Annotated in this window: 55 protein-coding genes, 1 other RNA gene and 2 other annotated features (2 of these 58 cut by a window edge); of the genes, 12 read left to right on the top strand and 44 right to left on the bottom strand. The window is 40.6% G+C overall.

The annotated features are described in order from the left end of the window. The 13 genes from EIH20_RS01575 to EIH20_RS01515 all read right to left on the bottom strand — a co-directional run. Positions 1 to 252, bottom strand: partial view of a DUF4429 domain-containing protein gene (locus EIH20_RS01575; RefSeq protein ID WP_124057609.1) — the 5' portion only. The gene continues 195 nt to the left of window position 1, outside the view; the window shows 252 of its 447 coding nt (coding positions 1-252); the start codon lies at positions 250 to 252; the stop codon falls past the left edge of the window. Between the two features lie 265 nt (positions 253 to 517). After that, positions 518 to 1,099 (bottom strand): uracil-DNA glycosylase family protein, encoded by a 582-nt coding sequence (locus tag EIH20_RS01570; RefSeq protein WP_124057608.1) that lies wholly within the window; start codon positions 1,097 to 1,099, stop codon positions 518 to 520. Positions 1,100 to 1,244: 145 nt separating this feature from the next. Then, the gene (locus tag EIH20_RS01565; protein ID WP_124057607.1) at positions 1,245 to 1,946 is read right to left on the bottom strand and encodes a CPBP family intramembrane glutamic endopeptidase; all 702 of its coding nucleotides are present in this window, start codon (positions 1,944 to 1,946) and stop codon (positions 1,245 to 1,247) included. Positions 1,947 to 1,961: 15 nt separating this feature from the next. Beyond that, positions 1,962 to 3,056 (bottom strand): ABC transporter permease, encoded by a 1,095-nt coding sequence (locus tag EIH20_RS01560; protein WP_124057606.1) that lies wholly within the window; start codon positions 3,054 to 3,056, stop codon positions 1,962 to 1,964. Beyond that, complete coding sequence (locus EIH20_RS01555) at positions 3,057 to 4,208, bottom strand: ABC transporter permease (protein ID WP_124057605.1); 1,152 nt, start codon at positions 4,206 to 4,208, stop codon at positions 3,057 to 3,059. It abuts the gene before it with no gap. Positions 4,209 to 4,219: 11 nt separating this feature from the next. Continuing rightward, positions 4,220 to 5,161 (bottom strand): ABC transporter ATP-binding protein, encoded by a 942-nt coding sequence (locus EIH20_RS01550; RefSeq protein WP_124057604.1) that lies wholly within the window; start codon positions 5,159 to 5,161, stop codon positions 4,220 to 4,222. Between the two features lie 187 nt (positions 5,162 to 5,348). Further along, positions 5,349 to 5,996 (bottom strand): response regulator transcription factor, encoded by a 648-nt coding sequence (locus EIH20_RS01545; RefSeq protein WP_124057603.1) that lies wholly within the window; start codon positions 5,994 to 5,996, stop codon positions 5,349 to 5,351. 3 nt (positions 5,997 to 5,999) lie between these two features. After that, positions 6,000 to 7,145 (bottom strand): sensor histidine kinase, encoded by a 1,146-nt coding sequence (locus EIH20_RS01540; protein ID WP_124057602.1) that lies wholly within the window; start codon positions 7,143 to 7,145, stop codon positions 6,000 to 6,002. 116 nt (positions 7,146 to 7,261) lie between these two features. Further along, positions 7,262 to 8,152 carry a GIY-YIG nuclease family protein gene (locus EIH20_RS01535; protein ID WP_124057601.1) on the bottom strand — a complete coding sequence of 297 codons (891 nt, stop codon included), beginning with the start codon at positions 8,150 to 8,152 and terminating at the stop codon, positions 7,262 to 7,264. A 45-nt stretch (positions 8,153 to 8,197) separates the two neighbouring features. Next, positions 8,198 to 11,359, bottom strand: a complete 3,162-nt coding sequence (locus EIH20_RS01530) for a type I restriction endonuclease subunit R (RefSeq protein WP_124057600.1) — start codon at positions 11,357 to 11,359, stop codon at positions 8,198 to 8,200. An 11-nt stretch (positions 11,360 to 11,370) separates the two neighbouring features. Then, positions 11,371 to 12,612, bottom strand: coding sequence for a restriction endonuclease subunit S (locus EIH20_RS01525; protein WP_124057599.1), 1,242 nt, complete (start codon positions 12,610 to 12,612; stop codon positions 11,371 to 11,373). Then, positions 12,602 to 14,197 carry a type I restriction-modification system subunit M gene (locus EIH20_RS01520; RefSeq protein WP_124057598.1) on the bottom strand — a complete coding sequence of 532 codons (1,596 nt, stop codon included), beginning with the start codon at positions 14,195 to 14,197 and terminating at the stop codon, positions 12,602 to 12,604. Before EIH20_RS01520 ends, EIH20_RS01525 begins: the two co-directional genes overlap by 11 nt. A gap of 9 nt (positions 14,198 to 14,206) precedes the next feature. Next, positions 14,207 to 14,761: a restriction endonuclease subunit S gene (locus EIH20_RS01515; protein WP_124057597.1), complete on the bottom strand. Its 555-nt coding sequence runs from the start codon at positions 14,759 to 14,761 to the stop codon at positions 14,207 to 14,209. A gap of 150 nt (positions 14,762 to 14,911) precedes the next feature. Between EIH20_RS01515 and EIH20_RS01510 the strand changes: the two genes are divergently transcribed. Further along, positions 14,912 to 15,475 carry a restriction endonuclease subunit S gene (locus tag EIH20_RS01510; RefSeq protein WP_164470835.1) on the top strand — a complete coding sequence of 188 codons (564 nt, stop codon included), beginning with the start codon at positions 14,912 to 14,914 and terminating at the stop codon, positions 15,473 to 15,475. 70 nt (positions 15,476 to 15,545) lie between these two features. Beyond that, positions 15,546 to 16,061: a restriction endonuclease subunit S gene (locus tag EIH20_RS01505; protein ID WP_124057595.1), complete on the top strand. Its 516-nt coding sequence runs from the start codon at positions 15,546 to 15,548 to the stop codon at positions 16,059 to 16,061. A 33-nt stretch (positions 16,062 to 16,094) separates the two neighbouring features. Here EIH20_RS01505 and EIH20_RS01500 read toward each other — a convergent pair whose 3' ends face one another. From EIH20_RS01500 to EIH20_RS01480, 5 genes are all read right to left on the bottom strand, one after another. Next, complete coding sequence (locus EIH20_RS01500) at positions 16,095 to 17,018, bottom strand: site-specific integrase (RefSeq protein ID WP_124057594.1); 924 nt, start codon at positions 17,016 to 17,018, stop codon at positions 16,095 to 16,097. Between the two features lie 315 nt (positions 17,019 to 17,333). Continuing rightward, positions 17,334 to 19,874, bottom strand: a complete 2,541-nt coding sequence (gene recD2 / locus EIH20_RS01495) for an SF1B family DNA helicase RecD2 (RefSeq protein WP_124057593.1) — start codon at positions 19,872 to 19,874, stop codon at positions 17,334 to 17,336. A gap of 53 nt (positions 19,875 to 19,927) precedes the next feature. Continuing rightward, positions 19,928 to 21,055 (bottom strand): tRNA 2-thiouridine(34) synthase MnmA, encoded by a 1,128-nt coding sequence (gene mnmA, locus EIH20_RS01490; RefSeq protein WP_124057592.1) that lies wholly within the window; start codon positions 21,053 to 21,055, stop codon positions 19,928 to 19,930. A 106-nt stretch (positions 21,056 to 21,161) separates the two neighbouring features. Beyond that, positions 21,162 to 21,515, bottom strand: coding sequence for a cysteine desulfurase (locus EIH20_RS01485; protein WP_124057591.1), 354 nt, complete (start codon positions 21,513 to 21,515; stop codon positions 21,162 to 21,164). After that, positions 21,488 to 22,666 carry a cysteine desulfurase family protein gene (locus EIH20_RS01480; RefSeq protein WP_124057590.1) on the bottom strand — a complete coding sequence of 393 codons (1,179 nt, stop codon included), beginning with the start codon at positions 22,664 to 22,666 and terminating at the stop codon, positions 21,488 to 21,490. The genes EIH20_RS01485 and EIH20_RS01480 overlap by 28 nt, the downstream gene beginning before the upstream one ends. A gap of 234 nt (positions 22,667 to 22,900) precedes the next feature. Between EIH20_RS01480 and EIH20_RS01475 the strand changes: the two genes are divergently transcribed. The 4 genes from EIH20_RS01475 to EIH20_RS01460 all read left to right on the top strand — a co-directional run bounded on the left by EIH20_RS01475 (position 22,901) and on the right by EIH20_RS01460 (position 26,615). After that, a complete protein-coding gene (locus EIH20_RS01475; protein ID WP_124057589.1) occupies positions 22,901 to 24,172 on the top strand; it encodes a replication-associated recombination protein A in 1,272 nt (423 codons plus the stop codon). A gap of 114 nt (positions 24,173 to 24,286) precedes the next feature. After that, positions 24,287 to 24,476: non-coding RNA, 6S RNA (gene ssrS / locus EIH20_RS01470), on the top strand. 138 nt (positions 24,477 to 24,614) lie between these two features. Then, positions 24,615 to 25,979, top strand: coding sequence for a branched-chain amino acid transport system II carrier protein (gene brnQ, locus EIH20_RS01465; protein ID WP_478212817.1), 1,365 nt, complete (start codon positions 24,615 to 24,617; stop codon positions 25,977 to 25,979). 132 nt (positions 25,980 to 26,111) lie between these two features. Continuing rightward, on the top strand, positions 26,112 to 26,615 hold the full coding sequence (locus tag EIH20_RS01460; RefSeq protein WP_124057587.1) for a hypothetical protein: 504 nt from the start codon (positions 26,112 to 26,114) through the stop codon (positions 26,613 to 26,615). Between the two features lie 444 nt (positions 26,616 to 27,059). Here EIH20_RS01460 and EIH20_RS01455 read toward each other — a convergent pair whose 3' ends face one another. Genes EIH20_RS01455 through EIH20_RS01445 form a run of 3 tightly spaced genes read right to left on the bottom strand, consistent with a single transcriptional unit; the run spans position 27,060 to position 30,217 of the window. Beyond that, on the bottom strand, positions 27,060 to 28,211 hold the full coding sequence (locus tag EIH20_RS01455; RefSeq protein WP_124057586.1) for an ABC transporter permease: 1,152 nt from the start codon (positions 28,209 to 28,211) through the stop codon (positions 27,060 to 27,062). Further along, positions 28,198 to 29,265 carry an ABC transporter permease gene (locus EIH20_RS01450; RefSeq protein WP_124057585.1) on the bottom strand — a complete coding sequence of 356 codons (1,068 nt, stop codon included), beginning with the start codon at positions 29,263 to 29,265 and terminating at the stop codon, positions 28,198 to 28,200. The genes EIH20_RS01455 and EIH20_RS01450 overlap by 14 nt, the downstream gene beginning before the upstream one ends. Before the next feature lies 1 nt (position 29,266). After that, complete coding sequence (locus EIH20_RS01445) at positions 29,267 to 30,217, bottom strand: ABC transporter ATP-binding protein (protein ID WP_124057584.1); 951 nt, start codon at positions 30,215 to 30,217, stop codon at positions 29,267 to 29,269. A 138-nt stretch (positions 30,218 to 30,355) separates the two neighbouring features. Between EIH20_RS01445 and EIH20_RS01440 the strand changes: the two genes are divergently transcribed. Genes EIH20_RS01440 through EIH20_RS01430 form a run of 3 tightly spaced genes read left to right on the top strand, consistent with a single transcriptional unit; the run spans position 30,356 to position 32,353 of the window. Further along, a complete protein-coding gene (locus tag EIH20_RS01440) occupies positions 30,356 to 31,450 on the top strand; it encodes a sensor histidine kinase (RefSeq protein WP_124057583.1) in 1,095 nt (364 codons plus the stop codon). Next, positions 31,447 to 32,085, top strand: a complete 639-nt coding sequence (locus EIH20_RS01435) for a response regulator (protein WP_124057582.1) — start codon at positions 31,447 to 31,449, stop codon at positions 32,083 to 32,085. The genes EIH20_RS01440 and EIH20_RS01435 overlap by 4 nt, the downstream gene beginning before the upstream one ends. 1 nt (position 32,086) lies before the next feature. Further along, complete coding sequence (locus EIH20_RS01430; RefSeq protein ID WP_124057581.1) at positions 32,087 to 32,353, top strand: hypothetical protein; 267 nt, start codon at positions 32,087 to 32,089, stop codon at positions 32,351 to 32,353. Positions 32,354 to 32,475: 122 nt separating this feature from the next. Here EIH20_RS01430 and pyrR read toward each other — a convergent pair whose 3' ends face one another. From pyrR to EIH20_RS01415, 3 genes are all read right to left on the bottom strand, one after another. After that, positions 32,476 to 33,015, bottom strand: a complete 540-nt coding sequence (gene pyrR, locus EIH20_RS01425; protein ID WP_124057580.1) for a bifunctional pyr operon transcriptional regulator/uracil phosphoribosyltransferase PyrR — start codon at positions 33,013 to 33,015, stop codon at positions 32,476 to 32,478. A gap of 80 nt (positions 33,016 to 33,095) precedes the next feature. Further along, the gene (locus EIH20_RS01420; protein ID WP_124057579.1) at positions 33,096 to 34,283 is read right to left on the bottom strand and encodes an acetate/propionate family kinase; all 1,188 of its coding nucleotides are present in this window, start codon (positions 34,281 to 34,283) and stop codon (positions 33,096 to 33,098) included. 127 nt (positions 34,284 to 34,410) lie between these two features. Next, positions 34,411 to 35,763, bottom strand: a complete 1,353-nt coding sequence (locus EIH20_RS01415; protein WP_164470834.1) for an MATE family efflux transporter — start codon at positions 35,761 to 35,763, stop codon at positions 34,411 to 34,413. 198 nt (positions 35,764 to 35,961) lie between these two features. On the opposite strand from EIH20_RS01415, the gene EIH20_RS01410 reads away from it, so the two are divergent. Then, positions 35,962 to 36,786, top strand: coding sequence for a CPBP family intramembrane glutamic endopeptidase (locus EIH20_RS01410; protein WP_124057577.1), 825 nt, complete (start codon positions 35,962 to 35,964; stop codon positions 36,784 to 36,786). A gap of 50 nt (positions 36,787 to 36,836) precedes the next feature. On the opposite strand, the gene EIH20_RS01405 is transcribed toward EIH20_RS01410, so the two are convergent. From EIH20_RS01405 to EIH20_RS01310, 20 genes are all read right to left on the bottom strand, one after another. Next, positions 36,837 to 37,364: a GNAT family N-acetyltransferase gene (locus tag EIH20_RS01405; RefSeq protein WP_124057576.1), complete on the bottom strand. Its 528-nt coding sequence runs from the start codon at positions 37,362 to 37,364 to the stop codon at positions 36,837 to 36,839. 74 nt (positions 37,365 to 37,438) lie between these two features. Beyond that, the gene (gene rpmA, locus EIH20_RS01400) at positions 37,439 to 37,729 is read right to left on the bottom strand and encodes a 50S ribosomal protein L27 (protein ID WP_124057575.1); all 291 of its coding nucleotides are present in this window, start codon (positions 37,727 to 37,729) and stop codon (positions 37,439 to 37,441) included. 14 nt (positions 37,730 to 37,743) lie between these two features. After that, positions 37,744 to 38,091: a ribosomal-processing cysteine protease Prp gene (locus EIH20_RS01395; RefSeq protein ID WP_124057574.1), complete on the bottom strand. Its 348-nt coding sequence runs from the start codon at positions 38,089 to 38,091 to the stop codon at positions 37,744 to 37,746. A gap of 19 nt (positions 38,092 to 38,110) precedes the next feature. Beyond that, positions 38,111 to 38,419 (bottom strand): 50S ribosomal protein L21, encoded by a 309-nt coding sequence (rplU, locus tag EIH20_RS01390; protein WP_124057573.1) that lies wholly within the window; start codon positions 38,417 to 38,419, stop codon positions 38,111 to 38,113. Between the two features lie 37 nt (positions 38,420 to 38,456). Beyond that, positions 38,457 to 38,529 (bottom strand) — a sequence feature (ribosomal protein L21 leader region). A 223-nt stretch (positions 38,530 to 38,752) separates the two neighbouring features. Next, a complete protein-coding gene (gene mreD, locus EIH20_RS01385) occupies positions 38,753 to 39,295 on the bottom strand; it encodes a rod shape-determining protein MreD (RefSeq protein ID WP_124057572.1) in 543 nt (180 codons plus the stop codon). 2 nt (positions 39,296 to 39,297) lie between these two features. After that, a complete protein-coding gene (mreC, locus tag EIH20_RS01380) occupies positions 39,298 to 40,134 on the bottom strand; it encodes a rod shape-determining protein MreC (RefSeq protein WP_124057571.1) in 837 nt (278 codons plus the stop codon). Between the two features lie 13 nt (positions 40,135 to 40,147). Beyond that, positions 40,148 to 41,173 carry a rod shape-determining protein gene (gene mreB / locus EIH20_RS01375; protein ID WP_124057570.1) on the bottom strand — a complete coding sequence of 342 codons (1,026 nt, stop codon included), beginning with the start codon at positions 41,171 to 41,173 and terminating at the stop codon, positions 40,148 to 40,150. Positions 41,174 to 41,370: 197 nt separating this feature from the next. After that, positions 41,371 to 41,571: a cold-shock protein gene (locus tag EIH20_RS01370; RefSeq protein ID WP_124057569.1), complete on the bottom strand. Its 201-nt coding sequence runs from the start codon at positions 41,569 to 41,571 to the stop codon at positions 41,371 to 41,373. A gap of 218 nt (positions 41,572 to 41,789) precedes the next feature. Beyond that, positions 41,790 to 42,485 carry a RadC family protein gene (gene radC, locus EIH20_RS01365; RefSeq protein WP_124057568.1) on the bottom strand — a complete coding sequence of 232 codons (696 nt, stop codon included), beginning with the start codon at positions 42,483 to 42,485 and terminating at the stop codon, positions 41,790 to 41,792. Between the two features lie 49 nt (positions 42,486 to 42,534). After that, positions 42,535 to 43,878, bottom strand: coding sequence for a bifunctional folylpolyglutamate synthase/dihydrofolate synthase (locus EIH20_RS01360; protein ID WP_124057567.1), 1,344 nt, complete (start codon positions 43,876 to 43,878; stop codon positions 42,535 to 42,537). A gap of 10 nt (positions 43,879 to 43,888) precedes the next feature. Beyond that, positions 43,889 to 46,540, bottom strand: a complete 2,652-nt coding sequence (locus tag EIH20_RS01355) for a valine--tRNA ligase (protein ID WP_124057566.1) — start codon at positions 46,538 to 46,540, stop codon at positions 43,889 to 43,891. Positions 46,541 to 46,593: 53 nt separating this feature from the next. After that, positions 46,594 to 46,802 (bottom strand) — a binding site (T-box leader). 62 nt (positions 46,803 to 46,864) lie between these two features. After that, positions 46,865 to 47,614 (bottom strand): NAD-dependent protein deacylase, encoded by a 750-nt coding sequence (locus EIH20_RS01350; protein WP_124057565.1) that lies wholly within the window; start codon positions 47,612 to 47,614, stop codon positions 46,865 to 46,867. Between the two features lie 121 nt (positions 47,615 to 47,735). Beyond that, positions 47,736 to 48,230 carry a thiol peroxidase gene (locus EIH20_RS01345; protein ID WP_124057564.1) on the bottom strand — a complete coding sequence of 165 codons (495 nt, stop codon included), beginning with the start codon at positions 48,228 to 48,230 and terminating at the stop codon, positions 47,736 to 47,738. Between the two features lie 77 nt (positions 48,231 to 48,307). Continuing rightward, on the bottom strand, positions 48,308 to 49,522 hold the full coding sequence (gene thiI / locus EIH20_RS01340) for a tRNA uracil 4-sulfurtransferase ThiI (RefSeq protein ID WP_241152359.1): 1,215 nt from the start codon (positions 49,520 to 49,522) through the stop codon (positions 48,308 to 48,310). Positions 49,523 to 49,541: 19 nt separating this feature from the next. Further along, complete coding sequence (locus EIH20_RS01335) at positions 49,542 to 50,678, bottom strand: cysteine desulfurase family protein (protein ID WP_124057562.1); 1,137 nt, start codon at positions 50,676 to 50,678, stop codon at positions 49,542 to 49,544. 88 nt (positions 50,679 to 50,766) lie between these two features. Next, complete coding sequence (locus EIH20_RS01330) at positions 50,767 to 52,491, bottom strand: septation ring formation regulator EzrA (protein ID WP_124057561.1); 1,725 nt, start codon at positions 52,489 to 52,491, stop codon at positions 50,767 to 50,769. A 265-nt stretch (positions 52,492 to 52,756) separates the two neighbouring features. Then, positions 52,757 to 53,365: a 30S ribosomal protein S4 gene (rpsD, locus tag EIH20_RS01325; protein ID WP_124057560.1), complete on the bottom strand. Its 609-nt coding sequence runs from the start codon at positions 53,363 to 53,365 to the stop codon at positions 52,757 to 52,759. 220 nt (positions 53,366 to 53,585) lie between these two features. Beyond that, complete coding sequence (locus EIH20_RS01320) at positions 53,586 to 54,287, bottom strand: 5'-methylthioadenosine/adenosylhomocysteine nucleosidase (protein WP_124057559.1); 702 nt, start codon at positions 54,285 to 54,287, stop codon at positions 53,586 to 53,588. Positions 54,288 to 54,307: 20 nt separating this feature from the next. After that, on the bottom strand, positions 54,308 to 54,706 hold the full coding sequence (locus EIH20_RS01315) for a hypothetical protein (RefSeq protein WP_124057558.1): 399 nt from the start codon (positions 54,704 to 54,706) through the stop codon (positions 54,308 to 54,310). Next, positions 54,707 to 55,276, bottom strand: coding sequence for an NUDIX hydrolase (locus tag EIH20_RS01310; RefSeq protein ID WP_124057557.1), 570 nt, complete (start codon positions 55,274 to 55,276; stop codon positions 54,707 to 54,709). It abuts the gene before it with no gap. Positions 55,277 to 55,459: 183 nt separating this feature from the next. Here EIH20_RS01310 and EIH20_RS01305 point away from each other — a divergent pair, with 183 nt between their 5' ends. Together EIH20_RS01305 and EIH20_RS01300 are read left to right on the top strand one after the other, a co-directional pair. After that, the gene (locus EIH20_RS01305; protein ID WP_124057556.1) at positions 55,460 to 56,542 is read left to right on the top strand and encodes a 5-bromo-4-chloroindolyl phosphate hydrolysis family protein; all 1,083 of its coding nucleotides are present in this window, start codon (positions 55,460 to 55,462) and stop codon (positions 56,540 to 56,542) included. Positions 56,543 to 56,568: 26 nt separating this feature from the next. Continuing rightward, a protein-coding gene (locus EIH20_RS01300) for a toxic anion resistance protein (protein ID WP_124057555.1) crosses the window boundary here: on the top strand, positions 56,569 to 57,671 show its 5' portion. The gene runs 151 nt beyond the window's last position; only the first 1,103 of its 1,254 coding nucleotides appear in the window; its start codon is at positions 56,569 to 56,571; its stop codon lies off the right edge, out of view.

The raw sequence follows: 57,671 nt of genomic DNA, 5'->3' as shown, positions 1-57,671 counted from the left end.
TTCATCGTAAACCGCCCCAAAAAGACCTTGTTGCTTATTACCGTCTCCAATAACTCCAAACTGAATATATCCCTGTGTAAATCCAGGTTTTTTGATTTGGACCGAGGTAATATTTTTAATTTTAATTGTCTTTGCCCCACTTAACCCTTTATTAATTGTATTTATCAGTCCTTTTGGTTGTATGGTTAATTTATCATTATCAATAACGATTAATGTTTTTCCAGGTGATTTAATATAATACTCTTTCTTCATTCCTTCAAACCTCCATATTTTTATGATTTTTAAATGGATAATAATTTTCTCTATTTTAAAAAATATTTATGAGAATACTAAAAATCCGGTACTGCTTTATTTTAATTCGCAAAAATTGGATTTTCAATAAAAAAATTGCTAAAATCAAATATTTATAAATTTTCTTCAAATAAAAATTAGCTGTTACAAACAAAATAATATTTCCTTCACCCATTTTCGAATAATAAAAACCTCTTAATCAAATCTTTTTTTATCTTTCTATTATTCATCTCAGTATTTGCCCCACTACTTCTTGTAGAACAGGCACCACCTCAGCTAAAAACCAAGGATTCTTCTTTTGCCAACGGATATTGAGTGGTGACGGATGCACCAAAGGAAAGTATCTTGGCAAATAATCACAGTAATGGCGGACGGTTTCCGTAAGATTCACTTGACGGTCTTTGCTGAGATAATACTTCTGGGCATATTGGCCAACTAGAATAGTCATTTGTAACTGAGGCATTAAGGCCAAGGTCGCTGGATGCCATTTAGCCGCAAAGTCTTTGCGAGGTGGTAAATCGCCGGACTTGCCTTTACCAGGATAGTAGTAATCCATAGGCACATGAGCCAGCAAGCCAGAGTCATAGAAAGTCGATTCATCAATGCCCAACCATTGACGTAAGAGATCGCCACTGCGATCATTCCAGGCCTTGTTGGACACTTGGGCAGCGATACCTGGGGCTTGACCTACAATCATGATTCGCGCTTGGGACGGCGCGACAAAGAGTGGTTCATAGCCTTGGCGGGTATAGTCTTGGTTGGCTTCATCAGCCATAATCTGAGCTTTTAAACGTTCAAATTCTGTCATCTCATCCCCTCCTAGCTCGATTTTAACCATAATGAAGTTAAATTGACAAGCAGATGACTCGCCAGCTCATCTCATACAGTCTTTCCCCACCAACAAAAAAATAGCGATCTTATCTAAAGACCGCTATCTTGTATCCCTTCGATTCCTAACTCATCAACATAAAGAGGATGGCTAAGCAAGCACGGATATTGTTGATGAGATGGACAACCATGGAATCTTTAATATTGCCTTGACGGTGATAGGAGGCAAAGAGAATCAGACCCATCGGTAAGTAAAGCAAAAATTCATACAAATTGGTGATGTGAAGCACCGCGAATAAAGCTGAAGTCACGATTCCTGCCCAGATAGTTTGGTTTTTATTAAATAATTGGTGATTGATTAAACCGCGGAAGACTAATTCCTCCACTATAGGAGCCATAACCCCGATGCCTAAGATAAAGGAAGCCACTAAAGGTAGTGGAGCATCTTTTAATTTTAGAGCAATCTGTTGGATAGCTTGGTCATTAGCCGACGACGCTTGCCCGGTTAATTTCTGCAATAGCAAGGTTCCAGCTACCGCTAACACAAAGGCCAGGACCGCCCAGCCGAAATCAATCAAGAAGTCGCGGCCACTTAAGCGAGGACTTTGAACGAAGAATGAGGCATGATAGTGATGCCATAAGAAGGCAATCACCCCGCAAGCCACGAGGAACCAAACCCCGCATCCTAACCAAATATGCATGGTACTTAACTTATCTTGCTGCATAACCATAATCATTGGCGGCGTGTTCACGATCATAACAAAGATAATCAATCCCAATGACTTCAAAATATTTCCTACTTTGTAACCTGATTCTTGTTGTTTCATTATATTTCTTCCTTTCTATTCTTGAACGTATTTTTCTAATTGTAAACTTCCTGCCGTAAAGAGGGCACCTGTCATCAACAGAATAATCAAAACACCAGGAAAATATTGCCCGCGGTCGAGAATCTGAACCATCCACGCAAAAGGTGATAAGAACCCTAACTGATGCCAGATTCCCAAGGCTTCTTTCTGACTGATAAAGGCCAAGCCTAAGATAAGCAACCAAACTAACGTACCCAAACTCATACATAATTGCGGATCTTTGAAAAGTCTAAACAAAACTAAGCCTAAGGAACAAGAAAATAAAATAGCTAAGAGGATTAATGTTAGAGCCTGACCCATATAGGCTAAGGGAAAAGCATAATAGACTGCTAAAACACCCAGAAATAGCGCATTAACCAGCAACATAAAGCTAGCATTGGCTAAGAGAAAAGCTAAGGTTAACTGCCAACCCGGCAAAGCCGAAACTAAGGACCGACGAAGGCTACCATCTTTCTTGAAAGTAACTAAATCCACCCCAACTACAATACCACTTAATAAGATGTAAACGAGTAACAAGACAACTTGACTCAATCCTTGCTTGTCTCCTACTTCCTTACCTTGCTCAATCACCTTCACTTGGGTCTTCAAAGGCTGTTCAATCATATTGGGGTTAAGCTTCTTAGCCTTGAGCTGACCCGTTAAACTTTGCTTAGCCACCCAATCTCTAAGTAATTGTTCGAATAGTTGTGATTGTGTTGCCTTATCACGCCGGAAAACTTGGATAGCTGACGGATGCCCTTCTTGAAGTATTTTGGAATAATGAGCCGGTATGACATAGACTACTCCAGCCATCCCACGCTGAACTTGCTTGATGGCTTTAGCTTGATAAGTCAGTGGTTTAACATTGAATTCTTGCTCATCCAACAACTTGCCAAGGTCTTCATTTCCCTCAGCTAGAAGGATTACAGTCGCCGTCGGCGAATCCTGATTGGCCGAGCTAGCTTGTTGATTCGCATCCAAGAAGATAAAGAGACTGACGATACAGGCCGGCAACAAGACCATGCTGATTAAACTCGAGGGTTCCTTAACCAACCGTCGGATATGAAAATAAAAGAAGCGAAGAGCATTCATCTAGTAGGCCTCCTTTCTTCGAATCACAGCAATCGAGGCTGCAAATATGAAGCCCGATATAACCAATAAGATAGCCAAAATAGGTAGAATGGCTAGTCCAGCTTGACCATTATGAATAGCTAAGAAGGGTTCAATCAAACTTGATTTCAACCAGTTCTCCTCAAGAAAGTTCAAGGACGGTAGATTAGCTAAGCGATTGAGGGGTAACGCTCCTGTGAAGACTAACATAAGGAGTGAATTAAACATATTTAAAGCAGCGGCGGCTTTCTCGACAAAGAAATGACTTAAGAGTTGGGCTAAATTAATGAAAAGAAGGATAAAAGCCATACTAACTAGGAGATAAGCCAACCAAGACCCTTGAAAGACCGTTGGATCCAGCCCTTTCCATATCAACATATAAAGCTGAACAAACAAAGTGTAGGTAAGAAGATCCGAAAGGATCATCATGGCTTGCTTGCTGACTAAGGAACCAGGCAAGAGATTCAAACGCTTATAAAAAGCCGAAAATTCAGGTTTAGTCGCCGAAACAAGCATATTGTTAAAGAACATCACGAAAAGAAAAGCTAGATAAACGATGGCAAAATATTGGTGGCTTGTCGGCGCTTGCCTGCCATCGACTGATCGATGCTGAAAGACTAAGTCTTGGACTGCTTGGCGACTTTTCCGGATCATAGCTTGCGCTTCTTCTTTTGACCCTGTCCCTTCGACCAAAGCTTGCTCTTGCTCTTGAACTTGAAGCAACTGGTTGAGCAAATCTTTAAGCAAAACTCCTTCCCATTGGGAGGCATTCTTTGCCAAAATAAGTTTGATTTGACTGGCCGCTTGCTTATCTTGCAAGGAACGACTGAGTGTTTCAGAAAAAATTAGGGTAAAGTCGGCCGACTCCTGGTCCGTAGTCAAATCAATGACCCCCACTTGATCCAATTGTTTGAAAGTCGAGACTAGACTGGCCCCAACCGGTCCTCGGTCTTGATTGTTAAGCTTAACAGCAATATGAAGTTCCTCTGGTTTAACCGCGTACAAATTTTGAAAGGAACTAGCCATAAAGAAAGAAAGGACCAAAGGCATAAGTAGAAAAGCCAAAGCCAAAACGGGAAATTGCTTCATTGCCAACAACAAATTGGCCTTTAACCCTTGGATAAATACCCGCATCTCTACCCCTCCTATTCATCACGTAGTCGCTTACCGGTCAATTGTAAGAAGGTTTCTTCCAAGGAAATATCTTCTACATAGATTGACTTAATCACACAGTCTTGAGCTTCTAGACACTTAATCAACTTCATCATGGAGAAGATAGTCACATCTACTAAGAGACTGACTTGATTCCATTCACTCTGCACTTCTTTGATACCATTGTCCTGAGCCATTAATACTGCAGTCAAATTGGCAGGAACACGATCAATTTCAAAGCGGATCCGATTGGACTGGCGGACTAAAGCCTTGACCTGATCTTGAGTACCATAAGCTACTTGACGGCCTTGATCTAATAAAAAGATTCGATGACAGAGCGCCTCCACTTCCTCCATATAATGAGAAATATAGAGAATGGTGGTGCCAGATTCATTCAGCTGCTTCAAGAATTCGAAAATGCGTTGGCGCGACTGAGGATCCACGCCCACCGTTGGCTCGTCCAAAATCAAGAACTCAGGATCATGCAAGAGAGCCGCTCCAATATTCAAGCGACGCTTCATCCCACCCGATAATTCCTTGACCTTCTTCTTGGTTGCATCCTCTAAGCCCATAGCCTGGAGAATTTGGTCAATCTTATCTTTGAGGGATTGGCCACTCAAACCATATAAACAAGCAAAATAATATAAATTATCATAAACAGTTAGATTCTCAATTAAGCCAATATCTTGAGGAACCAAGCCAATCTTCCCGCGGATTTGAGCCAGATGGCCTTTAATATTCTGGCCATCAATGACGACTTGCCCTTGGTCGGCTTTAATTAAACCCGTAATAATATCAATCAAGGTCGACTTTCCTGCCCCATTGGGCCCTATCAGACCAAAGCGTTCACCCTTCTGGATCTCAAAGGAGACATCTTGGAGGACTTGTTGTGTCCCATAAGCTTTGCTAATATTGGTTACTTTCAAATAGGTCATCTTCATTCCCCTTTCTTTTACAAGTCTTATTATAGTGGATGAAGGACTTAGACCCTAGTCCCCCAAGTCACGAGTGACCATGACTAAAGTCACGATTGGCAACAAATTAAGTCACCCTTGTCCACCACCATACATGCAAAAAAGCTCCCATCACTCATAGAGTATGGGAGCCATTATTTATTTGTACTTAATTCAAATGATGTTCATGGGCAAAGATGGCCAGTTGAGTGCGATCTCGAACGCCAACTTTCAACAATAATTGACTGATGTTATTCTTAATGGTCCCTTCTGACAGGTATAAGCTTTGCGCAATCTCCTTGTTGTTATAGCCTTTGGCCACTAAGCGAAGCAATTGTCGATCCTTAGCTGACAAATCGAGGTCAGCTGGTAAAGAAGGTTTTGTATCTGCCGCAGGCATGGTCGTTATCAAATTAGCCGTCACTGTCTGATCCATCACAATCTTGCCGCTTAAGGCCAGATGGATACCATGATGTATTTCCTGATAATCGCTATCTTTCAAGAGATAACCGGCGGCTCCTAGTTGCATAGCCTGGGTGATGTAGTCTCGGTCTTGGAAAGTCGTCAAGATTAGCACAGCAATTCCTGGATAGGCTCCTTTAATCAGACGCGTCCCTTCAATCCCATTCAATTGAGGCATACGGATATCCATTAAGACGACATCCGGTTGATGTTGACGGCACAAATCAAAGGCTTCTTGGCCGTTGGCTGCCAAGCCCACTACTTGGATATCTTGCAGACTCTCCAACATAATCTTGAGCCCATCACGAATTAAGGGTTCATCATCGGCAATCACTAATTTTATGAAGTCTGTCATGGTTTAATTCCTTTCCTTAAGACGAGGTAGCACAAGACGGGTGGTAAAACCCTGACCGACTTGTGACGAAAATTGCACTTGCCCGCCCAAGCTTTCTAAGCGTCGACGCAGGCTGGCTAAGCCCATATGGGGTTGAATCGTCTGGCAACCTTGGCCATTATCTTGAATAGTTAAGACCAATTCTTGTTCAGCAAACATCAAAGTTAGATTGACTTGACTAGCCTGCCCGTGCTTCTGGGCATTGGCAATCGATTCTTGGCAAGCCCGATACAAGGCCTGATATTGAATGGGGTCCACATCCCAAGTCGCTTGATTATGGCGAAAATCGACCTTGAGACTCGAATTAGTCGCGACATTATCTAGCAAAGCCTGCAAACCCTCAACCAGAGATTGGTCCGTATGATTCAAAGGCTTGAGATCATGGATTACTTGGCGAACCTCTTGCAGTCCTTGACTAGCAAAGTCCTTAAGTTGTAACGCCATCTGGGTGACCGTCGGATTGGACTGCTCACTCAACTTAGCGATCGCCCCTAATTGAACAATAATAGTCGATAAGCTATGGCCCACCGAATCATGCAAATCACGGGAAATTCGCTGGCGTTCCGCTTGGATATATTCCTGACGGATAGCAAATAAGTCTTCTTCCTGGGCCCGCATCTGATCTTGCAAAGCCAGCGCCATGGCCGCTTGTTGCGCCCCTTGGCTTTCTTGATGGGCGAGACACTGAGTCCGGGCCCACCAAAGCCAGATAGCGACGAGCGCCATGGCCACTAAAGGAGCCACCGACGCCTGAGTCGTCACAAGCTGATACGCTGCTAACCCCAGCATAGCCCCATTAATCAAACCATAGACCAAACCACTGCGACAGACCGTCACCGCCCCTAGCATTGTGAGCACCAACCCCAGCCATGACAGCTGGTGCAAACTAAGCACCAGACCTGCTAAGATTGCCACATCACCACAGAAAGTCAGCACTTGCCAAGTCGGCCGACTGATCAGAAAGAGACGCAATTGAGCCACAATAAGCCACAGCAAACCAAGCGCCAAATTCAACCAGACCGCTTGTCTCCCCTGAGCCAACAACAGCAACTCAACCAGAAGCCCCACCATGGCCCCGGCTTGCATCCCCTTAACCTGCTTATCTACCACAACACCCAACCCCTTCCATACAGGGATATTCTAACATAATAATTCAATAAAAAAATAGGACAACTCACTCTGTTGTCCTATTTAATATTGCCTACTATTAAATAATTAAACCCATCTTATTTTGAATTTTCAGCTTCAATTTCATCCAACATCTTTAACGTTATTCCATTTTTATTTTTCCAATCGATTCGACCATTGGACGCCATTCCTAATACAAAGTTAGAAGCATAGGATGGGCTAGCAAATAATTGATTTTTCTGCAAAATACCATTTGAAATTTCACCAGTTAACATTAACTGTTCTCTTAAAGCTTGGAGAGATTTCGGCAGAGAATCCGAATCGATCATCTCAATCATACTGCCCTTTAATACAACAAAGCCTTCGCTGGTTTGCTTACACATTGCATGAATTTCCTGATTTGATTTTTTGCTTTTTCTTTTCAGATAAAATAACTCGCCATCAATATTATTTTCAACCAAAGGATTAACCAACGGAATAAAGATCTTATACCCCAAGACACCTAAAACAATCTTTGAATATTCAATAAACTCGATTAACTCTGATTCTTTCTCTTCTGTAACATTGCCAATATTGGGTTCATTGGAATTTCTAACAATATAACGATCATTTTCTCGAGCTAAAAGAGTAAATTTATTTTCAAGATAACTAATTTCGGTTGGACCAAAAGAATTGTTTTGTGTAGTCAGCATCACAACTTCACTAAAGTAATTTTGATCTTTTAAATGTTCAGAAACCCGATAAAGGATGCCTTCTCCGTTTTTTCGAATTCCAGCTTGGCCAATATAAACTTCTTCTTCACCACGATCATTTTTGCCAAATAAGAAATAAACACCGCTCTGTTTTAAGTCTCCTCGATCTTTACATCGATCAAGGGCCGGACGGGGTATTTTAAAAGCCAAGCCTGTCCAGTTGGATAAGGTACACTTTATCCTCCCTGTTACTTCCCCATCCATTAAAAACAGATTGAAATTCTTCGAAGTACTCATCTTACACCTACCCATTTTAAGAATTGTATTTTCTATTCAATTAATTTATCTCAACTCATTTTCTAATGGAACTAAGCTATCTTCAAGTAATGTACGCCATGCTTTCTTAGCTTCTTGCTGATATACAAATGGATTCGCTCCTTGTTTCTGTTGCTGGTAAGACTTGAAATCTAAACTATCCAAAATCCGATCTAAATTAGGAAGATCATCCATACCGCTAATATACTGCAAAGCGGACGTATGAAGTTCCTTAACCGAGGCAAACCATTGTTTTGCGAAGTCATTTATAAACTCTTCTTTCTTCACATAGAAAAATCTACGCTTAACACTAAATACACTCTCATCCTCTGAGATTTCACCCTCGTCATAACTATTCAAGATACGGCGGTAAACTGATTTAACAATTTCTACTTTATTCAATTTTTGTAGAGCATCTTCAATTTCTTTGCGTGCACTCGTATTGTTAGCCGAGTAATCTCCTAATAATTGATCGATAAAAGCCGAATCAATATCGTACAGTTTTACAGATGAACCGGAGAAGAATTCAATCTCAGCTAGAAGTTTTACTGGTGGAACGTCTGGCCCAATTTCCACTATTACTGAAGCTTTTATCGTTTCATATTGACCTTGATTCGTTTCAATTAATTTTACCTGGCGTTGGACTTCCTTAGAAAGTTGAATTTCATCATTAAATTCATCATAGGTTATCACTGCTTCATAAGCTTTAACGAATTGTTGATAGTTTTTCATATAGTCAATTCGTTGTTCTAAAGGAGAATGTTCGTCAACATCGATATGTTCTAATAAGAACGAATGGAAATTCTTATAGGTTTGTCTAAATTGTTTCTTCGATGCTTCGTAAGTTGGATAAATTAAACCAGAATCTTCTTTCGTTTCTGAATATAGACGAGTCGCATTAGCAACATTTTGCTCCATTGTAGCTGGTTTGCGGAAAGTAACGATGAGTCCTTTTTTCTTACCCGGATAGGTTCGATTAGTTCGGGAGAAAGCTTGGATTAAACCAGCATATTCTAGATTACGATCGACAAATAAGGTTTGAATTGTTGGCGCATCAAATCCTGTTAATAACCGGTCAACGACAATGACCAAATCAATATGATTACCAAATTTTTGGAACTCTGCTTTCTTTCGAGCCAAGCGGTTATTAATATCGCCATTATATCGATTCATCTCCGCAATCGACCAGGAAGTTTGATAGTACTCGTTATAGTCATCAATAATCTTTTGCATCTCGGCTTGCTGTTCCGCCGCATTATTTGCATTCTCTTCTAAGGAATAAGTAATCGCAATCCGAGGGAAATCAGGATCATTCATGGTGCGCCCCTGTCGAATAGCTTGATCAGGAAATTGCTTAACTAACCAATCTGGATCACTCGTAAATTCTTTGATCGCATGATAATAGCGTTTGGCCATATCAATCGAACTTGTCGTTAAGATGGCTGATTTGGTTGGTTTACCTTCTTTAAAATCAAATTTCATATAGGCATTGTCCGGACGGAGGATTTTTTTGATAACATCATAAATATGCTCATCTTGTTCATATACATAGGATCCAATGCGTTCTTCTTTTTCAATAGGATCCATCTCATCAATCTTTTGATTAATCGCGTCGTCGGTATAGGACGCATATTTCTCATCAATTTTAAATTCACTATAAATACGATTATCTAATGACGTCTTCTCTATCGTGTCTTCGTGTTCAACTTGAAAGCCTAGAACAGCTCCATCTTCCAACGCATTTTTGATTGTGTAGGTGTGAAGAACCGGTCCATATTGATCAAAGGTGGTACGGGCGAGTTGTCCCTTGGCTTGCTTTTTGTTCTCTTCGAAAATTGGCGTGCCCGTAAATCCAAACCATGTTGAATTCGGGAAGAAGGCCTTAATCTCATTCATATTTTCCGCACTTAAAGCCCGGTGGCATTCATCGACAATAAATACGATATGTTGACCCATTAGTTTTTCATAACGGTTTTTGCCACTAGCCTCTTCTTGTTTTCGCGCATATTTCAAAGCAGCATCTAATTTCTGCCGAGTCGTGACAATCACAACATTTGAATTTGCGTCGGCTAATAATGCCTTACTCAATTCTTGTGCGCTACCCGTACCCACTATCAGACTATTTTCTTTGGAATTCCCTGAAGTAAGTCCGGTATTAAATTCAGAGGCAAATTTAGTAAATTCACTGGTCGTTTGGTTATCCAAATCTTTACGGTCCACTAACATGATGGTACGGTCAATGCCCGTTTTTCGAGCTAAAAGTTTTGTGGAGACAAAACTGGTTAATGTTTTACCTGAGCCCGTCGCATGCCAAACATAACCCGACTGATGTTTATTGGCCGCAACATACAAAGCCTCAATCGCATGAATCTGATAGGGATGTAGAACCATCAGAACCTTATTATAATGATCATCACTTACAATAGTATAAAGAGAAATTAACCTATGCGCTTCAGGTATAGTGAGGGCTTGCTTACAAAATTCATAGAGATTATCAATTTTCTTATTATCTTTGGTTCGCCAACTAAATAAGAACTTCTCGTGCATATTTTTAGGCAAGGCATTAGCAAAGTATCGTGTTGTTTGTTCATTCGATACGACAAATAGTTGAAGAGTAGAGAAGATATTATTTCTGAATAGACCTTCTTCAGCATATTTCTTAATCTGATTGAAAGCTTGGAAAACTCCATCTTTAGCCGTAACTTGTTTTAATTCAATTTGAACGATAGGTAGGCCATTGATCAGGAGTGTTACATCAAAACGTCGATCCCTAGCACTTTCACGACTCTTTTTAGTTGCAATCTGATTGACCACTTCATAAGAAGAAATACCTCCGGCAACATCACAATTTGAAAAGAGGATTAAAGACATTGATCCGAGTCTAATATCTTCCCGTTCAATCGAAATTCTAGCTATTCCATTCTCGCCTTTTAACCATTTTGCAGCGTCAAAAGGGGTTTGAGTTCGTGATAAGAGTTCAGCTTTAATTTTTTCAAATTCAACATCCGTTAAAGGATGTTCGCCGATTTCAGAAACATTATTTTGACAAATCTTATTGCGTAAATTTTGCCAAAGATCTGCCTCAGACTTCAAATCATCCCGATAAGTCCATTGATTATGTCCTTCACCTAGAACTCTTATTAATTCACGCTCTACCGCTGCTTCATCTAAGTAGCTAATTTTTTTCATAGCTGTTCTCCTTAAACAAACATTTTTTGTAATAAAGCTTTCTTCATATCCTTCAAAATATCCAACTCACGTTGATGAAGAGTGATTGAATTTTCTATTTTTTCAATTAACTGGCCGATATATGTTTGCTCAGTTTTCTTCGGTACACTAATTGTCCATTCCTTTAATTCCGAAATTGGAACTAAATTTACCATCGCTGAACCTGGATTTCTTGAAGTTAATCGTCTTTGAGTCTCTTCACTTTTTAAAAAATGTAAAAAATACATTGAGTCAGTAATTGAATGATTTATCCTTAATCTTATTAAAGCTTGATTAAAAACCCCTGGTTTAATTCCAGATGGTACCAGCGAAATCCTTCCAATGGTTCCAGCACCACTCATGATAAAGTCACCAGGTTTAATATGGAATTTTTTTAATTCATAGAATTTTTCCTTACTAATATTATAGCGTGTAGTATATCTATCATATATTGCGTTTTGCTGCTCATAGACAACAAATTCTTCATCAGAAACAAAGAATTCTTTTTTTAGCGCACTACCAAATGGCCCTCTCCTTAACCCTTCATCTGAATCTAATAAATAATTCAACTTACGCTGTTCCCAATCGTCAGTAAATCCAGCAAATCTAATACGCGGAACCGTATTTTCTCCATCTGGAAATAATTTTTGAAGCAAACCTTTCTTCATTTCTTTTAAAATCTCAAGCTCTTTCTGATGAAGAGTGATTGAATTATCAATTTTTGTTAATAAAAGTCCTATCTCCTCTTGTTCATATAAATCTGGAATTAATAAATTTTGTTTTTTAATATCTGAAACAATTAATGTTGTCATCATAATTGTCTTAGTAGTTGATTTCACTAAAATATGCTTCATAATTCCCTCATAATTTATATAGTATCTCATAAAATCAATTCCAATTTTTTGTATTGGTTCAAACGTGATAAAAACGTGAGAGACAATTCCTGTTCCAATATTATTAAGTACAAATCTTCCATATGAAAAATCTTTTGATTTGTTTCCTTCAAAAGCAATATCTCCATATTTTAGAATATTATATGTTTTTAAATAATCTTCAGAGGTATTATTCTGTACATTTTTAAATTTCATATTTGCTACAGAAATAATATCATTCTCGTTATAATCTAAATTTTTATTTTTATTAGACGTATTTTTCCAAATGTCACCAAACTTACGCTGTTCCCAATCATCCGTAAATCCCTTAAAACGAATTGCCGGTTTTTTCTTATCGGTCATAACTGAACACCTCTAATGCATTTTTTAGCCACTCTTCGTTTTCTTCATCAGCAACTAAAGAAGTCATCATGTCGTAGATTTCTTTGCGAAGGGCTTCTTTTTCTTGGCGAATTTCTTTCAATTGGGAATTTAGCGCAACCATATCAATAGGCTCTTCCTCTTCAAAAGTATCCACATAGCGCGGAATATTCAAGTTATAATCATTTTCCTTAATTTCTTCAAATGAAGCTAGATAAGCATACTTATCTATGTTTTCACGGTTCTTATAGGTTTCTACAATTTTAAGAATGTTTTCCTCTGTTAACTTATTCTGATTTTTTTCTTTCACAAAATCATTGCTCGCATCAATAAATAAGACATCGCGAGTTGTTCTATTTTTCTTGAGGATAATTACAGTTGTAGGAATAGAAGTGCCGAAGAACAAGTTTGCTGGCATACCAATGACGGTATCAATACTACCATCTTCTAATAATTTCTTGCGGATAATTCCTTCTGCTGCTCCACGGAACAAGACACCATGTGGCAAGACGATTGCCATCGTTCCCGTCTCTTTTAGATGATAAAAACCATGTAGTAGAAAAGCAAAATCAGCTTTCGATTTAGGCGCTAATTTACCATATTTATTAAAACGCGAGTCATCCAAAAAGCTATCATCTGCCGACCAATTAGCTGAATACGGTGGATTCATCACGACTGTATCAAAAGTATAGGGTTCATCACTAGGCCAGTCTTTATTCAAAGTATCATCATTTCTTAATCGCATCCGTTTGCTTGAAACCCCATGAAGAATTAGATTCATTCTAGCCAAGTTGTAGGTTGTGGTATTCAATTCTTGACCATGATAGGTGATATTTTCTGGATAATTGATATGGTTAGACACATTGAGCATTAAGGATCCTGACCCCATCGTCGGGTCAAAAACAGAGAATAATTCTTTGTCTTCTTGCCCTATTGTTACGATGCGTGCCATCATATCCGATACCATGTGTGGCGTATAGAATTCCCCTGCCTTCTTCCCTGCTTGTTCAGCAAATTGGCTGATTAAAAATTCATAGGCATCCCCTATCACATCCCCCTGATGACCAATAACATCAATGTCATCTAACTTTTTTAATACCTCTGTAATCGTAATGTTGCGTTGTTGGTCATCTGATCCAAGTTTATTTGAATTTAGATCGATATCAGAAAATAAGCCATTGAACTGTTCAAATTCTGCAGATAAAGCATTGAAAGCTTTCTTCAAATCATCTAATTGGAAGATTTGCTTTTTGGCTTGATTTGTTAGCACATTAAATAAATAGTCAGGTTCAATATAATACCCCAACTTATCAATCAGCGTTGCACGAACTGCCTCCCTACTGCTTTCATCTGCTAAAATTTGTTTATACAATTCTGTCTGTTTGTCTGGAGTATCATATTCTTCCAAGGATTGATAACTAGTTTCTACTACTTTAATCAGTAATTTATCTGATAAATATTTGTAGAAAATCAATCCTAATAAATAGTTTTTGTATTCTGAAGCATCCATCTTACTTCTTAAGTTATCGGCTGCGCTAAATAATTTTTGATTCAATTCTGCTCCCATATTGGTTCCTCAACTTTCGTATTTTGTTAAAATATTCGTCATTAATTTTTGCTGCAAACTACTTTCTAACTCTGATAGATAGGCTAGTCGATTCATCGAAAAGTAAATATGTCCTAACAGCTTTTGTTTTTCTAGTTCAATAAGTTTTATATCAATCTCACCTAGTATGGAAGGTGTTAATTTAGGCACCGTACTCCCCTGCATTTGTTTATACATTTGCTTTTTAATTAGTTGAGACTCATTAAGAATAAAGCATACATATTTTGAATCAACGTCCCCTGTTTGTGAAACTAACTGAACAAAGTTTTGATTAAATAATTTGCCCTGATTGGCCTCACTGACAACCGAGGCTTTGGAAGTTGCCAGATTGTATAATATATCCCCTTTTCTCACTACAAAACGATTTTCAAACTTAATTTTGCTTACTGAATTATCATTTGATACATGACAAAGGTCATTAATGATATCTTCATTTGAATAGACTTTTTCACCATCATAAGACTCTTTATTTAAGCGAGTAATATTCATTCCCGCATTAATTAAAAATATTTCGTTTAGTTTCATCAAACGCCCCTTCTTTGTAATTTAATAGAATTACATATGTAACTATCATTAGTTTATCACATAAACCATAAAAATCAATATGTAATTCTATAAAATTACAAAACTCAAGAAGCGTTTATAACGCAAAATGAACTTTATTGGGAACAGCGTGTGTTAGAAAAATCAGCAAGATTTAGAAAAGGGATTGGGTATTCAAAGTCTGATTTGATAAAAGAAGGGAGTCCAATAATATTATATGGTCAGCTTTATACAAATTATGAAACAACCATAAAGACAATTAATACTTTTGTAGATGAAAAAGAAAATTCTATAATCAGTCATGGTAGAGAAGTAATTGTTCCTGCTTCGGGTGAAACTTCAGAAGATATTGCGAGAGCTTCAGCTGTTGCAGTTGAAGGAGTTTTAATTGGTGGAGACATAAATATCATTGATCCTGATCCGACTATTAATTCTACATTTTTAGCATTATCACTTTCTAATGGAAGAACGAAAAAAGAATTAGCAAAAAAAGCTCAGGGTAAGTCTGTGGTACATATCAGAAATGAAGAAATAAAAAAATTGAATATTTTATTCCCAATCAAATCTGAACAAGAAAGATTATCAGATTATTTCTCTAATCTTGACACTAATATCACTCTTCATCATAAAAAGTATTTTGACACTATTTTCCCCTTGAAAAATAGATGTATTTCAAAAAAATTAATATTTTTTTGAAGCCTGTCTCGGTTATTTTATTTCAAATATTATTTCTTGGGAACAACGTAAGTTATCTGAGATTGCAACTATGTATGCAAGAATAGGGTGGCAAAATCTTAGAACATCTGAGTTTTTAGACAATGGTGATTATATGCTTATAACGGGCACGGACTTTGTTGATGGACGAATAAATTTTTCAAAATGTCATTATGTTAAAAAAGAAAGATTTGAACAGGACAAACATATTCAAATCACTGATGGGTGTATCTTGATCACAAAAGACGGTACCCTTGGAAAAGTAGCATATGTCCAAGGATTAAAGAAACCTGCCACACTAAATGCTGGAATTTTTAATATAGAAATTAGAGATGAAAATAAGGTGGATAGAAAATATCTTTTTCAATATTTAAAAGCGCCTTATTTGATGTGTTATGTTAAGCAAAGAGCCACAGGAGGAACCATTAAGCATCTTAATCAAAATATACTTATTGACTTCCCAGTTTCTTTATCAAGTAAAACTGAACAAGAAATAATTGGGAAGTACTTTGATGATATAGATAATTCAATCACTCTTCATCCTCAAATTTTTTCAACAAAATTATAAAAGGCACTTAAAAGTGCCTTTAGTGACTACAATTTAATTCAAACTGGATAGATATCGCATGATTTTATCATTATCTTGATTTTCTAGTTCTTGAATAATATGAAGATATACTTGTTGAGTCGTTGTCATATTCGAGTGTCCTAATCTCCTTGCTACACTAGCAATTGAAACACCGGCGAATAATAATAATGACGCATGGGTATGGCGTAAGCCATGAACTGAAATAACTGGTATCCCAGCTCGACCACAATATATTCTTAAACGATTATTGACCGTTGAATTAAATATACGCTTATTGACAAATATTGGAGTTTCTTCGGCAATACCCGAGACCAATTGCGCAAATTGCATATTAGTCTTCCAATCAATTTGTACTTTACGCTGAGATGATTCATTTTTGGTTTCTTGAAAACTTCCGTTCTTTTCTTTATAATTCCAAGTTTTATTAATGGTAACTAACTGATAGTTAAAATCAAAATCTTTAGGTGTAACCGCCAAGGCTTCTGAGAAACGTAGTCCTGTCTTAGCTATTAACAGAATTAACCAATCAATATTTGGATTAGGACCCAACTTTAATTGTTCAATTAATTTCTGCAATTCAAACTGGCTTAAATATTTGATTTTCTTTTCTGCTGGTGTTTTTCCTTTAATCACAATTTTTCTGGTTGGATCACTTTCAATTAAGCGATCATTTACAGCGTCAGCTATGGCTCCCTTTAATTGGTGATGAAAATCTAAAGTTGTTTGTTTTTCATGTGTTTCAGCAAATTTGTTGAGCAGAAATTGATAATTTCGTCTATCCAATTCACAGACAAGCAAATCAGGAATTAATTTTACTAGGTGTTTATAGGTCAATTTATATTTGTCCAAAGTTACTTTTCTTACCGCTCCAACTTTATACAAATCAACCCATTCTTTATAGTATTCATGAAATCGATATTCTGAATAATTAGGCATTTTATATTCCTCCTATCTAATCTGACATTTCATAACTAACCCTAAAATTAATTAATTCATTTTTACTTTTTCGATCTTTTCATTTCTGCATTTATCATCCTCCTTTTAGTAAAAATAGAACAGCTATGAATAACTCCCACAAGTTCAAAGAAAATCCACGTAGCGTGCAAGGCTTTAACAACTTGTTGTTTAGGCCTTGCCTAGTGGATTTAGTCTGGAAATCCGTCAGGATTGAAAGACGATCTCTTGTGAGAGTTCCATTCATGGGCTGTTCTTTTTTACGTTAAATCCTTAAAACACAAAAGCAGCACCCTCTTAAAAGAGCGTGCTACTTTCATTTTTAGGCATAAAATCATAAGGACTGATGCCATCCATGCCAATCATCGGATCCACCGTCCAAACCAATTCCTCGGTTAGGCGATACTCTGAAATCGGCTCTTGGTCCGCATCAACAGAACTTTTATTATTTTCTTTGTCACTTGTTTCAGCTTGCTTAAGCTGGAATGTCTGCGTGGATTCTTGCACTTGATCCTCTTCTGTATGCTCAGCTTCCACCTGATAAGCCACGGCCGGCGCCTTGTCTTTGAGCTTAACCTGTAGAAGGTCGGCTAAGAAAGTTTGACGTGGCACTTGTACTTTGCTGACAGCTTCTTGGAAAGAAGCGGGATTACCAATCAAGACTAGGGATTGTTGGGCCCTTGTAATGGCCGTATATAAGAGATCCTTACGCAACATCCGGTAATAGGAATCCACCATCGGTAGGAGAACGAGCGGGTACTCCGACCCTTGCGACTTGTGGATGGAACAGCAGTAGGCCAAGGTGAGTTGATCTAGGTCACTGCGTTTATAAGTTAATTCCTTATCATCATCGAAGGAGACCACCACTTCATCGGCATTGGAATCCGTCTCCTTGGCTAAGAAGATGGACTCAATCTTACCGATATCACCGTTATAGACGCCCTCTTCCGCATTATTGACCAACTGCAAGACTTTATCCCCCACGCGGAAGACTTTATCAAAGTAGACTAATTCTCGCTTCTTGGCTTTAGGCGGATTCATCAATTCTTGCAACATGGCATTCAACTGATTGATGCCTGCTGGTCCCTTGTACATAGGAGCCAAAACTTGCAGGGTGGTCGCATCAAAGCCTTTGCGTTGGGCCGAGCTAACAATCTGACTGATTACTTGGGCGACTTGATTAGTATGACAAGGAATAAAGGACCGGTCAGCCTGTTTTTCTAATAAATTGTCCGGTAGATAGGCTTGACGGACCGCATGGGCCAGTTGAACAATGGTAGACCCTTGAGCCTGCCGGTAAATCTTAGTCAAGGAGATAGTTGGAATCTGCTGGGAGGCAATTAAGTCTGCGAAGACCTTACCCGGACCAACTGATGGAAGTTGGTCTTGGTCCCCCACGAAGACCACTTGCATCTCAAAAGGAATGGCTTGCATGAGCCAATTCATCAACCAAGTATCCACCATGGACATCTCATCGACAATCAAAAGCTTGCCTTCCAATTCGTTAGCAGAAAAGTCCTCTACCAAGGATTCTCGGTTAAAGCCAATCAAGCGGTGAATAGTAGCTGCAGGCAGTCCTGTCATTTCCTGCATACGCTTGGCTGCTCGTCCTGTCGGCGCAGCTAGGAGAATCGGCGTAAAATCAGGATCATTAGCCAGTGTGCTTAAGTCATAGTCATGCAGGATGGCATGCATCTGCAACAAGCCCTTGATTAGTGTCGTTTTACCTGTTCCGGGTCCACCCGTGATGATTGACATTGGCGATTTAATCGCTAATTTTAGCGCGGCTTTCTGTTGGTCATCGTAAGGAATTCCCGTCAGCTGAATCGTTTGATCGAAGGCTTGATCTATCTGGTCCGCTTCGAACTGGAGAACTTGTTCATAGCGTAAATATTGATCAATACGGCCCACAATTCCCATCTCAGCATAATAGAGACTAGGTATCATCAAGGCCTGATCAAGCCGCATGATTTTCTCTTCAAGGATGGCTTTATCCAAGGCTAGCATTAATGGATCGTTTTCGATTAAAACTCGGCGGGCTTGCTCTAATATCTGCTGAGCTTGCTTAAGGGCCACCGCTTCAAGAACATAGGTATCGCCATTTTGATAACACAGTTCTTGGACAGCCGTCAGAATCCCAGCCATTAAGCGCTCGATAGCTAGAGCTTCAAAACCCAAGTTTTCCGCTAATTGGTCAGCTTTATTAAACCCAATGCCTTCAATTTCTTCAATTAAGATGTAGGGATTTTCCTTAATCTTATCCACGGCAGCAGATTGAAATGTTTGGTATATCTTCTCGGCTAATTTCGGTCCAAAGCCCCACTCATTCAGTTGCATATAGACCCGCTCAGTCCCTTGGTGAGCAAGAAGGGTTTGCCGCATATCAATCCGCTTTTGCGGAGTCATCCCCTTGACTTGTTTGAGGGCATTGGGGTCTTGAATAATCAAATCAATCGCTTGTAACCCGAGCGTATCGACAATCCGCTGAGCCAGGACTTGCCCTACCCCTTTGAAACGGTCGCTGGATAAGTAGTCGACTAGTCCTTGGGCTGACGTCGGTGTAACTTGTTGATAGCGACTCACTGCAAACTGTTCGCCATACTTAGGATGGAAGGTCCGCTGACCATAAAATTCATAGGTCGCGTCTAGATGAAGATTAGTAAATTGACCCGTACAAATCATTTCATCGACTTGCCAGTCTGCTGAACTCGCCTCATCTAAGGTCACTCGTAAAACCTTGTAGAAGTTAGACGGATTCTCGAAGAAAATCGCATCCACTTGGCCAATCAAGACTTCTTGATCAGCAAGTAATTGCGTTTGCTCAAATTCTGCTTTCACCCAATCTTCCTCCTTCCTAGTATGGCATTTGCTTAAATGGCTTTGTTTATGCTTTAAACATATTGGCGCTTTTGGCCGTCTTTGGTATAAGCCGCATCAATGATACCGCCACCTAAACATTCTTCACCTTGATAGAAGACGACGGCTTGTCCCGGTGTAATGGCCCGGACCGGTTGATCAAAGATGACTTTGGCTGATTGTCGGTCGGGACTTAGTTGAACGGTCACACCAATATCGGCTTGGCGATAACGGAACTTGGCCGTACATTTGAATTCGAGTGGTTTTTCTTCAGGAGTAGTAAATGATATTTGCGATGCTTCTAAATAATCCGCATAGAGATTTGGATGATGGAAGCCTTGTCCCACATACAAGGTCTGAGTGGTCAAGTCCTTACCAATCACGAACCATGGTTCATTGGATTCGCCGCCACCACCGATACCTAAACCTTGCCGTTGCCCAATAGTATAGTACATCAGACCCATATGGTCTCCCTTAACTTGTCCATCTAAGGTGACCATCTTACCCGGCTTGTTAGGCAAATAATTAGCCAGAAATTCGTTGAAGTTGCGCTCCCCAATAAAGCAAACGCCTGTCGAATCTTTCTTCTTAGCAGTTGCTAAATCTAATTTTTCCGCGATTTCGCGTACTTGCGGTTTAGTGATATCTCCGACCGGGAAGAGAGCTTTTTGTAGTTGAGCTTGAGACAATTGACTGAGGAAGTAGGTTTGATCCTTGTTATTGTCCACGCCTCTTAGCAAGTGAACGATGCCATTTTCATCGCGTCGCGTGCGGGCATAGTGTCCCATAGCAATATAATCCGCGCCCAAGTCCATGGCGTAATCAAGAAAGGCCTTAAATTTCACTTCTTTATTACACATTACATCTGGGTTCGGCGTTCGCCCTGCCTTATATTCAGCTAAGAAATATTCGAAAACCCGTTCCCAATATTCTTTCTCAAAGTTAACGGAATAATAAGGAATACCCAAAGCTTCCGCCACTAAGGTCACATCTTCATAATCTTGAGTAGCTGTACAGACCCCATTCTCATCGGTATCGTCCCAGTTCTTCATGAAGAGACCGACCACATCGTACCCCTCTTCTTTCAATAAGTGAGCGGCTACCGATGAATCGACCCCTCCACTCATGCCCACAACTACGCGGGTATTCGCTTTATCTGTCATGTTGACTCCTTTCTGTGTCATCCTTCCTTCTAGGTTGGATAAGTGGAAAGAGAACGAGGCTTAGGAGCCTTGAAGGCTGGCCCAAGTTCGTTCTCCTCAAAAAATGTTATTCTGCTTGTTCCTTGTTTAATTCGACGAAAACGTGGCGGTCAACAAAACCGTCAAAGATATAGTTAATCTTCTCAACGACCATCTCGTTATTTTGTAAATCCATCACGTTAACAGTTGATAAGCCTTGGTTGTTCACGGTTGAAATCTTTAAGCTTTGTAAGTCGGATTTAACCGTCACTTTGAGAACCAAACCGTGACGATTGTTAACATCAAGTGGGCGTTTGTATTGATAATTGCCCCCTTTAGTATCTTGGAAGCCATTGTCACGAAGGGTATAAGGTTTACATTCAGGGCTAACGGCGAAAGTGCGGTTGAAACCCATTAAGCTTGCTTGTTTTGCAAATGCCATGTTGTCATTTTCCTCTCTGATAATTTCTTTAATTGGTCGATAAAGGCGTCGATGTCCGCTGTTTGACTATCGCGACCGAAAGACAAGCGAATCGACTGATGCCACCGGTCTGCTTGATCAGGATAGTAAGCTTGAAGTATGCGGGAATTGACGACTGACCCGGCCGAGCAAGCGGAGCCCGCCGATAAACAGATACCTGCTAAATCCATCTGAATTAAGATTTGACTGGCTTCAATCCCTTCAAACCATAAGGAATGAATGTAGGGAGCTTGATTTTGCGAATCGCCATTGCGTTGGTATGCAATCTGACTCTCATCTAAGCGTTGGAAAAGATAGCGGGTCAATTGGTCGAAGTGTTGGGTTTTGTCTCCCGCTTCTGCTACCGCTAGTTCCATAGCGAGTGCCAAGCCCTCAATATAGGCTAAATTCTCGGTACCCGAACGCAGAGCCATTTCTTGACCGCCACCACGAATCAAAGCAGTCAGCGTCATCTCAGGATTCCAAGGTTGATAAACTAGAAAGCCAATGCCTTTAGGAGCATAAAATTTATGACCTGTCCCTACAAAAGAAGTACACTGGAAGCCTTCTTGAACCCAAGGTTCCTGCCCCAGAGCTTGGACCGTATCAACATGTAACCAATAACCAGCTGCTTGAGCTGCTTGGCCTAGGGCATGGATGGGCAATTGGGCGCCTACTTCATTGTTGACTGCCATACAGATCCACCCCGTTGTCCGGTCCGTCGATGCCGCTTGAAAAGCGTCGACCTTTATTTCTCCATTAGCATCAGGCTTAATATAAGTCACTTGGAAGCCTTCTTGTTCCAACTGTTGACATACCTCCATGACAGATGGATGCTCAATCGCGGAACAAACCAGATGATCACCCAAGCCTAGGTGTCGCGCTTGGTAAGCTTGGGACCGAATAGCCCAGTTATTCGCTTCTGTTGCTCCCGAGGTGAAATAAATGTCTTTTGCAGATACGCCTAGGGCACGAGCTAATTGATTGCGAGCTTGTCTCAGTGCTTGCTTAGCTTGCTTTCCAATACTATAGACAGCTGAAGGATTGCCAAATTGATGAGCAAGGCTCTCTTGAATACGAGCCAGCACTTCTGGTCGTACCGGTGATGTCGCCGCATAATCAAGATATATCATTCGCATCCCTCCTGTCATTTTCCTTATCATTATACCTTACTTAAGCTGATTTGTAGACCATCTTAGCAAAAAATTTGCTAAAACTAACGCTGACTATTTTAACAGAAATAGGTTGGAAAAACCAGAAAAATATTCTATCTACCATTTGAATGTTGGTTTGGATTAGCAAAAATTGTTTTAAGAGCTTGACTCTAGTAAACTATTAGTGAATGAAATTAGATTGGAGGCCGTCTTATGCCACAGCCCCTTGCATATCGCATGCGCCCTAAACGAATTGAAGACGTCTTGGGTCAAAGCCACTTAGTTGGCCCAGGAAAAATAATCCAACGCATGGTAGCAGCTAAACGCTTGTCTTCCATGATTCTCTATGGGCCGCCCGGAACTGGTAAAACCTCGATTGCTTCAGCTATCGCTGGTTCAACCCAGTATGCCTTTCGGGCCTTAAACGCGGCGACCGATGCCAAGAAGGATCTTGAAGTCGTGGTGGAAGAAGCCCGCATGTCCGGTACTGTCATCTTACTCTTGGATGAAATCCACCGCTTAAATAAAGTCAAGCAGGACTATCTCCTACCCCATCTAGAAAATGGACGGATTATTCTGATTGGCGCAACCACCGAGAATCCCTATATTGCCATCAATCCCGCTATCCGTAGCCGGGTTCAAATCTTCGAAGTCTATCCGCTCACGCCTGACCAAATTGTTCAAGGACTTGAACGAGCCCTAGCTGATAAGGAACAAGGATTGGGTAACTACCCGGTCACCATTGATTCTACCAGTCTACAACACTTTGCTAATGTCACCAACGGCGACATCCGCTCGGCTTTAAACGCTTTGGAATTAGCGGTCTTATCCACACCGGCCAATGAAGACGGTCAAATTGTACTGACGGCTGAAATCGCTGAAGAATGTTTACAGCGCAAACGCCTCACCCACGATAAAGATGGCGATGCTCATTATGATGTTATCTCCGCGCTACAGAAATCGATTCGCGGATCCGACGTCGATGCTGCTCTCCATTATTTAGCACGCCTACTTGAAGCGGGTGAACTCTTAATTGCCTGTCGGCGTCTGCTCGTCATTGCTTACGAGGATATTGGCTTAGGCAATCCAGGAGCTACCGAGCGCACCGTTGCGGCTGTTGAAGCAGCGGAAAAGTTAGGTCTGCCAGAAGCCCGAATTCCCCTAGCCTATGCGGTCGTTGAATTAGCTTTGAGCCCTAAGTCTAACACTAGCTATCGTGCCATCAATGCAGCCATAGCCGATATTCAAGCGGGTGCCGTCGGTCAAGTTCCTGATCACTTGCGGGATGCTCACTATCAGGGCGCGAAGAAATTAAAACGCGGCTTGGGTTATCAGTATCCTCATGACTTCCCCGGCCACTGGGTTAAGCAAGACTACCTTCCCGAAATCCTTCGCGATCGCCACTATTTCCAAGCCGATCCAACCGGTAAATATGAAGAAGCTCTGGCTCAATACTATAATAAAATTAAGTCAGGAAAAGGATAGTTTCACAAACCAAGAAAACCCTACCATTTGTTTAACTATCCACTTTCTTATCAATTACTCGTGCATAGATATTGCAAATAATAAAATCTATGCTATAATTTAATCATAGTTAAGTAATATCTGAGGTGTACGAGATATATACACTGTGTTGACCGAACATTTTATTGATACATTGGGATCGAGTGACCAATAGCTATGACAGGCCTTTTCACTTGGAAGTCAGACCCTATTGTTCCAGAGCCCACCTGCGTAAATATGCGGGTTCAAAACATCTATATTTACAAACGGCACCACCGGATTTACTTAAGGGCTAGCCTTTATGGCTAGCTTTTTTTTATTTGTCATCATTTGTAAAAATTATGAGAAAATCATGAGTTTACACATTGTATTATCATATTCCCTGTGCTATAGTTAGTGCCATTAAATACTTTTTGTAAGGGATGTGAATGAATTGGAAAAAAATCGATCATTGAGGCATTATTTCTTTATTGGTTCATTAGTTTTTGGCTTGTTCTTTGGGGCTGGCAACCTGATTTTTCCCGTTCATTTAGGCCAAGTAGCCGGACACAATCTTTGGCAAGCTAATTTAGGCTTTATTCTAACCGGCGTGGGCCTTCCCTTCCTAGGGTTACTCGCCATCGCCCTATCTCAAGTTCAAGGTGTCTTCGACTTAGCTCAACGAGTTAGTCGTCCTTTTGCTTATTTCTTTACCGTTGTACTCTATCTAGTCATCGGCCCTTTCTTCGCGATGCCGCGGTTAGCCACCACTTCCTTCCAGATTGGTCTAGCTCCTTTCCTAGCTCCCCAGCATCAGACCTTGGCACTGATGATCTTTTCTCTGCTTTTCTTTAGTCTCAGCTTCTTGTTAGCTCTTAGGCCAGCTAAGTTATTGGATTACATTGGTAAATATTTAAATCCAACCTTTTTAATCCTATTGACCGTCCTTTTAGTAGCTACCTTCGTTCATCCACTCGGATCCGTTAGCGGTGCTGCGGTGCAAGTGGCCTATCAGCAACAAGCCTTCCTACAAGGCTTCCGCGATGGTTACAGTACTTTGGACGCTTTAGCAGCCATTGCTTTTGGAGCAATCATTATTGAAAATCTACGCAGTCTCGGCTTTCAAAAAGCTCAAGATGTAACCAAAGCCATGATTAAAGGTGGCTCAATTGCTGTCGTTGCTATGATTGTGATTTACTCTTGCTTAGCTCTAGCCGGCACCTTATCTTTAGGTCAATTCCCCTTGTCAGAGAATGGCGGGATTGCCTTGGCTCAGATAGCTCAAGAACATTTGGGACTCTTCGGTTCAGTCCTCTTAGCCCTTATCGTCATTGTTGCTTGCTTTAAAACATCAATTGGTTTAGCAACAGCCGTCGCCGAAGCCTTTCATGAGATGTTTCCCCAATTGCCTTATCGCTTCTATCTGACGACAGCCTGTGTTTTACCAGCAATTTTCGCTAACGTCGGTTTAACCAAATTAATTGAATTGTCCATTCCGGTGCTCATGTTTATTTATCCGCTCGCGATGGTTTTAATTCTCTTGACCCTTATAGATCCTGGTCACCGCCTTACTCCTCGTGTGTATCAGATAACCCTGGTCTTCACCCTAGTAGCAGCTTGCATGGATGCTATCAATGCTTTTCCAAGCAGTTGGAGCTTGCGAGCTCAATTGGCAGGACTCTTAGCTTCCGCTAACCATTGGCTTCCATTCTTCAACCACGGTTTTGGCTGGCTAATCCCTGCTTTAGTCGGCTTCGCCTTCGCTCTCTTGCTCGGTCGATTAACCCAATCAAGACGAATCCAAAACTAATACAAGCTTGTAAAACGTAAACCATCCGCCTTTATGGCGGATGGTTTTTTGTGCTAAAGCCTATGAATCATATTTTCGCTAATTGAAATTCATTTTTGGGTTTGCAAAAGTATATAGAAAAGGAGTGGTCTTATGAAAAAGTTTACTTATATTTTCCTTTTCCTTATTTTTTGGCTTTTTCAAAATATGACTGTATACGCCAACTCATTGTCACCAACTGACTTTTATGGTCTTTACTCGCTCCAGAGCAGTCAGATTCAATATATTGAAATGACTGAAAAAGAACTCCTAATATATGGCGATCAATTTATCACAGAAAAAAATCCGACTAAAGATCCATACTCTCATTTGGTAAATTTTATTTCTGATAACATCAATAATGAACATCAAGTCGGTATGGTAGATCCAACCGAAATTGATCCGGATAATAAGATCCAATATGAATTTCTCGATAATACCAATCAACAAATCCCCTCTAAAAAAGTCTTCATTATTAAAAACTATCAACGAGAGTGGAAAGAAAATCGTTATTTTGAAATAATCATCAACCATGAAACCGCCTTTAAATTGGAACAAACCGGTAAAGGAAAATTAAAAGACCAACGCAATCAAACAACCCTTACAGAATATAAATGAATCATTCTGTCATAGAAAATGGCACATAATTAGTATATTATGAAGGAACATTTTCCACATAAACAATATCTAAGAATAAAAAATCGCTTCATGACACAAGCAAGAAACACGAAGATTCGCGCAGATTAGCAGCCCTTGCCGACTTGTCGGTTAGGGCTGATCTAGCGAAGCTAGTCAGGAAAACCACAGGTTTGGATGACGCTCGCTTGCCTGTGACATGAAGCGTTATTTCTTTTTAATTTTATTATTTTTCTTGATTTAAAACAAAATGAAAGTCGCTTCATGACACAAGCAAGAAACACGAAGATTCGCACAGCTTAGCAGCCCTTGTCGACTTGTCGGTTAGGGAAGCTCTAGCGAAGCTAGTCAGGAAAACCGCAGGTTTGGATGACGCTCGCTTGCCTGTGATATGAAGCAGACTTTCATTTAATTATTAACACTATATTAAGCCAAACTAGCTACTTTCTTTTGCTTTTGATTGGTAATCAAATAGCCTAAGATCGTACAGCCAACCGCAAAGGCCGCCATAGCCAACCAATAAGGAGCTAATTGACTGAGATGCGACGCTTCCATACTCACAGCCCGATTATAATAATAGATAGGCGATATTTGAGCTAATTGCTTCATCGTTGGACTAAATAATTCATAAGGCATGAATATACCTGAAAGAAAACTCAAGGCCAAACTTGATACAGTCGTCATCGAATTGAAGACGTATAATTTTTGCGAAAGCGAGGTTAATAAGTAGGTAAAAGCCAGACAAAATACCAGATAGATGGCAATCGCTATCCCATAACGCATCAAATCAAATTGACTAATAGCTCCGCCTAACCCTAGACAAATCAACATCATGATCAACCAAAGGAAGATTCCTAGGACTAATTCACCAAGTAAAATCTGCCAGGTATAGTGTTTCAAATCCATCGCTCCCAAGCGAACGCGCTGACTGATGGTCGGTCTGTTCATAGTAATTAGAATCCGCCCCACCGCCGAGGCAACAATCGATAGAAGAATAAAGCCCATAAAGGGAACGACTACCCCTAATTTACCTGATGATTTTTTAACTTTTTTGTCATTTCGGATCATGACCTGTGCTTGGTGTCGGAATACTTGTTTTAATTCTTGTAATTGAGCCGAACTTGGCACCTGATTACCCGCTATCGACTTGGTAAAGCGGAAATATTTATTTAATTGTTGTCCAATCTGCATCGAAGGTGTATCCCGTTGGTCAGTAAGGACTTCAATAATAGCCGAATCTCCTTTTTGTAGTCGTTGGTCAACATCGTTAGGAATAATCACCAAGCCACTATAGAAATTAGAAAAGACCTTCTTGCGCGCATCCTTTTCTTGATTAGGCTCGATGGCAATTAAATGATGACCTTCTTGTTCAAGATAAGAGACAATACTCTTGGCAAAAGGGGTTTTGGCTTGATCCAAGTAGGCAATATCCAGGCTTTCAGCTTTAAACTGAGTGTTAGATTGATTCAGGTTTACAGCAAAGAGAATCCCTAACATAGCTGCCATCACTAAGAGATATAAGATAATGACATTTTTCTGTTGATAGACATGTTTTAAAAAGGCTTTAAAGACTGTCATACTGTTGCCCCCTTAACATATAGCCTGCGATGACTAATAAAACTAAGGTTAACCCACTGATATAGCCAATTCCCCAGTTCAACCAAGTTGTATCCGCCATCAAATTAATGCGATAGAAGTTCTCTGATATCACATTGATAGGATTTAGGCGGGAAATCCACGGCGAAATTTCATCCATGAGTTCTCGAATTCTAGGGGTCATGCCACTAGCCAAGAAAGTCCCGAATAAGGAAGAAATAATCAAAATTTGTTGGCGCGCTTCATAAGTTTTAAGCGGCAGTAAGGCAATCACAATACCATATGCCGTCCCAAAAATATTGGCTAAAACCAAGATGAGTAGTGAAAGTTTTAGATCTTGAATAATCGTAATTTTAAGGCCTAATTGAATGTAGCTAATTAAGATTAAATTGGCGACCAAATTAATGAGCGTTCCCATAACAAAATTAAGCAAAATAAATTGATTGCGATTCATCGAGGTAGTCTGTAATCTGGCTCCCAAACTGGTAAAATTCGGCTGAATAACCGTCGTTAACTCCAAACCATTGAACATGCTGTATAGAGAGGTCATGGCCACTAAACCAAAGAACATCAAGACTACACCATTAGCTGGCGTATTCGATGTTTTGACATAGTTGCGACCATAAGCTTGTTGATCCATGGGTTTACCTAGTGCAACTGTCTGATGGATTTCATCCATAATTGATTTAACGATGCTAGCTCCCATCCCATTTTCTTTAATCTCAACTTGCCCTTGTGGATCGACAATTGCCACAACTTGTTTGGCTTTAAGGGCTTTTTGAGCTTGAGAATGGTCTAGCTCTTGGACTTTAATAATATCTATTTTTTTTAGGATGTCGTCATATGGAATTGGACCTTGACTGGTTTCCACAGCCACATCGATTGGCTCGATTTCACCTTTGATTAAATTAGTCGAGACGGAATAATAGATGGTCGCTAAAATCAAGGGTAAGATAAAGAGACTAAACATAAAATCTTTTGAACGAAAGATTCGTAATAGAAAGTATTTACTTTGTTGAATAATATCGGTCGCCATCTTAATCCCGCAACTCCTTTCCTGTTAATTCAAGGAAGATATCATTCAGACTAATCGGCTGACTAAATAGTTGGACGTAGGCCAATTGGTGCTGATCTAAGAAGTGCACTACTTGAGTTAAGTTATTATGTCCTTGACCAAAGTGTAAATTAAAGTGATTATCGCTTAATTCTTCTAAACGATTAAGGAAAGGAAGATTCATCAAGGCCTGCTTGGCTTCGTCACTAATGGTCACAAGTTCTAAATTAATAACCTCTCCTTTAGAAACTTGTTTTTGCAATTGTTCTAAAGAACCTGCGGCTACATTTTGCCCTGAATCCATAATCACAATCCGGTCACATAATTCTTCCACTTCATCCAAATAGTGAGTTGTATACACGATGGTAATCCCTTTAGCTTTCAAACGTTTGATTCCTTCGAGGATAAAGTTACGGCTTTGAGCATCGACTGCTACTGTTGGCTCATCCATGAAAAGCAATTCTGGTTGATGGGCAATCCCACAAGCAATATTCAGACGACGCTTTAAGCCCCCACTTAATTTCTTAGGTAGGTACTTCTGATACTTATCGATTTCAACAAAATCCATCGCTTCTTGGACTAATTGGCGGCGTTTGTTAGCATCGGATTCATATAAACCACAGAAGAAATCAATATTCTCATAAACCGTCAATTCTTCAAAATCAGCAATCTCTTGGGGGACAATTCCAATCCGCCGTTTCAGTTGGTGGTCATTGGGATGGAGGGTTTGACCGTAGACGGTGATGGAGCCAGAATCATATTTTAATAATGATAGGATGCAGTTAATTAGGGTCGTCTTACCACAGCCATTAGGACCCAAGAGCCCCAAAATTTCGCCCTCTTTGACTTCCAAATTAAAATGATTGAGAGACAAGACCTTATCATAGCGTTTGACTAAGTTATCGACTTGGATAATCGGTTGTTGTAGGCTCATATGAATTCCTCACTTTTCATAATTGTTTCTTTAGCTTGATTAAACTATACTAAATATAAATCAGGTCGGTTAGTGTCGTTTGCCACTAGGATACCTGACATTTGTCATATAATTTATTTAACCGAAAGGAGCCAGTTCATGTTAACCCGTTATTTTAAAGAATGGCTCTTATTAGTTTTCTTGTTAGATCTATGGTTATTTTTCTATCAACCACAAGCCATGTCCCATCTGTTATGGTTAAATTTTGCCTGGTTAATCTTTATGGCCGTATGGGAATTATTAGGTAATGCTCGGCTTAAATTAGGCTTGAGCTTGGTGATGGCAGTCGGCATTTATCTAGCTAAATGGCCTCTTTTCTGTCTGATTCCCTTACTCTATATGACCAGTCGCTCACTGGGAAACTTAAGCTATGGACTGGCCCTCTTTACCTTGGTAACGTCTCTTAGCCAACCTTGGCATGCTTTAGCTTGGCTAGCTACGTCATATCTGAGTTTGACGACGGTGAAACTTGAACAATTAAAGAAAGATCAACTTCAAACTGACGACCAACTAGCCCAATTAAAGCTACAAACCCGTCAACAAAAAGAAAGTCTCTTAATGGCTCAGCAACAAGATATCGATATCGCTATCTTAAGTGAACGGAATCGAATCGCTGGCCAATTACATGACGCAGTAGGCCATTCCCTCTCTCGATCTATTCTTCAGCTTGAATCGATGAAATTATTACCCCAAGCCCAAGAGATGATTCCATTCTTAGATCAACTCCAAATCAATCTACGCCAAGGGATGGATCAGATTCGGCAGACAATCCACCAGATGCATCATGAATCACTGGATCTAGCCACACAGATTAAAGAAATTGAAGCTAGCTACCCTAACTTCACCATTCATTTTGACCAACATATCCAAAGTACTTTGACTTACTCCTTCAAAAAAGATCTCTTAATGATTATGAAGGAAGCCATTATCAATTCCATCAAACATTCTGATGCAAACCGAATTGTCATTGTCCTTAGCGAATACCCACAACACATTAAGCTCTTAATCCGCGATAATAGTCATCCACATACAGACCCTAAGCCAACCAGTTCAAGTGGCCTGGGTCACGAAATGATGCAAGAAATTGCCAAAAAGTACCATGGTGTCTTCTTAAATGGTTATCAAGATGGCTACTATCTGCAATTTAACCTATACCCACCCTTTCTCAACCAAACGAAGGAGGAAGCTAGATGACATCCACCCACAATCTAATCATTATTGATGACGACCCTTTGGTAGTTCAATCTTTAGTCATGATTACCCAAGCGGCTGGCTACCATGTGATTGCGACCGGTCAATCCGCTAGCCAAGCCATTGAATTAGCCCATCTTCACCAACCAGATTTAATTTTAATGGATATTCGGATGCAAGACCAAACGGGGATTGAAGCGGCTCAAACCATCTTAACTGCACATCCGCAAATTCGCATCCTCCTGGTGACTACTTTTGAAGATGAAAGTTTCTTAAATGATGCCATTCAATTTGGCTGTCGCGGCTATATTTTAAAGCAAAATATTCATACCCTTTTACCAGCCATGGAAGCTGTTCTCGCTGGCAATATTGTGCTCGATCAAAAGATAACCCAATCCATGACCAAAGCCCATCGAACGGCCTCTCCTAATTTCGACCACCTACACCTAACCCAACGTGAGTTAGATATCTATCATTGCGTCGCTCAAGGTCTCAACAATAAAGAAATTGCCGACCGCCTCTTTCTCAGTGAAGGCACTGTCCGCAATTATATCTCGCAATTATTAGAAAAAGTGGGAGTTCGTGACCGGACCCAACTAGCTATCTCCTATTATCATTCTCAAAACAAGGAGGCTTAATGTGTTAACTATTTTAATGTATGCTTTTCCAGCCATGTTGTTTATTGTCGCTTTGTATCTTTTATTCTTTCGTTCTAGCTTAGAAACTCTACTCAAACTAGATAACCACCGACTCCTAAACGGTCTTATTATGGCTTTTGCTTCTATGGGGCTAGTGGGCTTTCTACTCAATCTAGCCAAATTAACGGTTTTGATTTACATTTGGATGGTCTTGGCTTTACTTCTAGTGGCTTGTTTAAGTTATATCTTGTACCAAGCCGTTAAATAAATAATAACAAAAACGTTCCCTTTTATGATAAGTTGCCCCTTGCTTGGGGACATGCTTAATCGTAAAAAGGAACGTTATTTATTTTATCCAGATAATCCTAAGCTAGACTAGAAAAGGATGCCTTATTCTGCCACAAGAAGAACTTGATTTGTTCCATCGACTTCAGCTACTTGAACCATCACCCGCTCCGTTTGTGAGGTTGGTATATTCTTACCAACAAAGTCAGCGCGGATAGGCAATTCCCGATGGCCTCGGTCAATGAGTTCAGCCAATTGAATATGCGAAGGCCGAAATTCATCCAGAATCGCGTCCATAGCGGCCCGAACAGTCCGGCCTGTATAAAGAACATCGTCGACAATAACGACTACTTTATTTGACAAATCAGTGGTAAAACGAACTTCGCCAACTTTGGGGTCAACCAAGTCGTCTTTGTGGGTCAAATCATCCCGATAGAAAGAAATATCTAATTCTTGAACAGGAATTTGAACCCCTTCAATTTCTTCAATTTTACCAGCCAAAGCGCGAGCTAAATAGACACCCCGCGTCTTAATCCCAACAAGGACAAGATTATCAGTCGTGCGATTGCGTTCTAAAATTTCATGGGCGATCCGCTTCAAAGTGCGTGATAGCGCAGCTTGATCCATTAAAATACGTTGATTCATCTCTATCACCTCTAGGTCAAATTAAAAATCGCAATCTAACAGCTTCGTTAGATTGCGAACTGCAATATGATTATATCACACTATTTTAAACGTTCAACTTCGCGGGCAATTTCCACTTCTTCATTGGTCGGAATATTGAGCACTACAACCTTAGAGTCATCCGTTGAGACAATGGCTTCTTTACGAGTATCATTCTTAACTGGATCAATGTGACAGCCAAAGAAACTAATTCCTTCGATAACAGCTTCGCGCGTTTCTTTCGAGTTCTCACCAATACCCGCCGTAAAGACAATAGCATCAACCCCGTTCATGATGGCAACGTATTGACCGATGTATTTTTGCACACGGTTGACAAAGATATCTAAAGCCAATTGAGCCCGATGATGGCCTTCAGCAGCTGCTTGTTCCACATCACGCATATCGGATGAAACACCTGAAATACCTAAGATACCCGATTGCTTGTTAAAAATATTGACCATTGCATCAATATCCTGGATGCCTTCCTTCTTCATAATGAAAGGAATAATCGAAGCATCAATGTCACCGGTACGGGTACCCATGGTTAAACCAGCCAATGGGGTGAAGCCCATTGAGGTATCTAAACATTTACCATCTTTGATCGCTGAGATCGACGCTCCATTGCCTAAATGGCAAGTGATAATCTTCAATGATTCGAAAGGTTTGCCCAAAAGTTCTGCCGCCCGACGACCGACATAGCGATGACTCGTTCCGTGAGCGCCATATTTACGGGCTTTATGTTTCTCATAATATTCGTATGGCAAACTGTACAAATAGTTCACTTCTGGCATGGAGGTATGGAAGGAGGTATCAAAAACAGCTGCCATGGTAATATCAGGCAATACCCGTTTAAATGCTCGCATGACATCCGCTTCAGCCGCATTATGTAACGGTGCAAACTCAGCTAAGGAAGCCACTTGTTCAATGACTTGCTCATCGATTAAGGCTGATTCTTTAAATAATTCGCCCCCAGCCACAACTCGGTGGCCAGCTCCGGTAATTTCTTTAATATCGCTTAAGATTTCTTGCTCAATTAAATGCTGAAGCACTAATTCTACTGCCGCTTGGTGAGTTAAGATGGGCTGGATTAATTTAAAGACACTATCTGTTCCCCATTCTAATTTAAAGATAGAATCTTCCATGCCAATGCGTTCTACTAAACCTTTAGCTATCACGGTTTCAGCAGGCATATCTATTAATTGAAATTTTAAACTTGAAGATCCGGCATTAATGGCCATTGTTTTTCCCATATGTTCGTCGCTCCATTCTGATTTTTATACTGTTAACAGTATAACATGAAGATACCGTTCTGACATAATTTTTTATTAATAATGCAACAGATTGTACCAACTCATCTGATCTGTATTAGTACATTGATTAAACCATTTTAGGATAAACCATACGTCGGTTATAGACGAGCAGACCTGAAAAAGCCAAGATCCCTTTCATAATACTTGATAGGGTTAGGGCCCACCATACGCCATTTAGACCTAAGACAGGTGTTAAGACGATGGCTAAGGGAATTCGCAACAAATTAAAGAGAATCCCGATACTTGAAGGAATGGCTGTTTGACCTAATCCTTGGAAGATTCCAGTCGAGCCGATTTCAATACACATAAAGAATTGACTGAAACCTAAGATCAATAGATAATTAGCGCCAAGCAACATAGCTTGCTGATCGTTAGGAATGAAGATAGGAAAGAGTTGATAACGAAAGCCAATTAAGAGGCTAGTGGCTACTAAGCCCAAGATAGCTAAAACTAGGAGGCCCTTTCGTGTTCCTTCTTGAATACGGTTCTTCAACCGGGCCCCGTAATTTTGACCAATAAAGGCGGTTAACCCGTAAGCAAATCCTTCGGAGGTCAACCATGAGATAGACTCAAATTGGGAACCCGTCGAAAAGACCGCCACTGCAACCGACCCATAGGAAGCAACTAAACGATTGAGGAACATGGACACAAAGACGTGTACTAGACTTTGCGCTGCACTAGGCAAACCGATTTTGATGACCTCTAAAGCATCCTTGAGACTAGCTCGTTTAAACCACGGAATATAAGCCAATAAAGTCTCATGTTGGCGACAAGCCCGCCAAAGAAGGAAAAAGACCAAAGCTTTAGCTAAGACTGTCCCTAAAGCTGCCCCTGCTACACCCATCGGCACAAAAGGTCCCAAACCAAAGATAAAAATAGGATTCAAAATAACATTGGCTAATAAACCCAACATATTAATCCGGAATGGAGTTTGGCTATTACCAATGGAGTTAAAGGCCGCCGATAAAATCGGCGCCAAGAAAGAAAACGGCATCCCCCAAGCCATGACGCGAGAATATTGACCAGCTAATTGAGCCACTTGCGGTTCTAAATGGAAAAAGGCAATCAGAGGTTGGTTAGCAAAAAATAATAGACCTGCAAAGACTAAACTTAATGCGAAGGCAATTTGCCCGCCGCAAGCAATACTTTTCACCACACGGTCAGTTTGGCCAGCTCCATAACGTTGCGCCCCTAATACACGGACGCCAAGTTGAGGCATATGCATCAAACTTTCGCCAACCCAAAGGAAATAGCCCATCGTCCCTGTCGCAGCTACAGCTTGGACCCCCAATTGGCCGACAAAGAAAATATCAGTCAAATTATAGGCCATCTGCATAAAAGATACAGTCATAATGGGAATCGAAAAAGTCACCAAAGTCGAAATAATGGGTCCTTTTAATAAGTCTACTTCTTTATTCATCGTCTCAACCCCTTCCACAACATACATCTATCATACTATATCCGACCTCAATGCCAAAGACTAATTTAATCGATTCCTTTCATTTACTTGCAACACAATAGGAAGTCCGATCAATAAATCGTTGAATTTTCAAATATTCTTCATTTCTGGCCGCTAAAATGTTATTGTTATACTTTATTAATTCGAGAGGGGTTAGCCATGGACCGCATTATCAAACCATTTATATTACTTTTTACTGCCCTAGTAACTATCCTATCCTATGAAACACTTCAAGAGATTATCTATTTTTATATTCCCATGCCCCCATTCTCCTTAGAAAAGAACTATTTCTTCATCGACACAATCTGCTGTGCGGTTATGGTGGTTGTATATGGCTTCTTATATCATCGGATTTATCAGCATACTGCCAAAAAACCTATCTTGCCAAGTCTTCAGTCCATTCTCCCTTGTTCAATAATTACTTTAGGTGCTGGCGGCATCAGCTTACTATGGTTCATCATATCCGATTACTTATCCGCTTCGATCCCCTTACTCGCTCAAAGTATGGAGTCCTTCAACGAAACTTGGTCGACTCTTTATCAAGAACCCTATTATTGGTCCTTCCTGTCTGTAGCTTTCTTAGGCCCCCTTGTCGAAGAATTAATCTTCCGTGGCTTGGTCTTCAACCTTCTCGAGAAAGTTCGCCCAGGCTGGTTCCCTGTTATCGGTTCAGCTATAGCCTTTGGTATCTGGCATGGCGAACCGGTCCAAATGGTTTACACGGCCATTATCGGCATCTTTCTAGCCATCATTTACCAACGAACCCATAGTCTGATTCTCTGCTCCTATATTCATATTCTAAACAATAGCTTGTCAACTCTACCACCGGCATGGGATACCGACCAAGTCCATACCATATTAGGGATTATCAGTTACGCCCTCATCTTACCAGCTTTATATTTGACCTATAGAATCGTTCTAGAATCCAAACACCCATCTTTGACCACTAATACCCTCCACCTCAAAGGTTCTGACCAAGACTAAGCAACACCCCATCTTCGCCAAAAGATTCCGGCTGAAGATGGGGTGTTGTCTTATAGATTAAAAGCTGAAGAATAGTGAATCACGCCACCTTGTGTAGCCAAGACCTCTGAATGCAATGGATAAATCAAATAATAGTCTTCAGGCACGTCGAAGGGAGCTTGAATATTATAGTGACTTGCAGGAACAAAGCCTAATCGTTGATAAAAACTTGGCTGCCCCAATACACTGATAAATGGATATTGCTGAGCTATGGCGGCTTGTTCTATCAATTTATTGGCTAATCGTGTCCCCAAGCCTTGTCCTTGAAAGCCTGGTAATACCGCCAAAGGAGCCAAAACTAAACCAACGATCCGTTGTTCAGCTGCCACAAGTTTACAAGGACTCAAGAGACCATGGGCTATTATTTGGCCTTCATGGCTCACAATCCATTCACCCATAGGGTCAAAATCTGCCAGAACCCGTATGCGTTTCACTAGTTCTGCTTCACCCTGATAACCATAGTGGCTTAAACTAAAGGCCTGGCGTACCAGCTGGTCAATGGCTCCATAGTGTTCACCGCGTGCGTTCATCAATTCCATGTATTCTGCTCCTTATAAACAAAAAGCCTACCAACCAATCATTACGAATGGTTAGCAGACTTCTTCTCTTTTAATTAAGCTTCTACCGCTACTGGGTAAATAGATACTTGTTTTTTGTCGCGACCTTTACGTTCGAAACGGACAACGCCGTCTACTTTAGCAAATAAAGTGTCATCGCCACCGATACCTACGTTAAGTCCTGGGTGGATTTTAGTACCGCGTTGACGGTATAAGATTGAACCGCCAGTTACAGTTTGTCCATCAGCAGCTTTAGCTCCTAAACGTTTGGATTCAGAATCACGTCCGTTAGAAGTAGAACCGCCCCCTTTTTTATGAGCGAATAATTGTAAATTTAATTTCAACATACTAAGGCACCTCCTTATTGGGTTAATTTAGAATAGTTCATTTGGATATATTCAGGATAAGACTCGGCTAAAACACTTAAGGCAAAGTCTAAATGTCTTAAGAGTAACTGAGCTTCCTGCTTGGTCGTCTTAGCCGTTATTTCCGGCAATGTCAGCTTTAAATAGCCGCCCTCAACTTCATCAACTTGGGTCTGCACATCAAGCTGTAATAAGTGATGAAGCGAATTTTCAACCGAGATTACTTGACTTGAAACAGCAGCACAGACAATATCTGACCCATGTTCAGCATAGCCAGCGTGCCCGCTTACTTCAAGCGCTTGAATCTGATTAGCTTGATCGCTAAAAATTCGAATATTAATCATGAGCTCTCACGCTTATAAATTATGCGTTGATCGCTTCTACGACTAATTTAGTGTATGGTTGACGGTGACCTTGTTTACGGTGAGTATCTTTACGACGTTTGTATTTGAAAGTAACAACTTTCTTTTGACGGCCTTGTTTTTCAACTGTAGCTTCGACAGTTGCACCCTTAACGAAAGGCGTACCTACTTTAGTTGTTTCGCCACCTACAAGAACGACTTCTTCAAAAGTAACTTTGTCACCTGCTTCAGCGTTCAATTTTTCAACGTAGATTGCTTGGCCGACTTCAACTTTTAATTGTTTACCACCTGTTTTGATAATTGCGTACATTAAAGCACCTCCTTTATAAAATTGGCGGAGATTACTCTCCTACACTTAGACTCGCCATCCCGAGTGTTCCTAAGACACTTAATACTCTTCATGTGCGGTTGCAGATGTGGTGCTACACAAATACAACACTAGAATCTTACCAAAAACCTCCAGCCACGTCAACTAGCAATTTAAATTACATCCATCGCTGTTCTCTGATTCAACAGCTATCTAACAAAAAAACAACCGAAACTCATATAAGCCATTGATCGGATTGGCCAACGCCAACTCGCTACGCTTACATAAGTTTCGGTTGATTAACTTTCAAGTATTTTAGCCAAATTTGAAACAGGCTTAGAAAATAATATAGTCCTCATAGCCTAACCAAGAAAGAATCCACTTAGTTGGGAAATACAAGGCAAAAGAAAGCACGGTATTAAAGATCAAAGTTGGCGTCAGGTGCTGAACCAGAAATTCCGTCAAAACCACATGAATCATATTCAGCTCTTTATAAAAGACAAAAACTAGGAAATCCACAAAAGAGATTGCAACGATAAAGAACATATAATGAACGAAAGCTTTACGCGGAAAGAATTTCTTAATGCGTACCACAATTAGGGCAACAAAGAAATAAAGGGTTGCATAAAGTCCTAACAGGAGCGTGTTGTAGGAATCGGTCAACAGGCCGAAGATAAAACCATATAGGACAATATGGGCATCTTTAAAATAAAAGGCAAAAGTAATGATACAAAACAAGGTTAAGTGCGAGACAATCGTTTGCGCCGGATCCAAGAAAGCCTTAGGGAAAATAGCCGGTAAAGCTGAATCAATCATAACAGATAAAAATAGCATCAAAGGCACAAACCATCTAATCTTACGGTCGCGGGTCATCTTCATGATTACTCACTCCGTCCATCACGTTTAATGACTGTCACAAATCGAATATCGGTCATTTCGCCTGCCGGTTTAATCTTTACGACTTGGAAAAGTCCATAGTCGTCCATTTTCGCTGATTCTACTGTACCAATTAACAAGGTAGATGGTGTGACACCACCCAAACCAGAGGTGATTACCTTATCCCCTTTTTCGATTTTGACATCTGGCGATACTTGAGTCATCACATAATTCTTGGTCTTGCGATCGTAACCTGACACGATTCCGTTAGCTGAACCTTTTTTGGCTTGAACCGAAGCAGCCACTTTACCTTCATTGGATTCTTGTGAGGTTAACAACAAGACTTTGGAAGAGGTCTTATTGACTTCAACTACACGCCCAATCAAACCATTACCGGCCATCACTGACATGTTTTTCTCAATGCCATCTTTGGCACCAATATCAATCGTCATACTTTCAATCCATTGATCGGGATTACGAGCAATAACCGTACCATGAATCACCGTGTAATCACTTAAAGATTCCGTTAATTTTAACTCTTGCTTCATCTTATTATTATCAGCTTCTAAATCCGCCACCCGAACTTGTAATTCGTACACTTGATTAATCTTTTGTTTAAGATGTTGGTTCTCTTCGAAGGTATTAATGAGATTATCCACTGAATCGACAAAGCGGACCACCATCGATACTGGAGCGGAAAAGATGCGGCCAACCCCAGCCGTTGCATTATTGGCTGGACTGGTTACTGGGTTACTAGCCCCGTTAATCACTGAGTAAGTTAACAGTGACACAATGGCAATCCCCGCTAATAGAATTCCGATCAATTTCTTATTATTAATCATTGCCTAATCCTTTCTACAAACGCGCTTTCTTTTCTTGTTCTTTCAAACGAGATGAAAATTCTTTTAAAATCTTACCGGTTCCCAAGGCCACACAATCCATAGGCACTCGGGCCAAATGAACCGGAATACCAATTTCTTCGTGTAAACGATCCGGTAACCGTTTCAATAAGGCTCCACCACCGGTCAAGACAATGCCACTCTCCATAATATCAGCCGATAATTCTGGCGGTGTTTGTTCTAAAACATGTTTTAATGCTAAGACAAGTTGTTGAACCACTTCATCAATCGCTTGTGAAATGACATGCGCTTTGATGACTTTCTCATCAGGAATACCAGTTGCAATATTACGCCCTTTTACTTTAAGAGACAGATTTTCATCCTGAATGGTAAATTGAGCATTACCAATCTCTTTTTTTATTTGCTCTGCTGTAGCATAACCGATGGCTAAGTGATAATGGTTGCGAACAAAGTCCATAATCACTTCATTAATCCGGCCACCACCGGTTCGTGTCGTTGACCCGGTCACGATCTGACCATAGGATAAGGTAGCTACATCAGTGGTGCCGCCGCCGATATCCACAACCATTTTGCCACGCGGTTCGTAGATAGCTAAGTTCGCCCCTAAAGCTGCAGCAAAGGGTTCTTCCACTACCATAGCACGACTAATACCTAAGTCTTTAATAGCATCGATTACCGCGCGTTTTTCAACTTTACTAATTTGGCTTGGCACGCAGACCACTACTTCTGGTCGCGATAAAGAGCGAACCATCGCCTGATTGATAAAATGAGCTAACATCTGCTTGGTCACTGAAAAATTAGCAATCACACCATCGCGCATGGGCCGAATAATCTCATACTTATCAGAGGTCCGTCCCACTAGACTTTCGGCTTCACGGCCAAAAGCAACCAATTCATTGGTTTCCTTATTTTGGGCAACAATCGAAGGTTCCCGTAAAGCAATACCCTTATTTTCGATATAGATGACTGTATTTGATGTCCCTAAATCAATACCAAGTCGTTGCTTATTAAAAAAAGCCATGGTTACCTTCTCCTTATCTTTAGAATGCGACAGCACGTTCTCATTTAAACATTATAGCAAAATCCCGGCGCAAAAAGCTAGCCATCTCACTAGTCTTCTAAATATTTTCATATTTGTTTGCGTGCTTTTCGATCCATCGTTTGACAGCACAAAAAAAGAGCAAGGTTCAAAAACCTTGCCCGTTAAATGTTTCGTCATTAGATTTTTTCAACGTTAGCTGCTTGAGGTCCACGAGCGCCCTCTTCTACTTCGAAAGATACTTCTTGACCTTCCTCTAAAGTTTTGAAACCTTCTCCTTGGATAGCTGAGAAGTGAACGAATACGTCAGTTCCGCCTTCACGTTCAATAAATCCAAAACCTTTTTCAGAGTTAAACCATTTCACTTTACCTTGTTCCATAATACTAAAAAATCCTCCTCGTGCACAAAGCACCAATATTATTATATTTCTGCAAAGCGTACGAAGAGTTGTTGCATGAACAGTCATTCTTACCTTAACAAAAACATACCTAAATAATAACATATTTTATCCCGTTTGCAAGCGTTTACTATTGCTTTATTGAAAAACTTTATTATTCAAGTCAAAAGCGATTAACTTAACCGGCGTATCTTCAAAGCCTATTCAAATAGCCCTTCTTCCTCACGCAAGCTGCGATAAGAATGATCCCCGATAATCAGATGATCCAAAATTTCAATTCCCATCAAGTCCCCGCATTCAATCATCCGCTCAGTAAAATTTAGATCCGCACCTGACGGCGTCGTATCACCCGACGGATGGTTGTGAGCCATAATAATACGCGCCGTTGGGTATTTGACCGCTTCTTTAAATATTTCTCTTGGATGAGCACAAGCACTATTGACCGTGCCCATAAAGATAGTCCGCTTGCGAATGATTTCATTCTTGGAATTGAGAAAGAGAACCACTAAATGCTCTTGATGCAAATCACGCATTTCTTTTAGGAGCCACTGGCCGGCCTCTTCGGTTGATGTCAACTGACCAAGCTTGGGCAAAGTGGACTGAGCAATGCGACTACCTAGTTCAATGGCAGCCCTTAGTTCAATGGCCTTCGCTTGACCAATGCCTTTGATGGCTTGCAATTCAACTAGACTGGCTAATTTCAATTGGGCTAGATTTTCAAAAGAGCTTAACACTTGCATAGCTAGGCCCAAAACATTGGTATCACGGTAGCCCGTTCTCAGTAAAATGGCTAAAAGTTCATGATTGGCTAAAGCCTTTTCACCAAAAGCTAACAAGCGTTCCCTTGGCAAGGATTCTTCTGGCACTTCTTGAATGATACTGACCTTTGATTGCATATAAAAACCCCTCTCAAAAGGTAAATACCCAAATTGAGAGAGGTAGCATTTAGTATTCTGCTTTTTCTTGCGTTAAATATTCTCTAACTTCTGAGACAAAATACAAGGAACCCGTTATCAATAACAATTGTCGGCTAGGGCCGCTTTGACTTTGAGTCAGATAGTTCTTTAGATACTGAATCCAATCTCCTTGCCAGGCAATAGACGCTTGATCATGGGCTGGTAAGTCCTGCAAAATGCTTTCGAAATCAGTTTGAGTCATGGCTTTAACATGGCTGAAACTGGTTAATGTCAAACTAGCTAGAGGAAAGGTCAAGAGATAAGGAATTTGTTCGTGATGATCCTTAGTCGAAATGCCCGCGTATAACAAATGAATCTGATAATCAGCAAAATGATCATCAATTAACTGACGCAAGGCTTGTAATCCATGCATATTATGAGCCCCATCGATATAAATTAAAGGATCTTGGCTCAATTTTTCCATACGAGCTAACCAATGTGTTCGGCTTAAAGCTGTCTTAGCTTGGTCCCAATCAATGGCTTGACCCATATCTTTCATCCACAATTCAAAGGCTTGCAAGGCTAAGCAAGCGTTATGGACTTGGTGGCGGCCTAACATCTGGATATGGCAACTTTCTTGCCGGCTCAAGCGGCTTTGATAGGTAAATTCGGCTCCCTTTTGACCTAATAAGCTAACTTGAGCGGCTTGGAAGTCTTGACCCCAATGCCAGATTGAAGCATTTTGTCCTTGAGCATACGCTGAAATAATCGGTAAGGTGGTATCTGGTACCTGTCCTAACACCAGTTTGGCACCCTCTTTAATGATGGCAGCTTTAATTTGCGCCACCGATTCAACCGTTGAACCCAAGCGGTCGGCATGATCCAGACCAATAGAGGTAATGATCGCTATTTGACCATCGACTACATTAGTCGCATCATCGCGGCCACCAATACCCACTTCAACTAGGCAGACATCAGGTTGTACCTCTTGAAAATACAAAAGCATCATAATGGTATAAAGCTCGAATTCAACAAGTGGCCCTAACTGCCGGGATTCTAATTCTTCCATCAAGAGAGCTAGGCGGTTAAAGAGAGCTAACATAGCTTGGTCACTAATATTCTGCCCGTTCAAACTTAATCGTTCGGTACAGGTCACAATATGAGGTGAGGTAAAGGTCCCCACTTTAAGTCCTTGACTTAACAAAAGATCACGTAGATAAGCTAAAGTGGACCCCTTGCCATTGGTACCTGTCAGATGGATGACCGGCAAATCCCGTTCAGGATGGTTAAAGTAATCTAGCGCAAAAGCCATGCGCTCCTGTCTTTTTTCAGGATAATACACTTTGTCTTGCCACAAATAGTCAAAGACTTCTTTGAAATTAGCAAACTTCATCTTCAGACTCCTATTCTGCCTCGAGCATCGCTTTCATTTGAGCTAACCGTTCAGCCACAGCAGTCTGTTGTTTAAGATAGTCTTGTCGCTTAGCTTCTTCTTCCTGAACCACTTTAGCTGGCGCTTTCTTCACAAAATTCTCATTGGCTACCTTCTTATCGATACGTTCGATTTCTTGGTCTAATTTAGCCAAATCTTTCTCTAAACGTTGAATTTCGTCTTCAAGCTTAATTAAGCCCTTCAGCGGCATAAAGATTTGAGCAAAAGATAAGGTCTGGGAAACCACTTCTTCCGGTAAACTAGGATCTAACTCAATAACTAATTCAGCTGGATTACAGAAGCGGTCAATGTATGCACGGTTGGCTTCCAACAAGGTTTTGGTTGCATCATCTTGCGCTTTAATCATCAAATCAACTGGTTTTGATAATGGGGTATTCATTTCGTTACGGATAGTCCGAACTGAGCGAATTAATTCCATCAAATCTTCCATGGCCGCTACTGCGGTAGGATTTTGGTACTCTGCTTGAACCTGAGGGTAAGCAGCCGTCACGATTGATGAGTCTTGACCGGCGATTTGTTGCCAAATTTCTTCGGTAACAAATGGCATGATTGGATGAAGTAGACGAAGGAACTGATCTAAGACATAAACTAAGATAGATTTAGTTGTCCGATGTTCTTTAGTGGTATCTTGCAAGCTCTCTTTGGTCATTTCAATATACCAATCACAGTAGTCATCCCAAATAAAGTGATACAAGACACGACCGGCTTCACCAAACTCAAATTTATCAAATAAACGCGTCACGTCTTCGATGGTAGTTTGCAGACGAGCTAAAATCCATTGATCAGCTAAGGTTTGATCATCACCTATTTCGATAGTATCTAGATTAAAATCTGGGCCCACGTTCATTAAAACATAGCGGCTCGCATTCCAAATCTTGTTGATGAAATTCCAAGCGGCTGCTAATTTTTCAGGACTATAGCGGACATCTTGACCTGGAGCTGATCCGTTAGCTAAAAACCAACGAAGGGAATCACAGCCATATTCATCGATCACGTCCATTGGATCAATCCCATTGCCTAAAGATTTAGACATCTTTCGGCCTTGAGCATCCCGAATTAAACCATGCATCAAAACATTTTCGAATGGACGCCGACCAGTAAACTCTAAACTTTGGAAGATCATTCGACTAACCCAGAAGAAGATAATATCATAACCCGTAACTAGAGTGTTCGTTGGGAAATAGCGATCCAAATCACGTTCTTGGTCTGGCCATCCCATGGTCGAAAACGGCCATAAAGCTGAAGAGAACCAAGTATCTAAAACATCTTGTTCCCGGGTCCAGTTTTCTGGATCAGTAGGTTCGGTTTCACCTACATACACTTCACCCGTTTCTTTATGGTACCAAGCAGGAATCTGGTGGCCCCACCATAATTGACGTGAAATAACCCAATCATGAACATTTTCCATCCAAGTTAAGAACGTTTGGTCAAAACGTGGTGGGAAGAAAGTGACCTTATCTTCTGTTGTTTGATTGTGGATGGCCTTTTCAGCCAAAGGTTTCATCTTAACAAACCATTGAGTAGATAAATAAGGTTCCACTACCACCCCAGTCCGTTCTGAGTGCCCCACACTATGGGTCATTTCTTCTATTTTGACTAACAAGCCTAATTCATCCAAGTCAGCGATGATTTGTTTACGAGCGGCAAAACGGTCTAAGCCTTCATATTTACCTGCTTTGGCATTCATTGTCGCATCTAAATTCATCACATTTAAACGTGGTAAATCATGACGATTGCCCACTTCAAAGTCATTCGGATCATGAGCTGGGGTAATTTTAACCACGCCAGTTCCAAATTCACGGTCTACATACTCGTCAGCAATAATCGGAATTTCCCGGTTAACTAAAGGTAAGATAACATGTTGACCAATTAAGTGTTGGTAACGTTCATCTTCAGGATGGACCGCAACGGCTGTGTCGCCTAACATGGTTTCAGGACGGGTTGTTGCCACTTCCACAAATTGACCTTCTTGCCCCGCGATTGGGTAACGTAAGTGATAAAAAGCTCCTTGAACATCTTTATGGATAACTTCCATATCAGATAAAGCTGTTTGCGCTTTGGGATCCCAGTTGATGATATATTCACCTCGGTAGATAAGGCCCTTATTATACAATTCTACAAAAACCTTATTCACCGCTTTATTTAAGCCTTCATCAAGGGTAAAGCGTTCACGAGAGTAGTCTACCGAAATACCCATTTTTGCCCATTGTTGGCGGATGGTTTGAGCATATTCCTCTTTCCATTCCCAAACTTTTTCAACAAAGGCTTCCCGACCTAAATCATGGCGTGAAAGACCTTGCTCAGCTAATTTAGCTTCAACCTTAGCTTGAGTCGCAATTCCCGCGTGATCCATACCAGGCAACCATAATGTATCAAAACCTTGCATCCGTTTTTGACGGATAATCATATCTTGTAAGGTGACATCCCAAGCGTGACCCAAATGAAGTTTTCCTGTAACATTTGGTGGTGGAATGACAATCGAGTATGGCTCAGCTTTAGGATCTTCTGAAGGTTTAAAGACATCCTTGGCTAACCATTCTTGATATTTACCTGCTTCAACGGCTTGCGGTTGATATTTGGTTGACATTTGTTCTTGTTTCATCTAATCAGCCTCCTTTTATTATCACTAGAAATAAAAAAGCGTCCTATGCTCGCGCATAGGACGTTGTTTGACGTGGTACCACCTAAGTTTAGATTTAAACATGGTTTAAATCCCTCTTCCTTGTTATCGAAGGGGTTCTCCGTAGGGCACTACTTCTCGTTCACACCCTAAGGCTCCGAGCTACCTTCATTGAAATTGAAAGCTTTCACCGTTTGCTTTCTCTCTAAATGGCTTCAACTACTCTTCTCTTCTTCGCCTATTCTTATCTCTAGATTACTATGGCACCAAGTTTAGCAAATTTACAGGCATTTAACAAGCGCTTATCTAGCTTGAACCTAATTTTTCTTGCAACTGACTGAAGACCGTTTCGATTGGCGCTTGAATAAAATGAATCGGACGCCCATTTAAATCAAGGGGTGTCTTATTGATCAGATAAAGATTAGAACCGGGATAATAATCAATTAAGCCAGCGGCTGGATAGACCATCAACGACGTTCCCGCCACAATGACTAAATCAGCCTTGGCCAAAGCTGCTGTCGCCAAAATTAAATTTTGTTGATCTAGACTTTCCTGATATAGGACCACATCTGGACGAACAATGCCTCCATCACGAGGACAACGAGGAATTCCTTGGTCATCCAAAACCAAATCAGCTAGATCGTAAGACTGACCGCATTGACAACAATAATTGCGCCAGACAGAACCATGTAATTCAATCACTGAACGGGAGCCGGCCGCTTGATGCAAACCATCGATATTTTGCGTAATGATGGTCACATTCTTACCTTGCTCTTCTAAAGTCGCTAAATATTGATGGGCCGGATTAGCTTTAGCCTGTGGATGAATCAGGTGTTGTCGATAATATTGAAAGAATAGGTCAGGATATTGAACAAAAAAGTCATGTGAGATAATCTCTTCAGCTGCATAATGTAGGCCTGTATCTTGATGAAAAAGCCCTTGAGCTGAACGGAAATCGGGAATACCACTGGCTGTCGATACGCCTGCCCCACCGAAGAAAACAAGACGTTCAGCTGCTTGAATAGCCTCATGGAATGCTTGAATTGATGTCGTCATCACTGTCCCCCCTTTACTCATTAGTTTACCATATCCAAGCAAAAGAAAAAGAGCCCCAATTTAACTCACATAAACAAATGAGTTAAATTGGGACTCTCTTCAAAAAATATTGTCGGCTCTATTATAATTGGTCAGCTGCTTCTAGGGCAGCTTTATATGATGGTTCGTCAGTCACTTCAGGGACGATTTCTTGGTATACAATCTTACCCGTTTGGTCAATGACAAAAACTGAACGAGTTAATAAATTTAAACCATCTAATTCGAGACCAAATGCCTTAGCAAATTCATTATGAGTATCGGATAAGGTCTTGACCCCTAATTCCATCTCTTCATTCCAAGTCTTGAAATCTTCTGGCGTATTTTTACTTACCGTGATAAATTGGTAATCTTTGGCTTTAGTCTTTTCATCAAAGACTTTGGTTTGCAATTCGCAAACACGCGTTTTGATATCGGGAACGACACTTAGGATGAGCGGCTTGCCGATTAAATCATGTAAAGCTACCGCTTGATTCTCTTGATCATAGAGGGTCGCATTAGGAATTTGTTGACCAACTTGAGGTTGAAGACCGATTAATTCTTTCTTTTCACCTTTAAACGTTACATGCATGTTCATCATCCTTTCACTTGTCCTTATTATAAGTTAAGTGTATAGATTTACTTTCAAAGCGACAAGTAATATGCCTTTTGGCCCGATTAAAGAAGATCACCAAAGTTGACTTGACTATTTGGTTGATAATCGTGATCAATCAAGATAGACCGAGTCCCGGCTACGGCTTGACTGACTAATTCATCGATATTCAAGGCTTCTTCCATAGCTTGGATAGTAGACAAACGTGGTTTAGTCTTAGGCGACTTAGGTGCAAACACCGTACAGCAATCTTCAAAAGGTTCATTAGACAAAGCATAGGTATCAATTTTCACAGCTAATTCGATAATTTCATTCTTATCCGTTGCGATTAAGGGACGCAAGATAGGAGTATGGGTCACTTCATTGATGACCGCCATGCTCTTCATGGTTTGCGAAGCGACTTGCCCTAATGATTCGCCATTGACGATGGCTTGCGCCTTTTGCTGAATCAAGAGTTGGTCCATAATTCGAACCATCATCCGCCGCATGACGGTCATGGAGAAGTCATCAGGTACCGCTTCTTTGATGGCTTCTTGAATGGCTGTAAAAGGCACTTCATGAAAGCGAATGGGTTTACCATAGGCTGCTAATTTAGCCGTTAATTTCTTGGTTTTCTCTAAGGCTTGCGGACTGGTATAAGGTGGACTAGCGAAATGAACGGCTTCGATCTCCATACCCCGCTTCATCATTAAATAGCCGGCAATCGGTGAATCAAACCCACCGGATAACATGAGGAGACCCTTGCCGCTGGAACCATAAGGCATGCCACCCAAACCAGGAATAGAAATTAAACTTAAATAAGCTCCATCTTGATGAATAGCGATGGTCAGCTTGTAATCAGCCGTCCGTAAATCCACACTTAATTGAGGATAGGCTTCCCCAATCACATCGCCAACTTGACGCTGCAAGCTTAAGGTGTCATATTCAAAGGACTTGTCTGAACGCTTAGCCACCACTCGGAAGCTTTTGCCTTCGTAGTCACCTAGCTCGGCAAATAAAGCCAAAGCTTTTTCTTGGATGGCACCTAGCTCTTTAGCCACCGGATAAACCGGTTCAAAGCGCGAAATACCTGGTATGAATTTTAAAATGGCTATGATTTCATCATAAGTAGCACTTTCCCACTTAAGATGCATAAAGTCATACTGAGGAAATATTTTTAAATCGGGAATATGTTTGGTCCGTAAGCGAATATGTTCAGCCAAACGATTAGTAAACATCTTCTTATTATGGCCTTTGGTCGACAATTCACCATAATGGATTAAGATTTGTTTTTGGGTCACAAATTTGACTCCTTTCATTCTATTTAAGCAGGTTTTGACTCACAGTTTGAATGGTTTGGCACAAAGCCGTCACTTGATCTTGAGTGGTCGTAGCCGACATCGAAATGCGAATAGCAGATTGAGAAATAGACGTATCAACCCCCATGGCACTCAAGGTTGAATGGTTTTGATGCTTACGCGAAGAGCAAGCCGATGTGGTCGAAATATAGACTTGATTTTCTTCAAAAGCATGAACCAAGACTTCACCTGGCACTGGCGGTAAAGCCGCACAAATAATATGGGGACTGCCACTTTCTTGAGCAAATATCTGCCACTGATTCGTTGCTAAAGTCGCCATAATCTCTTGACGAAATTGGCTTAATTTACTTTGATTACTTGCTTGATTTTGCATCGTCAATCGCAGTGCTTTAGCCATGGCTACGATGGCAGCCAAATTTTCGGTTGACGAACGAAGACCTTTTTCTTGGCCACCGCCATAAAGAATTGGTTTAGAGGAGACGCGATGTCGTTTAGCTAGCACCCCTGCTCCACGAGGGGCATGGAATTTGTGCGCTGATAAAGTCACTAAATCAATCCGAGGATGGTGAAGCAAATGCAAATGGCAGGTCGTCGCTTGAACCGCATCCGTATGCCAAATAATTTGGGGATAGTTCTGCAACAAACGCCCAATTTCATCGATCGGTTGAACAGCCCCTACTTCGTTATTAACCGTCATAATCGAAATTAAGAGGACGTCTTTTCCCAGTAATCGAGACAAGGCCTCTAGGTCCACACAGCCATCGGCTAATACCGGGCAAAGGTCAACCTGATATCCTTTTTCTTGAAGCAATGGGATTTGACGACTGATTGATGGATGCTCAATCGCTGAGATAATCAGACGGTTACGATCAGGTGAAGCCGCATGAACCTCATCGACGATAGCTTGTAAAATCCAATTATTAACTTCCGTTCCAGATGACGCAAAATAAATTTCATCTGGATTAAATTGAAGCAATTCAGCTACTTGAGCCCGAGCCTGACATAATAATTGGTGTGATGCTTGGCCTAATTGGTGGGCACTGGACGGATTAGCAAAGTAGTCATTTGCGACCTGTAAGTAGCTTTCCATGACAGCTGGGTCTGGTTGAGTGGTGGCACTATAATCAAAATAATTCATCTTGTTCCTTCTTTCTTGAAGCTATGAGTGACAATAAAAAAGTCGAAAGCGAACCAAAAAGGCTGGCCTTCGACTCAGTACATATCGCTTAATAAATTCTATTTTGCTTTTCTTGGTGATACATGCGACGCACTTGAGTTGGAGCTTCTTGCTCAACCCGCCGCAAGGCTTTCTCAATAACCGCTAAAGCCTCATCATACCGATACTCCCGATGGAAAAGGTATTGGGCATCCTTAATCGCTTGATCCACTTCAGGAAAATCATAACGGAAACGATTCGAGTGTTGAATCATGTATTCTGTTAGAAGGGCACTATCGACAATATCTTCAGTCATGCCTTCTAACTGTTCCAAGTTACTTTGCAAGCTAGATTCAGTGTCTTCAACTTCGTTCATATCAACACGAACCCGATTTAATTGCTTAGCTAACTCTTCAATTTGATCGGTGACTTGATAGAATTTTTGGAAATAAGAATCCTGTAAACCTGGTAAGTGGTTCTTTTCAATTCGACGTTTTAGATTCCGCAACTCTAATTCATAAAGGTCTAGGTTGCTCTTCGCTTCCTTTTCTTTACGGGTTAAGTTAGCCAAATTACCAATGATGTGACTTTGCTCTTCATCAATTTCTTCTAAGCGATGCTTGATTTTTTTCATCTGTGATTCAATCTTGGTGTAAACTGCCCTGTTCGTTTGAATTTCTTGTTTGATATCATTCAAACGATTACTTTCATTGTTAATTTGGTTGGTAATTTCACCAATTTGTTCCACTTCATTCGCGTGAAGAATGTAAGACTGAGCAATACGGTCAACTTCAATACCCGCATAACGGTTATTTTCAGCCACATCATCCAATTTAGTTTTAAGTTGGTTGATATTATGGTTAACATAGTCGCGCGAAGCAATCTCGGTCTCCATCAAATCGTACAGTGAATTAATATCGCGTTCTGATTTATCCATCAAATTCTTAGCTTCTGATAAATCAGCGTTCTTAATTTTATTCTTGGCCTCATTGAGTTTCTCTTTAATTTGGTCGACTTCTTCAGGAACGTTCACTTCGTCAAAGTTAAAGCGATTCTCAATCATTTTTTGGTAGCCATCTAATAAGTCTTCTAAGGAATCCTCATATTGATTCTTAATTTTGTCATACATAGCTGGGATCTTTTCAAGAATTTCTTCCAAGCTCGACATATCAGAATCAAGCTGACCTAAGACGTCATGACTTTCAAGATAATCACCATTGGTGGTTAATTCTGTATACTTGGTGAAGTTCAATTCTAGTAATTGAAGATTCTTTTCTAAGGTTTCAATAGCTGGACCATAGTCAAAGCTATGGTTCATGATACTCTTACGAGCAACTTGATACCGTTCAAGGAGGGCTTCATGGCTTTCTTGATTCGTTTTCTCTACCTCTAATAGTTCAGTTAATTCTTGGTGAAGATCGTTGACTTGAACCTCAGTCTCATCAAGAATTTCCCGCGCTTGATCCAACACTTTCTTGGTCTTACCTAAGCTGAGTTGTTCTGAATATTGTTCAGCCCCTACTAAAGCTGATTCAATCTCGGTGAATTGGAAATTGGTAATTGTTTGCCAAGTAGCCACTAAGCTTTCATACTTACGCTTAGTTTGACCAGATAAATTCATATTCTTCAAAGTGAACAATTGATCAGGAATGGGAATTGCCATCATCCGGTTCTTGCGTTCTTCTAATTCATCAATTTCCTTCTTGCGTTGTGTACGTAAATAATAAATTATTCCATAAGCAACGAGTACTAGAATAATAATGATAAATAGAATATCAGTAAATTTTAGTGCCATTCGTTGTCCGCTCCTCTACTCGTCTCTATTTGCCCATTTATGTCGTTTTCACATAAATTATCACACTAAATTATAACACTATACCCAAATGAATAAAAGAAAAAAACAAAACAATTAAGATTATTTGTTTACACCTTGTCTATATCGAAACTATATTTATCTTATTTAACAAAATCTATCATTAAAAATGACCAAAGCAAAAAACAGGCAAGAACCCTTGGGGGTTCCCACCTGCTTTAACTAGCTTAAAGCTTGTCTTTTAGGCTTAGCCTAATTTGTTGTAGTATTCGACAACGAATGATTCGTCGATTTCAGCATTTAATTCAGCACGTTGAGGTAAGCGAGTTAATTTACCTTCTAATTTGTCTGCATCAAATGATACGAAGTCTAAACGTGTTACCATGTTTTCTAATGATTCTTTGATGATAGCTAAATCACGAGAAGATTCTTTAACACCGATTACTTGTTCAGGTTGAACTAAGTATGATGGAATATCTACACGTTTACCATCAACAGTAATGTGACCGTGGTTAACTAATTGACGCGCTTGACGACGAGTTGAAGCTAAACCTAAACGGTAAACTAAGTTATCTAAACGAGTTTCAAGTAAAGCCATGAAGTTTTCACCGTGTTTACCTTCAGTAATTTTACCCGCTTTTTTGAATAACGTTGCGAATTGACGTTCGTTCATACCGTACATATGACGTAATTTTTGTTTTTCTTGTAATTGTAAACCATATTCAGAAATTTTCTTACGTTGGTTACCGTGTTGACCTGGTGCGTAAGGACGTTTAGCTAATTCTTTACCTGTTTCTGATAATGAGATACCTAAACGACGAGATAATTTCCATGATGGACCTGTGTAACGTGACATAAATAATTCCTCCAATGATAGTGTATTTGGAGTAAAATAATCCTTTTAAAAAACCGAATGCGTGCAGTCTATCTTCAGCTTTCGCTAGTTGCAGCCGCAGTTACTTGCTGACCGATCTCGGCGTTAGACTGTTGACGCGCTTTCTTTTTTTATGCTGCATTATTTTACACTCTTAAAATTGTAACAAAAAGACCTGCCCTTTGGCAAGTCTTTTTTGGCATTATTTGGTCATTTCGCTTAATTCCAATAAACGAATAATCATACGGGCAGACGCTTGGCCAGCCACTTTAACAAATTCATCAAAGGATAAAGCAGCTGCCTCATCGGCTCCATCTGAGATTGCTCGGATAATGACAAAAGGCACTTGCATCACATAGGCCGTTTGAGCAATAGCAGCCGCTTCCATCTCGCAAGCACGAGCATTAGGAAAGACAGCCTTAATGTCTTGTAACTTAACTTGGTCACTGATAAAGGCATCGCCGCTCACAATTAGGCCAACACATGGCTCAACATCCAGACTGCGGCAAGCTTGTTGAGCTAAACGAACAAGTTGACTATCTGGATAATAGACAGTTGGCATTCCCGCCATCTGTCCAGGTTGATAGCCAAAGGCCGTTACATCCACATCATGATGGGCTACCGAATGACTAATGACTACATCGCCGATTTTTAATCCATGATCGAGGCTACCAGCCGTTCCAGTATTCAACAGAGCATCCACCTGAAAATGTTCAATTAACAATAGCGTGCTGATGGTCGCATTGACTTTACCTATACCTGACTTGACTAAGCATACATCGTGTCCACCTAGTTTACCTTCGATAAATTCAAAGCCTTTGATTTGATGAACCTTTGCTTGTTCAATGCTTGCTTTTAAGACTTGGATTTCTTCATCCATAGCTCCAATAATTCCGTATTTCATCCGTTTCCTCCTTGCATATGTCAGACGAGAAAGGCAATCAACAAGACTGCCAACAATAAAACACCGACAATAATAATCCCACTATTTAAGAAACGATCGACTTTAGCGCTATATTTAGCTCTCTTTTTGGGAAGGCCTGGATCCTGATCCTCACCCTGCCAGTCATCATTGTCTTCCGTTCTAAGAGATTCCATGGATATAGGCGTCTGCAGATTATCGTCATGAGCATGAAGGCTTCGTCGCGAAGGATAAGAAATGGCTTGGTCTTCCTCAAGAGGCCGATCTAAGCGATAGTTTCCTTGGGGTGCCCAGTCGTCTTCTTTGATCGATTCTTGGGCTTCGTAAAGAGCTTCATCTTCTTCGTATTCATCGTAAACTTGATAGTCTTGCGATGCTGTTTTTTTCCGTTTGAATAACATTTAGTCATCCTCCTTAGCTAGCCAATGGGACAAGGCATACACTGTTTTTAAGTCGGTAATTTCATGATTAGCTAGCATCTTCTTAATCTGGTGTCGATCAAACAAGACAGCTTCCACCGCCTCATCGTCATCCTGTGGCAAGGGTTGATCTACCCTCTGCAAGTCTTGGGCCATAAAGAGATGAATGGCTTCATCTACAAAGCCCGGTGACACATAATATTTTCCAAGATTAGTCCAGCGAGCCGCTTGATAGCCTGTCTCTTCTTCTAACTCACGTTTGGCTGTCTGAAGAGGGTCTTCATCTTCTCGGTCCATTAAGCCAGCTGGCACTTCATAGAGATCTTTGGCTACTGCTGGCCGGTATTGTTGGACTAAAATAACCTCTTGATTATTGGTCAGAGCCAGAATGGCGACCGCATCCTGATGATGAACCAATTCGCGAGTCAAACATTGACCATGTGGCCCTTTTAGCTGATTCTGGTACACTTGCATAATTTTACCGTCAAAAATTAATTGACTTTCTATTAATTGAGGATCTTGCATAAAAGCAATCGGTTGATTGGCTTTCATTGTCTGGCCCCCTTTCGTGATTTCACTTTATTATACGACCTAATTATGATACTTCCATGAAATTGTAGCGACAATTTTTCAACTTGACAAGTCTTATAGCAGATTTGGGTCTAAGGTCCGATATACCCCAACATTTTTTTTGTTAAGCTATGCATGTAAATTAATTCAGTAGGAGGAATACTTATGTCCACACTCTATTTTTGGGGGAATGTAGCTCTCACTATCTTAACTATTCGCTATCTCTATCAGCAAACCCACTATCATCAAGGAAATAAATTTCGTAGGTTAGCACGTAAAGCCTTTGAATTGGATGTTGTTGCTTTAATCTTATTTGCAAGTAGCACATTTTTTTCTGATGAACTAACACACTTCAATGCCAGCCTCATCCTCTTGCTCGTGTGCTTAAGTTCAGTTGTTCTTTTGGCCCTAGCCTTTGATTTCTTGAAAAAATATTTTGCATTCTCATGGCTGAATATTTTTTATTATATTGGTTTAATGCTGAATGTGATGATGATTGCCGTATACCGGAGCATGGCCCATCCAAGTTTCGTCGATGTCACTGCTTTTGATGCTTTGGCTCCATGTTTAGGTATTGCCACTACGTCCAACTTTATTGGTCTATTCTCTGTCGGTCTCCTAGCTTGTTTTGCTAATCTTTTTTCCAGCAACCCTAAACCTTGTCCCTTGAAACGCAAACCAGCGACTAAAAGCAAGCTTCAGCATTATCTCGATCAAGGCTTGACTAAGGAAGAAATTGAATACTTCCGTCAACAAATGAGCCCAGCTAAAGAAGCCATCTTGACTATCGAAAGTCAAATGAGTAAAAATGCTAAACTTCGTGCAATTGAAGCCCGCCATAACACAGTCAAGGTGAGTCAGGCTTACTTTAAAGACATTGTCGACCAACCCCGTCGAATTACGGATGCCAGTGACTTTATCTATAAATACTTGCCATCCTTAGTAGACCTCAGTCACAAATACAATGAAATCAATGGGCACGTAGCTAAAAATAAACAAACCTATCTATTACTTGAAAAAAGTGCCCAAACCATCGAAGGCTTATGCCAACAAATTACCGATGCTTATCTAGCCTTTCACGAACAAGACTTCAATCACCTTAAAGATGAGATCGAATTAGCTAATAAAAACTTAATTCGTATCTATCCTGAGCAACCTCAAGCAAAACAGGATCAAGCAAATATCACAGAACCTTCCCCAGATACCCCCGCTCAAGATGGCGTTACCGCTATTCTTGAGCAAGACTAAGACCTATTTAAAGGAGTGCCTAAATTATGGAAAAACAACCTTCAACCAAACATGCCGATTTATTCGAGGAATTAACCGCTCAACACGCTAGCAGTGGCGTTGACGACTTGTTAGCTTCCCCTTTTGGTTTTGACCAAGAATCAGAAACCAGTCCGCTAAATAGTGACTTAGCTGAAGCTGCCCTCTTATCCAAACGAGCCGTCACTAGCGAAAAATTGATCGAGCGCTTACCCGAACATCGTCAACAACAAGCTCGAGATTTAGCAAGCCAAATCGATGAGACTAATATGAATGCGGTCATTGCCTACGGATCTAATGCTCAAAAGAAATTATCTGAGTTTTCTCACTCTATGTTGAACCGCGTGCAAATGAAAGATATCGGCGAAATCGGCGACGTCTTAACAGATCTCATGACCCAGCTCCAATCATCCAACCCGCGCAACTTAACGGCAGAACCCAATGCTTTCCAAAAATTATTTGGCAAAGTTAAGCATTCGATTATGGAAACCCAAACCAAGTATCAAAAAATCGGTTCTCAAATAGATCGGATTGCTATCCGTTTGGATCGTGAAAAGAATGAATTATTGAACGATAATTTAATGTTGGAACAACTTTACCAAAAAAATAAAGATTACTTCGAAGCCTTGAATATCTATATCGCGGCGGGCGAAGTCAAGATGCAAGAACTTCAAGAAAAAATTATCCCTGAAGCCATTGAAAAAGCCCGTCAATCTAAGAACCAAATGGATATCCAAGTGGTTAACGACCTCAATCAATTCCTCGATCGCTTGGACAAGCGAACTCATGACTTACGTTTAACTCGACAAATGACCATCCAACAAGCACCCCAAATTCGGATGATTCAAAACACCAACCAGGCCTTGGCTGAGAAAATTCAAGTATCGGTTCACACGGCCATTCCGCTTTGGGAAAATCAAATTACCATCGCTCTAGCTCTCTTACGTCAACAAGGGGCAGCTGTGAGTCAACGCCAAGTGTCGCAAACAACCAATGATTTACTCTTACGCAACTCACAAATGTTGAAACAGTCCGCCATTGATACCGCGCGGGAATCTGAACGTGGCGTGATCGATATTGAAACCTTACAACGGACGCAAGCCGATTTAAT

Origin of the sequence: Vaginisenegalia massiliensis (assembly GCF_900604935.1) — a bacterium.
Lineage (GTDB): Bacteria > Bacillota > Bacilli > Lactobacillales > Aerococcaceae > Vaginisenegalia > Vaginisenegalia massiliensis.
Note: the sequence above shows the minus strand (reverse complement) of the source record. Positions and strands in the feature narration are given on the sequence as shown.

Bases quoted from the DNA above. Each gene is read 5' to 3' on its own strand.
- EIH20_RS01570 (WP_124057608.1), bottom strand. From the start codon at position 1,099: ATGACAGAATTTGAACGTTTAAAAGCTCAGATTATGGCTGATGAAGCC.
- EIH20_RS01565 (WP_124057607.1), bottom strand. From the start codon at position 1,946: ATGAAACAACAAGAATCAGGTTACAAAGTAGGAAATATTTTGAAGTCA.
- EIH20_RS01560 (WP_124057606.1), bottom strand. From the start codon at position 3,056: ATGAATGCTCTTCGCTTCTTTTATTTTCATATCCGACGGTTGGTTAAG.
- EIH20_RS01555 (WP_124057605.1), bottom strand. From the start codon at position 4,208: ATGCGGGTATTTATCCAAGGGTTAAAGGCCAATTTGTTGTTGGCAATG.
- EIH20_RS01550 (WP_124057604.1), bottom strand. From the start codon at position 5,161: ATGACCTATTTGAAAGTAACCAATATTAGCAAAGCTTATGGGACACAA.
- EIH20_RS01545 (WP_124057603.1), bottom strand. From the start codon at position 5,996: ATGACAGACTTCATAAAATTAGTGATTGCCGATGATGAACCCTTAATT.
- EIH20_RS01535 (WP_124057601.1), bottom strand. From the start codon at position 8,152: ATGAGTACTTCGAAGAATTTCAATCTGTTTTTAATGGATGGGGAAGTA.
- EIH20_RS01530 (WP_124057600.1), bottom strand. From the start codon at position 11,359: ATGAAAAAAATTAGCTACTTAGATGAAGCAGCGGTAGAGCGTGAATTA.
- EIH20_RS01525 (WP_124057599.1), bottom strand. From the start codon at position 12,612: ATGACCGATAAGAAAAAACCGGCAATTCGTTTTAAGGGATTTACGGAT.
- EIH20_RS01520 (WP_124057598.1), bottom strand. From the start codon at position 14,197: ATGGGAGCAGAATTGAATCAAAAATTATTTAGCGCAGCCGATAACTTA.
- EIH20_RS01515 (WP_124057597.1), bottom strand. From the start codon at position 14,761: ATGAAACTAAACGAAATATTTTTAATTAATGCGGGAATGAATATTACT.
- EIH20_RS01505 (WP_124057595.1), top strand. From the start codon at position 15,546: ATGTATGCAAGAATAGGGTGGCAAAATCTTAGAACATCTGAGTTTTTA.
- EIH20_RS01500 (WP_124057594.1), bottom strand. From the start codon at position 17,018: ATGCCTAATTATTCAGAATATCGATTTCATGAATACTATAAAGAATGG.
- mnmA (WP_124057592.1), bottom strand. From the start codon at position 21,055: ATGACAGATAAAGCGAATACCCGCGTAGTTGTGGGCATGAGTGGAGGG.
- EIH20_RS01485 (WP_124057591.1), bottom strand. From the start codon at position 21,515: ATGGCATTTGCAAAACAAGCAAGCTTAATGGGTTTCAACCGCACTTTC.
- EIH20_RS01480 (WP_124057590.1), bottom strand. From the start codon at position 22,666: ATGATATATCTTGATTATGCGGCGACATCACCGGTACGACCAGAAGTG.
- EIH20_RS01475 (WP_124057589.1), top strand. From the start codon at position 22,901: ATGCCACAGCCCCTTGCATATCGCATGCGCCCTAAACGAATTGAAGAC.
- EIH20_RS01460 (WP_124057587.1), top strand. From the start codon at position 26,112: ATGAAAAAGTTTACTTATATTTTCCTTTTCCTTATTTTTTGGCTTTTT.
- EIH20_RS01455 (WP_124057586.1), bottom strand. From the start codon at position 28,211: ATGACAGTCTTTAAAGCCTTTTTAAAACATGTCTATCAACAGAAAAAT.
- EIH20_RS01450 (WP_124057585.1), bottom strand. From the start codon at position 29,265: ATGGCGACCGATATTATTCAACAAAGTAAATACTTTCTATTACGAATC.
- EIH20_RS01445 (WP_124057584.1), bottom strand. From the start codon at position 30,217: ATGAGCCTACAACAACCGATTATCCAAGTCGATAACTTAGTCAAACGC.
- EIH20_RS01440 (WP_124057583.1), top strand. From the start codon at position 30,356: ATGTTAACCCGTTATTTTAAAGAATGGCTCTTATTAGTTTTCTTGTTA.
- EIH20_RS01435 (WP_124057582.1), top strand. From the start codon at position 31,447: ATGACATCCACCCACAATCTAATCATTATTGATGACGACCCTTTGGTA.
- pyrR (WP_124057580.1), bottom strand. From the start codon at position 33,015: ATGAATCAACGTATTTTAATGGATCAAGCTGCGCTATCACGCACTTTG.
- EIH20_RS01420 (WP_124057579.1), bottom strand. From the start codon at position 34,283: ATGGGAAAAACAATGGCCATTAATGCCGGATCTTCAAGTTTAAAATTT.
- EIH20_RS01415 (WP_164470834.1), bottom strand. From the start codon at position 35,763: ATGAATAAAGAAGTAGACTTATTAAAAGGACCCATTATTTCGACTTTG.
- EIH20_RS01410 (WP_124057577.1), top strand. From the start codon at position 35,962: ATGGACCGCATTATCAAACCATTTATATTACTTTTTACTGCCCTAGTA.
- EIH20_RS01405 (WP_124057576.1), bottom strand. From the start codon at position 37,364: ATGGAATTGATGAACGCACGCGGTGAACACTATGGAGCCATTGACCAG.
- rpmA (WP_124057575.1), bottom strand. From the start codon at position 37,729: ATGTTGAAATTAAATTTACAATTATTCGCTCATAAAAAAGGGGGCGGT.
- EIH20_RS01395 (WP_124057574.1), bottom strand. From the start codon at position 38,091: ATGATTAATATTCGAATTTTTAGCGATCAAGCTAATCAGATTCAAGCG.
- rplU (WP_124057573.1), bottom strand. From the start codon at position 38,419: ATGTACGCAATTATCAAAACAGGTGGTAAACAATTAAAAGTTGAAGTC.
- mreD (WP_124057572.1), bottom strand. From the start codon at position 39,295: ATGAAGATGACCCGCGACCGTAAGATTAGATGGTTTGTGCCTTTGATG.
- mreC (WP_124057571.1), bottom strand. From the start codon at position 40,134: ATGATTAATAATAAGAAATTGATCGGAATTCTATTAGCGGGGATTGCC.
- mreB (WP_124057570.1), bottom strand. From the start codon at position 41,173: ATGGCTTTTTTTAATAAGCAACGACTTGGTATTGATTTAGGGACATCA.
- EIH20_RS01370 (WP_124057569.1), bottom strand. From the start codon at position 41,571: ATGGAACAAGGTAAAGTGAAATGGTTTAACTCTGAAAAAGGTTTTGGA.
- radC (WP_124057568.1), bottom strand. From the start codon at position 42,485: ATGCAATCAAAGGTCAGTATCATTCAAGAAGTGCCAGAAGAATCCTTG.
- EIH20_RS01360 (WP_124057567.1), bottom strand. From the start codon at position 43,878: ATGAAGTTTGCTAATTTCAAAGAAGTCTTTGACTATTTGTGGCAAGAC.
- EIH20_RS01355 (WP_124057566.1), bottom strand. From the start codon at position 46,540: ATGAAACAAGAACAAATGTCAACCAAATATCAACCGCAAGCCGTTGAA.
- EIH20_RS01350 (WP_124057565.1), bottom strand. From the start codon at position 47,614: ATGACGACATCAATTCAAGCATTCCATGAGGCTATTCAAGCAGCTGAA.
- EIH20_RS01345 (WP_124057564.1), bottom strand. From the start codon at position 48,230: ATGATGAACATGCATGTAACGTTTAAAGGTGAAAAGAAAGAATTAATC.
- EIH20_RS01335 (WP_124057562.1), bottom strand. From the start codon at position 50,678: ATGAATTATTTTGATTATAGTGCCACCACTCAACCAGACCCAGCTGTC.
- EIH20_RS01330 (WP_124057561.1), bottom strand. From the start codon at position 52,491: ATGGCACTAAAATTTACTGATATTCTATTTATCATTATTATTCTAGTA.
- rpsD (WP_124057560.1), bottom strand. From the start codon at position 53,365: ATGTCACGTTACACAGGTCCATCATGGAAATTATCTCGTCGTTTAGGT.
- EIH20_RS01320 (WP_124057559.1), bottom strand. From the start codon at position 54,287: ATGAAATACGGAATTATTGGAGCTATGGATGAAGAAATCCAAGTCTTA.
- EIH20_RS01315 (WP_124057558.1), bottom strand. From the start codon at position 54,706: ATGTTATTCAAACGGAAAAAAACAGCATCGCAAGACTATCAAGTTTAC.
- EIH20_RS01310 (WP_124057557.1), bottom strand. From the start codon at position 55,276: ATGAAAGCCAATCAACCGATTGCTTTTATGCAAGATCCTCAATTAATA.
- EIH20_RS01305 (WP_124057556.1), top strand. From the start codon at position 55,460: ATGTCCACACTCTATTTTTGGGGGAATGTAGCTCTCACTATCTTAACT.